The following is a 57,671-nucleotide window of genomic DNA, read 5'->3' on the forward strand; positions in this document are numbered from 1 at the left end:
GTTCAAAAGTGAGGATTATGACAAAAATATGACATAAATATTGCAATAACGAGAAATAAAGTCCGTTTATAGTCATTAAATATTCAAATTTTTGAATTAATATTAAATACATCAATAAAGAAAACTTGGAGCAAATGTGATATTGGTCACAAAAATAATGATATTATGTTTGAAAAATGTTCAGAAAGAAAATCGAATTGTATTTGTTATATTTGATTAAGAAATAGCCTTGGTTCTGATTGGATAGGGAGAAAAGTGAGAGTTCCTGTCGAAATAGTCGATGATCAGATTCACTATTCTGGTGATTCTGAATAAATCCCGCAGATTCCTATCTTTTTGACGTGATAGCGCTAGTTGATTCAGATAGTGATAGGCCAAAAAGAATATAGTTGCAGAGCCGGCATGCACCGGCTCGGCAACCTGAGGAGAGGTGGATTAATCTAATTTCTGTAACGCGACGGCGTTCATACAAAAACGTAATCCAGTCGGTGGGGGACCATCGGGAAACACATGTCCCAGATGAGCATCACAGCTGGCACAAGTGGTTTCAATTCGCGTCATCCCGTGACTGGTATCTTTATGGTATGCGATGGCGCTATCTTCGGCCGGTTGTGTGAATGAAGGCCAGCCAGTGCCAGAGTCAAATTTCTCATTTGCATCAAACAACAGTGTGCCGCAACAAACGCAGCCATATAGGCCTGGCTCAAACAAGTTACACATGCCAGAGCTAAAAGCACGTTCAGTGCCTTTTTGACGCGTGACGCGATATTGCTCGTCGCTGAGCTGTGACTGCCATTGTTGATCTGTTTTTTCCACCCGCTGGCGCGGCGCCACATTACCTTGTTCGCTTCGTGTGACGATCTCTTGCCATGTCAGCATGATGTCGATCCTCTTGTGTGGCGGGCAACTGCCCGTGCTACAAAAACGCGTAGTGTTATGAATCTGAGTGCGCGATGCAAGTAGTACGGTGATGATTCGCCTTTAAGATCAAAGTTAAAGTGTGCCGATACCCCATCGTAATTCATCGTCTTGATCGTCTCGCACTTGATCTAAATAGCCCTCTAAGTGTTGCTCAATCAGTTCGTCAGATTGCGAGAAAAAGGCAATATGAAAGACCGCATCCCCTTCATTGACAACAGGGAGAGTTTGTTGGCCAATCAAAATACCGCTTTGCGAGGCTTTGATTTCCACTTCATTGCTGCCTGATGGGTCGCTGATAATACCGAGTATTTGTCCCTTATTAACTCTTTCACCTAGGGCAATATGACTACGAAAGATACCGTCAGCTTCAGCGCGCACCCACCGTGTAGCCCGTGCTGTAACCGGTTGATAGGGCAGGGTACGCCGAGACTGACGTAGCATCCCCAAATGACGCATAACGCGAATGACACCCCGTACGCCCGCATTAATGGCGTAAGGCTCAAATCGCAGCGCTTCACCTGCCTCGTAAGTGATGACTGGAATACCGATCGCTTCCGCCTCGGCACGTAGAGAGCCATCACGTAAGGCGGCATCAACCATTACGGGAGCTGCAAAGGCTTTCGCCATCTCTGCCGCTCCTTCATTATCAAGATTGGCGCGGATTTGAGGTAGATTGGTGCGATGAATCGCTGCGGTATGAAGATCAATGACATGCGTACACTGACTGATCACTTCATTAAATAATTGATATGCCATGCGGCCAGCAATGGAGCCGCGCTCGGAGCCGGGGAAAGAGCGGTTTAAGTCCCGTCGATCGGGTAAATAGCGGGACTTGTGAATAAAGCCAAAGACATTGACGACAGGAATAGCTATCAAGGTGCCACGAAGCTTTTCGGTATCGACTTTGGCTAATATTTGACGAACAATTTCAATTCCATTGAGCTCGTCGCCATGAATGGCGGCGCAAACAAGCAGAATAGGCCCCTCTAACTTGCCGTTTAACACCTCAATGCTGACATTTAATGGCGCGTGAGTGTATAAGCGCGCCATTTCCAGTTCCAAGCTGGCCTGCTCGCCAGCTTGGATTGTTTCGCCACCGATATCGATGGCATTGTTTTTTTTAGCCCTTGCCACGTGTGCGTGTCCTTTGGGGTTTAGCCGTCTTTTCAATATACTCGACGATCATGCCCGCGACATCTTTTCCTGTTGCTTTTTCAATGCCTTCTAGCCCAGGAGATGAGTTGACTTCCATCACAAGGGGCCCGCGCTCGGAGCGAAGAAGATCAACCCCTGCCACGTTAAGTCCCATGGCTTTCGCGGCCGCGATCGCGGTTCGACGCTCGGCTGGCGTAATACGGACTAGACTCGCCGTACCGCCACGGTGCAGATTAGATCGAAACTCGCCCGGTTGCGCTTGACGCTTCATCGCGGCGATCACCTTATCACCAATCACAAAGCAGCGAATGTCGGCACCGCTAGACTCTTTAATGTATTCTTGCACCAAAATATCCGCTTTTAAGCCCATAAAGGCTTCAATCACACTTTCTGCGGCTTTTTTAGTTTCAGCAAGCACGACGCCAATGCCTTGGGTCCCTTCTAAGAGTTTGACCACCACGGGCGTGCCACCCACCATGGTCAGCAAGTCAGCAATATCACCGGGCTTACTGGCAAACCCAGTATGAGGCATGCCGATCCCTTTACGTGACAACAATTGCATTGAGCGTAATTTATCGCGAGAGCGTGTGATGGCTACTGACTCATTGACGGGAAATACACCCATCATTTCGAATTGGCGCAGTACCGCGCAGCCATAGAAAGTAACGGATGCACCAATCCGCGGTATGATGGCGTCGAATCCGGACAATTCCTCACCGGCCAAATGAATCATCGGCTGCGTTGAGTTAATACTCATGTAGCAGCGCAGCGCATCAATGATTTTATATTCGTGACCGCGTTGTTCGCAGGCTTCTATCAGGCGACGCGTAGAATAAAGATTTTTGTTACGCGACAGAATGCCTATTTTCATGGTTTAACCGCTCCTACTTACCGAGCAAAAAAGAGTGCATGGGATCGACGGTCATTTGTCCCGCCATGGCTGTGCGGCCGAGTAGCATGCGAAAACGCATGTTGTCTCTTGCCGTTAGTGTCATTTCTATCGGATAGCGTAATTTACCCGCTTGAAGTGTGGTCTGTATGACATACCTAAGCTGTTCATGCCCTCCCGAGTCGCGAACAATGCGTCTAGCTAGGACTTTGGCTTCAGCTTGTACGTGTGTTTCATCGTCCCCTTGATGAGGGTGAACCCAAAAGCGAACCCAAGCTTCCCCGTTTTGGTCGAACTCTTCGATCTTAAACGTATGCAGGCAAGAAGTCCGTGCTCCGGTATCAATTTTGGCTTTTACCCGATCAATGCCTAGGTCGGGGAGGGCGACCCACTCTCGCCAGCCGACGCTGACTTTAGGTGTTTTGTGTTGCACAGTGTTCATTTTGATCCGCTATAAAAAAGTCCCTTACTCTACCGTAGAAGGGACAACGATTACTCGTGGTAAGAATCTGAAAAATAAGCGATGATGTGTGATAACCATCGCATACATTTACAACGCATTGACTCAGACATTTTCGTGGTGTCAGCAGTATGAGGTGCATGCGGATGCACGCACTCACCGCTTTGCGGCAATACGAGAGAGTCTGGGGTTCGTCGTGACAACGTCATGGCATCTCTGGGCAGGGCGACGAAATAATTTTCGCCAAATACGCGGTGATGGCGTCAGAGAGCACACGAAAAGTTTCATGAAGGAAATACCATGCAAAACAGTGATAGACAAGAAGTAATTGAGGATTTGCTCTCAAAAGTTGATGAGGGAACGCCCGAAGTGGCACAAGAGATCGAGCAAGCCCACAGTCTTGATGACCTCGCGCTATTACTTGAGTCTTTGCCCGTTACTGATCGTGTGAGTTTTTGGGAGCAGTTGTCGCCGGCAATACAGCTTCCGGTGCTAGCAGAAATGCGTGCTGATGCGAGTGAAGCGATTATTCGCGCGGTGGATGAGGTTCGTCTCCATAACTTGTTTGCGGAACTGGATGCCGACACCTTGTTGGAGCTGCAAGATGTGCTCACCGAACCTTTGCTGGAAGAAGCATTGGGGCGCATGGATACGGAGCAAAAGCAACGGTATGCCTCTGCTCAGCAATATGCAGATAGCGAGGTAGGGCACTGGTGTGATCATCAACCTTTAGTGGTACCGGCGAAAACAAAAGTGAATGTCGTACTGCGTTTACTGCGCCGTGTGATGCCTAAATATTGTGACCATGTGTTCGTGGTTGATAGCCGTGGAATATGGGTTGGTGCGGTGCCGATTCACAAACTCTTTGGTGCTGATGGCGTGCTCAAAATTAGTGAGCTGGTGCGCGAACAGTTCCCGAGTCTGAATGCCCGCGAGGATATTTACGTGAGTGCCGATAAGGTCGCTAGCAGTGAAGAAGTTGCCTTACCAGTGCTAGACGATGGCGGGATGTTGATTGGTCGGCTTGACCTTGGCACTGCCTATGAGATGCAAGCGGAACGAGCAGAAGCGCAAATCATGGCCACGGCGGGTTTAGATGAAGATGAAGATTTATTCTCCCCGGTAATGAAAAGCGCGCGCAATCGTGCACTGTGGCTTGGCATTAATCTGATGACGGCTTTTCTTGCTTCTTGGTTTATCGGTTTATTTGAAGCAACCTTACAACAAGTGGTCGCGCTGGCGGTATTGATGCCCGTGGTGGCGTCAATGGGTGGGATCGCCGGAAGCCAGACGCTAACCTTGATTGTGCGAGGCTTAGCACTAGGACAAATATCTAAAAGTAACTTGAGGCCGTTATTGAACAAAGAGCTGCAAGTGGGCTTACTGAATGGTGTGCTTTGGGCGATAGTGATTGGTTTGATCGCCGGTTACTGGTTTAACAGCTGGGGACTAGGGATGGTGATTGGTGCTGCCATTGTCGCCAATATTATCAGTGCCGCCTTGGCTGGTATCTTTCTTCCGGTCATTCTCGATAAGCTGAAAATTGATCCGGCTCTGTCAGGATCGGTCATTTTAACCACGGTGACGGATATTGTTGGTTTTGTTGCCTTCCTTGGGTTAGGAACCTTGTTTTTGCTGTAAACCTTTACCAAGAAAGCAGGGATTGAAAAGCGCTCGCCGTAACGACGAGCGCTTTTTGTTATGGGTTTGCTGGTGGCGCGGGAGTATCTGACGCAGCAGCGTCGGCGCTCTCTGGCCGTTTTCCGTCAGCGGCAGGGAGCAGTTTTTCGCAATAAAGCGTCATAATGTCTTCCCGTATTAATTGTTCGAGTTCGGCGGCGCGTTCGGTTGGACAGAACAGACGGACGTGAACATGCTGCTCGCCGGTGTCGGTATGCGACAAATAAACATGGGGCTCAGGCCCAGGTAAATCCACACCCGCATGACGTTCAATCACATGGTTATAGCGTCGAGCGACATCAAGAAAATCCTCGCTATGATCGTCAATGCGTGCCAGCAACGCGGGAATATGGGGATATAAATTAATATCGCCACGGATCACTGTATGAAAATGGTGATAGACATAGCGCTTCATAAAATTCAGGTTTTTTACCGTGGTGGTAAAAAACAAACTATTGGGCAGCGTCGCAGTTTTTCCGGTGTAGCAATAGTGACCATCAATTTCTTGAATTTTAGTCGCCATCAAATTGTGCTCGATCACTTCGCCGCGAGAGTTACCTACCTCAATCCAATCCCCGATACGAAATGACCGTGAACTAGCACGCTGAATAGAACCGGTAAAGCATAAAATGATTTCTTTCGATGCGACGACGACGGCCACTGCGATGGCAGTAAGCGATAGGGCAAACTCGCTAATTTCCGTGTTCCAGAATAAGAATAAAAACAGCAACAGTAAGCTAAACGCACCATTTTTAGTGCGAGAGATCCACTTACGTTGATCTTCACTGAGAAAGTTACTGTCACCGCGAATACGGCGTAAGATTAGGCGGCGAATAACGCTGACAATAATAATGACGCCGATGGTGGTCAGTAGCTTGTTATCGACCAACAGTTGGGCAATATTTTTTAACTCAGATAACAAAGTTGCTCCCTATTGTTTATTTCCCGAGCTTTGGCGCTATTCTGCCCCTTTGGCGATAAAAATAAAACGTAAAGTTGCCGATACCTCAGGGCGAGGTATCGGCGTGTGAGGTGGGTGCTAATCTGTCATCAATTTGCTTTGTTGGATCATGGCATCAATCACTGAAGCGCTGAGCTCTTGGCTACTCAGGCCACTGATATCAATCTCGTAGGCTGCGGCCATATCTGCCACACTGAGGTTCTCGAACACTACGTGTTGATCGATTTGATTATCGCCCGCTGAGGAAATGTATAAGGTGGCTTCACCTTGGTCGTTGTCCTCAAGGGTTAGATAGTCTTCAAGGTTTGCACCGGCTTGGTCTTCATCAATCAGCAGCTCGGAGAGATCGAGAGTGTCTTTTTGCACATCAAAGTCCGTAATGCGATCGACCGCTTCTGCGCCGACCGACCCTTGATCACCGCTCAAAAAGGCGAATGTGTCCGACCCAAGCCCGCCAGTCAGCGTATCGTCCCCTTTACCGCCAATCAGCAGGTCATCGCCAAGACCGCCATCAAGCGTATCATCGCCATGATTCCCGAGTAAGCTATCATCTCCCTCGTTACCGATCAGGGTATCATCACCTGTATCGGCGGCGATGATTTCACTTTGATAGCCGCCTTCCAGTGTTTGGTCATCAACGGCAATAATATCAACTAGCGCACTGTCCACATAGCTACCGTTAGAGGTGGTGTATTCAAATTGATGCTCAGGCTCTGGTAGCACCGCATTTGAGCTATCCAAGGTAAGATAAATCTCGTAGCTTTCGGTCGTATTTAAAGCATTGTTGGAGACGATCTCAAAGTAATAAGTGCCTTGTTGACCGGCGGTAAAGCTATTGCTGCCAGTATCTGGATTGAGAGTATCCAGCAGCTGTTGGTTTTGGTCATAAACCCTAACGCTGAGGTCATTCCACCACCGATCATCATCAAAAAGTAAGGTCTCGTTTTGGTAGAGATCCATTTTTGTCATATCACTGTCGGTGCCGTTTTGGACCGTACCTGTCAGAGCTGCGTTGGCACCATAGTTACCGGCATCAATATGCGCCCATACCTCCTGTGTCATGGTGCCGAACTTACCGCGATCTAGGCTCTGAGCCTGAGCAAACGAGTCAGCGAAGTCGCCGAGCTCGGATTCCGCGATAAACTCAGAGTCGTTACCGATGGGATCAAGAACGGTTTGCGGATTTATCGCACCATCAGGTGTGAAGGTGATGTCATCCGTGCCCGTTACCGACCCTTGTATCGCATTACTGGTAGCCGTGATCGTGCTGCCCATCGAAGGAATGTCATTATGGGTTAAGGCCAAACCGGGAATGACGATCGGACTACCGTCATGAATATTGGTGATCACTATATCGTGATTGGCGTCAAGCCGTGCCTCGTAGTAGAGATTAATGACGACATTGACGTCACTGCTATCGCCATCGTTGTCGGTAAGCGTCAGTGCGATTTGCTCTTGCTCGTTGAGAATATCTCTGTCGACCGCCACGCGGTAGTCGTATTCGCCGGTATCAAAATTGATGGTGAGGATACCGCCTTTTGCGGTTTCAAAGGTCTGCTGTGCGCTGTCAGTCGTGGGATCATAGCTGTACGTTTGTCCATCCAAGGTGAGCGCGGAGATATAGCCACCGTCGGCCCCGAATAAGGAGACAGTATTGCCGTCATCATCCAATAGAACAAGGCCGCCTGACACTTGTCCACTCTCAATGGTTTGTAGTAGTGAGTAGGCGAGCTCATTTTCATCGGTGACCAGCAATACATTGTCACTGGTATTGCCTGAGCTACTTGCAGCTATGGGGGTCAGTGGCGATGTCGTAATGCCATCCCCGACCCCAACACTGAAGGACTCGTCAATACCTTGCGTACTGACATAAGTTTGCCATGCGCTTTGCAGGCTAGTGTTACTTTCAAAGTCATCATTGGGCATCCCGTCCGAGATAAAATACGAGATGGTTTTATCCGCAGCCAGCCCTGAAGTATCGACAGTATCTATGATCTCGTTCAGCGCGTTATCGTATCGGGTCGCGCCGCCGGCATACAGACCCTCGATTGCGTCTAATGCGCTACCGACGTCATTCTGAATCCAGCCAGAAGAGCTCGCGGTATCCGAGAAAGATACGATTTGAATGTTGAGATCCCCGAGTTTGTCGTATTCTTCTACCATAGATTTCAGTGCAGCTTTGGTAACTTCCATCCGAGTGGGTGAGTCCGGATCGCTTGGATCAACCTGATCGGACATACTGCCGGACAGATCAACGGTAAGAATAAGGTTAAACGTCGAGCTACTCTCCGCCGTGGCGTATAAGGCACTTTCGATGTTGTCAGATGTGGGCGTATCATCTTGGACGTTGATGGTTAACGTTGATGAGCGATACGCGGTAGATGCCGTCGGATCATAGGTAGTGTAGGTGAAGGCGTCGCTCACGTTATCACCGCTGGTGGCATTATTGAGCGTATAGGTGTAGTCACCCGCGCGATAACCTTGGGTGTTGTCTTGGTTATAAACAGTCAGAGTGCCAATGGCGGTGGTGAGGGTTAAAACCCCATCACTGCCAAAACTTTGCCCATTAATTTGATGCAGGCTAACATTGACGCCTATCCCCGTATCATTATCCAACAGGTTACCTTGGGTAGTTTGACTATTATCGTCGCTCACCAACCCTTGCTCGCTGACTGAAGCGATATCGGCGTTTAATTGGGTATTGTTGTCATGACCGAGTGTGAGCTGTGCCTGACTGGTATCCCCATCGCTGTCGGTGAGGGTATAGGTGAATACTTCATCGTCCAGCGTGCTGGCATCCGTCGTTGACGCGACCGATGATTGATACAGATAGCTGCCGTCGGGTTGAATGGTTAATTGCCCTTGCGATGTGGCAATCACAGTACTGCCGTTGACTGCATAGGTGGTGCCATTGAAGCTAACCGCGGTCACCGTGGTGGTATCCGCCCCGAGGGTATCGGCACCGGCGCCGGCAGTGATCACGTTCCCACCTGTCGAGGCGCCAGAGGCTACGCTATCACTATCATCATGGGCTACCGGCGCAGAGTCGCTCACATCGAAGGTCACGGTTGTCCACTCGTTATTCTCGCTGCTTTGGTAGGAGAAGCTGTCATAGACTTGACCGCCGCCTGCATGATTCACTGCCGGTGCAGTGTAGGTAAAGCTACCGTCTGCATTGACAGTAACACTGCCACCCAATGCGGTGGCGATGGTGGCAGGGCCGATAACAATTTCACTGTTACCACTTTCTCCTTGGCTAGCATTGGTGGCAACGCGGGTGACAGAGGCCTGTGTATCTGTATCGTTGCTGATCAGTCCGTCGACACTAGCAATGCTGGTGGTTTGTCCTTCGGTCTGTGCAAAGCTATCATTTTCTAGATTCAGCGTGGCCGTGGTTGATGCCTGATCCGTGCCGTCGGTACTGATAGCCGTAATCGATAGCGTGACACCAGTAATATCGGCAGGAGAGGCGAGATTAAGACCACTCAGTTGCGCGTCCGTGAGTAACCAATCGCCGGTGCTTGCCTCTTTTGTCCCCGCTGATAATACTGCATCATCCGGTAAGCCGCTGATTCGGTAAGTAAGTGTTTCGCCCGATTCATTGGCGGTGCCGGAGATTGTTAAGGGCGAAAGAATCGCACGTGACCCGCCCGCGCCAGGGTCAGTGGCGGAGATTTGTCCTGCGTTGTCGATATAAGTCAGTGATTGATCGCCACGGCTGACCGTAAGTGTGGGGGCGGTAGCAACCCCTTCGACGTTGAAGGTGACATCGTGGGTGAGACTCGCATTTTGCGTATCGGTGGCGCGGAAGCTTACTGTCTCTGTCCCACTCCAATCGGCGACCGATGAAATGGTTGCGATACCATTCGCATCAATAGAGACGGAGACCCCACTGGGCACATTTGCCACATCGAAACTCAAAGTATCGTCACTGTCGATATCGGAAAACACTGTATTAAGATCAATGGTGTAGCTAACAAAATCCTCTTGCAGAGTTTGTGTTGAAACGGCTTGAGCCAAGGTGGGGGCGTCATTGGTACCGGTAATAGTAATGGTAATGTCCTGTTGTACGCCGTTAGTAGCCGTTAATGTGATGGTGTCGGTAACTTGATCGCCGGCATCCAAATTCTGCACCGCAGACTGATCGAGGGTGTAGGTCCAAGCACCATCTACTAGCTCCAACGAGCCATAAGTGCCTGCCTGTGTAACATCGGCAAAGGTCGGATTGTCGTCGCTATCCACATCACTGATCGCAAGGGTGCCGGTGGCAGTGACAGGCGCATCGCCCGCGTCACCTTCGGTCACCGAGCCGGTAAAGCTACCGCTCACTTCAGGGGCATCATCCGTCCCCGTAATAGTGATAACAATATCTTGCTCTGTGCCATCAGAGGCAGTCAGAGTGATGGTATCGGTGACCAGATCACCGACATCTAAGTTCTGCACGGCAGATTGATCGAGGGTGTAGGTCCAAGCGCCATCTACTAGCTCCAACGAGCCGTAAGTGCCTGCCTGTGTGACGTCGGCAAAGGTCGGATTGTCGTCGCTATCCACATCACTGATCGCAATGGTGCCGGTGGCAGTGACAGGCGCATCACCTTCGTTGCCTTCGGTCACTGAGCCGGTAAAGTTGCCGGTGACCTCAGGGGCGTCGTCCGTCCCCGTAATGGTGATAACAATATCTTGCTCAGTGCCATCAGAGGCAGTGAGGGTGATAGTATCGGTGACCTGATCACCGTCGTCTAAGTTCTGTACCGCAGACTGATCGAGGGTGTAAGTCCAGTTTTCACCGACTAGTTCCAGCGAGCCATAAGTGCCGGTTGCTGTGGTATCCGCAAAGGTCGGATTATCGCCGTCATCAATATCGCTGATCGCAATGGTGCCGGTGGCAGTGACAGGTGCATCGCCCACGTTGCCTTCGGTCACTGAGCCAACAAACTCACCACTCACTTCTGGTGCATCGTCGGTCCCCGTAATAGTGATAACAATATCTTGCTCTGTGCCATCAGAGGCAGTCAGAGTGATGGTATCGGTGACCAGATCACCGTCGTCTAAGTTCTGTACCGCAGATTGATCAAGGGTGTAAGTCCAGTTTTCACCGACTAGTTCCAGCGAGCCATAAGTGCCGGTTGCTGTGGTATCCGCAAAGGTCGGATTATCGCCGTCATCAATATCAGTGATCGCAATGGTGCCCGTGGCAGTGACGGGTGCATCACCTTCGTTGCTTTCGGTGACAGAACCAACAAACTCACCAGTCACTTCAGGGGCATCATCCGTCCCCGTAATAGTGATCACAATGGCTTGTTCAGTACCATCGCTTGCTGTGAGGGTGACGGTATCCGTCACTTGATCACCGGCATCTAAATTCTGTACTGAGCTCTGATTTAGCGTGTAAGTCCAGTTGCCGTTGACCAGTTCTAGCGAGCCATAGGTACCCGCCTCAGTGGTATCGGCAAAGGTGGGGTTATCGTCGTCATCAATATCACTGATCGCAAGGGTGCCGGTGGCAGTCACCGCCGCATCACCTACGTCACCTTCGGTGACTGAACCAACAAATTCACCGGTGACTTCCGGCGCATCACCAGTACCGGTAATGGTGATAACAATATCTTGCTGTGTGCCATCAGAGGCAGTCAGAGTGATGGTATCGGTGACCTGATCGCCGGCATCTAAATCCTGCACGCTGGCTTGATCAAGGGTGTAGGTCCAGTTCTCACCGACTAGTTCCAGCGAACCATAAGTGCCGGTTGCTGTGGTATTGGCAAAGGTGGGTGCATCGTCGCCATCCATATCACTGATCGCAATGGTACCGGTGGCAGTGACTGGCGCATCGCCTACATCACCCTCGGTGACGGAACCAATAAACTCACCGGTGACTTCCGGCGCATCGTCGGTCCCCGTAATGGTGATGACAATATCTTGTTGTGTGTTATCGCTTGCCGTCAGGGTAATGGTATCGGTGACCTGATCGCCGGCATCTAAATTCTGTACTGAGCTCTGATTTAGCGTGTAAGTCCAGTTGCCGTTGACCAGTTCTAGCGAGCCATAGGTACCCGCCTCAGTGGTATCGGCAAAGGTGGGGTTATCGTCGTCATCAATATCACTGATCGCAAGGGTGCCGGTGGCAGTCACGGCCGCATCACCTACGTCACCTTCGGTGACTGAACCAACAAATTCACCAGAGACTTCAGGTAAGTCGTCGGTGCCGGTAATGGTGATAACAATAGCTTGTTGCGTGTTATCGCTTGCAGTGAGGGTGATGGCGTCCGTGACTTGATCACCGGCATCTAAATTCTGCACGGCAGACTGATCGAGGGTGTAAGTCCAATTACCGTTAACTAGCTGGAGCGAACCATAGGTTCCTGCTTCAGTGGTATTGGCAAAGGTGGGCGTATCGTCGGTGTCAACATCACTGATCGCAAGGGTACCCGTGGCAGTGACGGGTATATCACCTTCGTTGCCTTCGGTGACTGAGCCAACAAACTCACCGGTGACTTCAGGCGCATCTTCGCTACCGGTAATGGTGATAACAATATCTTGCTCTGTGCCATCAGAGGCACTCAGGGTAATGGTGTCGGTGACTTGATCACCGGCATCTAAATCCTGCACGGCAGACTGATCGAGGGTGTAGGTCCAATTACCGTTCACCAGCTCTAGCGAGCCATAGTTGCCTGCCTGTGTAACATCGGCAAAGGTTGGATTATCGTCGCTATCGACATCACTGATCGCAAGGGTGCCGGTTGCAGTGGCCGCATCGCCCACGTTGCCTTCGGTGACAGAACCAACAAAGCTACCGCTTACTTCAGGGGCATCGTTCGTCCCCGTAATGGTGATAACAATATCTTGCTCAGTACCATCAGACGCTGTCAGGGTGATGGTGTCCGTCACCTGATCGCCAGCATCTAAATCCTGCACCGCAGACTGATCAAGTGTGTAAGTCCAATTACCGTTAACTAGCTGGAGCGAACCGTAAGTGCCGGTTGCTGTGGTATTGGCAAAGGTGGGTGCATCGTCGCCATCAACATCACTGATCGCGATGGTGCCCGTGGCAGTTACTGCGGTATCGCCCACGTCACCTTCGGTGACCGAGCCGGTAAAGTTACCGGTCACTTCAGGTGCATCGTCGGTCCCCGTAATAGTGATAACAATATCTTGCTCTGTGCCATCAGAGGCAGTCAGAGTGATGGTATCGGTGACCTGATCGCCGGCATCTAAATCCTGAACCGAGCTTTGATTGAGCATGTAAGTCCAACTGCCATTGACCAGATCGAGCGAACCATAAGTGCCAGACGCTGTGGTATCGGCAAAGGTCGGATTGTCATTGCCATCAACATCATTAACGGCGATCGTGCCGGTGGCAGTGACCGCATCGCCTTCATTGCCTTCGGTGACCGAGCCGGTAAAGTTACCGGTGACCTCAGGCGCATCGTCGGTCCCCGTAATGGTGATGACAATATCTTGCTCAGTACCATCGTTTGCAGTCAGGGTGATGGTGTCCGTCACCTGATCGCCAGCATCTAAATCTTGCACCGCAGACTGATCAAGTGTGTAAGTCCAATTACCGTTAACTAGCTGGAGCGAACCGTAAGTGCCGGTTGCTGTGGTATTGGCAAAGGTGGGTGCATCGTCGCCATCAACATCACTGATCGCGATGGTGCCCGTGGCAGTTACTGCGGTATCGCCCACGTCACCTTCGGTCACTGAGCCAACAAAATCACCACTCACTTCTGGTGCATCGTCGGTCCCCGTAATAGTGATAACAATATCTTGCTCAGTACCATCAGAGGCGGTGAGGGTAATGGTGTCCGTCACCTGATCACCGTCGTCCAAGTTCTGTACCGCAGACTGATCGAGGGTGTAGGTCCAGTTCTCACCGACCAGCTCTAGCGAACCGTAAGTCCCGGTTGCTGTGGTATCGGCAAAGGTTGGCGCGTCGTCACTATCGACATCACTGATCGCAAGGGTGCCGGTGGCAGTGACAGGCGCATCGCCTTCATTGCCTTCGGTGACCGAGCCAACAAAGCTACCGCTTAGTTCAGGGGCATCATTCGTCCCCGTAATAGTGATAACAATATCTTGCTCAGTGCCATCAGAGGCAGTGAGGGTGATAGTATCGGTAACCTGATCACCGGCATCTAAATTCTGCACGCTGGCTTGATTGAGGGTGTAGGTCCAGTTTTCACCGACTAGTTCCAGCGAACCATAAGTGCCGGTTGCTGTGGTATTGGCGAAAGTGGGTGCATCGTCGTTATCGACATCACTGATCGCAATCGTACCCGTGGCAGTGACAGGCGCATCGCCCGCGTCACCTTCGGTCACCGAGCCGGTAAAGTTACCGCTCACTTCAGGGGCATCATTTGTCCCCGTAATAGTGATAACAATATCTTGCTCTGTGCCATCAGAGGCAGTGAGGGTAATGGTATCGGTGACTTGATCACCGGCATCTAAATTCTGTACTGAGCTCTGATTTAGCGTGTAAGTCCAATTACCGTTCACCAGCTCTAGCGAGCCATAAGTGCCTGCCTGTGTAACATCGGCAAAGGTCGGATTGTCGTCGCTATCGATATCACTGATCGCAAGGGTGCCGGTAGCAGTGACAGGCGCATCGCCCACGTTGCCTTCGGTCACTGAACCAACAAATTCACCGGTGACTTCCGGCGCATCGTCGGTCCCCGTAATGGTGATGACAATATCTTGTTGTGTGTTATCGCTTGCGGTGAGCGTGATAGTGTCTGTCACCTCATCACCGGCATCTAAATTCTGCACGGCAGATTGATCGAGGGTGTACGTCCAAGCTCCATCTACTAGCTCCAACGAGCCATAAGTGCCGGTTGCTGTGGTATTGGCGAAAGTGGGTGCATCGTCGTCATCAACATCACTGATCGCAATGGTGCCGGTTGCAGTGGCCGCATCGCCCACGTTGCCTTCGGTCACGGAACCAATAAACTCACCGGTGACTTCAGGTAGGTCCTCGCTACCGGTAATGGTGATAACAATATCTTGCTCTGTGCCATCAGAGGCAGTCAGGGTAATGGTGTCGGTGACTTGATCACCGGCATCTAAATTCTGCACGGCAGATTGATCGAGGGTGTACGTCCAAGCTCCATCTACTAGCTCCAACGAGCCATAAGTGCCAGCCTGTGTAACATCGGCAAAGGTTGGATTATCGTCGCTATCGACATCACTGATCGCAAGGGTGCCGGAGGCAGTCACCGCCGAGTCACCTTCATTGCCTTCTGTAACGGAACCAACAAACTCACCAGTCACTTCAGGGGCATCATCCGTCCCCGTAATAGTGATCACAATGGCTTGTTCAGTACCATCGCTTGCTGTGAGGGTGACGGTATCCGTCACTTGATCACCGGCATCTAAATCCTGCACTGAGCTCTGATTTAGCGTGTAGGTCCAACTGCCGCTCACCAGCTCCAGCGAACCATAAGTGCCGGTTGCTGCGGTATCGGCAAAGGCAGGCGTATCGTCGCCATCCACATCACTGATCGCAATCGTACCGGTGGCAGTGACTGGCGCATCGCCTACATCACCCTCGGTGACGGAACCAATAAACTCACCGGTGACTTCAGGTAGGTCCTCGCTACCGGTAATGGTGATGACAACATCTTGTTGCGTGTTATCGCTTGCCGTCAGGGTAATGGTATCGGTCACCTGATCGCCGGCATCTAAATCCTGCACGGCAGACTGATCGAGGGTGTAGGTCCAAGCACCATCTACTAGCTCCAACGAGCCATAAGTCCCCGCTTCAGTGGTATCCGCAAAAGTCGGATTATCGCCGTCATCAACATCGCTGATCGCGATGGTGCCCGTCGCAGTCACCGCGGCATCGCCCACGTTGCCTTCGGTCACTGAGCCAACAAACTCACCGGTGACTTCAGGCGCATCTTCGCTACCAGTAATAGTGATAACAATATCTTGCTCAGTGCCATCAGAGGCAGTCAGGGTAATGGTATCCGTCACCTGATCGCCAGCATCTAAATCCTGCACGCTGGCTTGCTCGAGGGTGTAAGTCCAATTGCCGTTCACCAGCTCGAGCGAACCATAAGTGCCCGCTTCAGTGGTATCGGCAAACGTTGGATTGTCATCGTTATCAACATCACTGATCGCAAGGGTGCCCGTGGCAGTGACAGGTGCATCACCTTCGTTGCCTTCGGTGACTGAGCCGGTAAAGCTACCGCTTACTTCTGGCGCATCGTCGGTCCCCGTAATGGTGATAACAATATCTTGCTGGGTGTTATCGCTTGCAGTGAGGGTGATGGTGTCCGTCACTTGATCACCGGCATCTAAATCCTGCACTGAGCTCTGATCGAGGGTGTAAGTCCAGTTTTCACCGACTAGTTCCAGCGAGCCATAGGTGCCTGCCTGTGTGACATCGGAAAAGATCGGTGTATCGTCGTCATCGACATCATTGATCGCAATGGTGCCGGTGGCAGTGACAGGCGCATCACCTTCGTTGCCTTCGGTCACTGAGCCAACAAACTCACCGGTTACTTCAGGCGCATCCTCGCTACCAGTAATAGTGATAACAATATCTTGTTGCGTGTTATCGCTCGCAGTTAGGGTAATGGTATCGGTGACCTGATCGCCAGCATCTAAATCCTGCACGGCAGATTGATCAAGGGTGTAGGTCCAACTGCCATTGACCAGCTCGAGCGAACCATAGGTGCCCGTCTCAGTGGTATCCGCAAAGATTGGATTATCGTCGTCATCAATATCACTGATCGCAATGGTGCCGGTGGCAGTCACCGCCGCGTCACCTTCGTTGCCTTCGGTGACCGAGCCAACAAAGCTACCGCTTAGTTCAGGGGCATCATTCGTCCCCGTAATAGTGATAACAATATCTTGCTCAGTGCCATCAGAGGCTGTCAGGGTAATGGTATCGGTGATCTGAACGCCGGCATCTAAACTCTGCACCGCAGACTGATCAAGGGTGTAGGTCCAACTGCCATTGACCAGTTCTAGCGAACCATAAGTGCCCGCTTCAGTGGTATCGGCAAACGTCGGATTGTCATCGCTATCAACATCACTGATCGCAATGGTGCCGGTGGCAGTCACCGCGGCATCGCCCACGTTGCCTTCGGTCACTGAGCCAACAAACTCACCGGTGACCTCAGGCGCATCGTCGGTCCCCATAATGGTGATGACAATATCTTGTTGTGTGTTATCGCTTGCGGTGAGCGTGATAGTGTCTGTCACCTGATCACCGGCATCTAAACTCTGCACCGCAGATTGATCAAGGGTGTAAGTCCAATTACCGTTAACTAGCTGGAGCGAACCATAGGTTCCTGCTTCAGTGGTATCGGCAAAGGTTGGCGCGTCGTCACTATCGACATCACTGATCGCAAGGGTGCCGGTAGCAGTGACAGGTGCATCGCCTTCATTACCTTCGGTCACGGAACCCACAAACTCACCGGTGACCTCAGGGGCGTCGTCCGTCCCTGTAATGGTGATAACAATATCTTGCTCAGTACCATCAGAGGCTGTCAGGGTAATGGTATCCGTCACCTGATCGCTGGCATCTAAATCCTGTACTGAGCTCTGATTTAGCGTGTAAGTCCAATTACCATTAACTAGCTGGAGTGAACCGTAAGTGCCGGTTTCTGTGGTGTTCGCAAAGGTTGGGTTATCGTCACTATCGACATCGCTGATCGCAAGGGTACCGGAGGCAGTCACGGCCGCATCGCCTTCATTACCTTCTGTCACTGAACCGACAAAGCTACCGGTCACTTCTGGGGCATCCTCGCTACCAGTAATAGTGATAACAATAGCTTGCTGGGTACCATCAGAGGCAGTCAGGGTGATGGTATCGGTGACCTCATCACCGGCATCTAAATCCTGCACGGCAGACTGATCGAGGGTGTAGGTCCAAGCACCATCTACTAGCTCCAACGAGCCATAAGTGCCTGCCTGTGTAACATTAGCAAAGGTCGGATTGTCATCGCCATCGACATCACTGATCGCAATCGTACCCGTCGCAGTGACAGGCGCATCGCCCACGTTGCCTTCGGTGACTGAGCCGGTAAAGTTGCCGGTGACCTCAGGGGCGTCGTCCGTCCCTGTAATGGTGATAACAATATTTTGTTGCGTGTTATCGCTTGCGGTGAGGGTGATGGTATCCGTCACTTGATCACCGGCATCTAAATCCTGCACGGCAGACTGATCAAGGGTGTAGGTCCAGTTGCCGTTCACCAGCTCTAGCGAACCGTAAGTGCCGGTCTCTGTGGTATCGGCAAAGGTGGGCGTATCGTCGCCATCTACATCACTGATCGCAAGGGTGCCGGTGGCAGTGACAGGCGCATCGCCCGCGTCACCTTCGGTCACCGAGCCGGTAAAGCTACCGCTCACTTCAGGGGCATCATCCGTCCCCGTAATAGTGATAACAATATCTTGCTCTGTGCCATCAGAGGCAGTCAGAGTGATGGTATCGGTGACCAGATCACCGGCATCTAAATCTTGTACCGCAGACTGATCGAGGGTGTAGGTCCAAGCGCCATCTACTAGCTCCAACGAGCCGTAAGTGCCTGCCTGTGTAACATCGGCAAAGGTCGGATTGTCGTCGTCATCAACATCACTGATCGCAATGGTGCCCGTGGCAGTGACAGGTGCATCACCTTCGTTGCCTTCGGTGACCGAGCCAACAAAGCTACCGCTTACTTCAGGGGCATCGTTCGTCCCCGTAATGGTGATGACAATATCTTGTTGTGTGTTATCGCTTGCCGTCAGGGTAATGGTATCGGTGACCTGATCGCCGGCATCTAAATTCTGTACTGAGCTCTGATTTAGCGTGTAAGTCCAGTTGCCGTTGACCAGTTCTAGCGAGCCATAAGTGCCGGTTGCTGTGGTATTGGCGAAAGTGGGTGCATCGTCACCGTCGATATCAGTGATCGCAAGGGTGCCGGAGGCAGTCACCGCCGAGTCACCTTCATTGCCTTCGGTCACTGATCCAACAAACTCACCGGTGACTTCAGGCGCATCTTCGCTACCGGTAATGGTGATAACAATATCTTGCTGGGTGTTATCGCTCGCAGTCAGGGTAATGGTATCGGTGACTTGGTCTCCGGCATCTAGGTTCTGCACGGCAGATTGATCAAGGGTGTAAGTCCAGTTGCCGTTCACCAGTTCGAGCGACCCATAAGTGCCCGCTTCAGTGGTATCGGCAAACGTCGGATTGTCATCGCTATCAACATCACTGATCGCAATGGTGCCCGTAGCAGTGACAGGTGCATCACCTTCGTTGCCTTCGGTGACAGAACCAACAAAGTCACCAGTGACTTCAGGGGCGTCATCGGTACCGGTAATAGTGATAACAATATCTTGCTCTGTGCCATCAGACGCTGTCAGGGTGATGGTATCGGTGACCTGACCGCCGGCATCTAAATCCTGCACGCTGGCTTGAGCGAGGGTGTAAGTCCAATTGCCGTTCACCAGCTCTAGCGACCCATAAGCACCAGTCTCAGTGGTATCCGCAAAGGTAGGTGTATCGTCACCGTCGATATCACTGATCGCAATGGTTCCGGTGGCAGTGACAGGTGCATTGCCCACGTTGCCTTCGGTCACTGAGCCAACAAACTCACCACTGACTTCAGGAGCGTCATCGGTACCGGTAATAGTGATAACAATATCTTGCTGGGTGCCATCAGAGGCGGTGAGGGTAATGGTATCGGTGACTTGATCGCCGGCATCTAAATTCTGTACTGAGCTCTGATTTAGCGTGTAGGTCCAACTGCCGTTCACCAGTTCTAGCGAGCCATAGGTGCCTGCCTGTGTGACATCGGAAAAGATCGGTGTATCGTCGTCATCGACATCATTGATCGCAATGGTTCCGGTGGCAGTGACAGGTGCATCGCCTTCATTGCCTTCGGTGACTGAACCCACAAACTCACCAGCGACTTCAGGTAAGTCGTCGGTGCCGGTAATAGTGATAACGATATCTTGTTCGGTACCATCGGATGCAGTAAGCGTGATGGTGTCGCTGATCTGATCACCGGCATCTAAATCCTGCACGGCAGACTGATCAAGGGTGTAGGTCCAATTGCCGTTCACCAGCTCGAGTGAACCATAAGTGCCGGGCGCAGTGGTATCCGCAAAGGTCGGTGTATCGTCGTCATCAATATCACTGATCGCAAGGGTGCCGGTGGCAGTCACGGCCGCATCACCTACGTCACCTTCGGTGACTGAACCAACAAATTCACCGGTGACTTCCGGCGCATCACCAGTACCGGTAATGGTGATAACAATATCTTGCTGTGTGCCATCAGAGGCAGTCAGAGTGATGGTATCGGTGACCTGATCGCCGGCATCTAAATCTTGTACCGCAGATTGATCAAGCGTATACGTCCAGCTGTCATCGACCAGCTCGAGTGAACCATAACTACCCGTTTCTGTGGTATTGGCGAAGGTGGGCGTATCGTCGCCATCCACATCACTGATCGCTAGGGTGCCCGTGGCAGTGACAGGCGCATCACCTTCGTTGCCTTCGGTGACTGAGCCGGTAAAGTTACCGGTGACCTCAGGGGCGTCGTCCGTACCCGTAATAGTGATAACAATATCTTGCTCTGTGCCATCAGAGGCAGTCAGGGTGATGGTGTCCGTCACCTGATCACCGGCATCTAAATCCTGCACGCTGGCTTGATCAAGGGTGTAGGTCCAACTGCCGCTCACCAGCTCCAGCGAACCATAGGTGCCGGTTGCTGCGGTATCGGCAAAGGCAGGCGTATCGTCGCCATCAATATCACTAATCGCGATGGTGCCCGTGGCAGTCACGGCCGCATCGCCTTCATTGCCTTCGGTCACGGAACCGACAAAGCTACCGGTGACTTCAGGGTCGTCATCCGTACCCGTAATGGTGATAACAATATCTTGCTCAGTACCATCAGAGGCGGTGAGGGTAATGGTGTCGGTGACTTGATCACCGGCATCTAAATTCTGCACGGCAGACTGATCGAGGGTGTAAGTCCAATTACCGTTAATTAGCTGGAGCGAACCATAGGTTCCTGCTTCAGTGGTATTGGCAAAGGTGGGCGTATCGTCGGTGTCAACATCACTGATCGCAAGGGTGCCCGTGGCAGTGACGGGTGCATCACCTTCGTTGCCTTCGGTCACTGAGCCGGTAAAGTTACCGGTCACTTCAGGCGCATCTTCGCTACCGATAATGGTGATAACAATATCTTGCTCTGTGCCATCAGAGGCAGTCAGGGTAATGGTGTCGGTGATTTGATCACCGGCATCTAAATTCTGCACGGCAGATTGATCGAGGGTGTACGTCCAATTACCGTTCACCAGCTCGAGCAACCCATAGGCGCCTGCCTGTGTGACGTCGGCAAAGGTTGGCGCGTCGTCACTATCGACATCACTGATCGCAAGGGTGCCGGTTGCAGTGGCCGCATCGCCCACGTTGCCTTCGGTGACAGAACCAACAAAGCTACCGCTTACTTCAGGGGCATCGTTCGTCCCCGTAATCGTGATAACAATATCTTGCTCAGTACCATCAGACGCTGTCAGGGTGATAGTGTCGGTGACCTGATCGCCGGCGTCTAAATTCTGCACCGCAGACTGATCGAGGGTGTAGGTCCAAGCGCCATCTACTAGCTCCAACGAGCCGTAAGTGCCTGCCTGTGTGACGTCGGCAAAGGTTGGCGCGTCGTCACTATCGACATCGCTGATCGCGATAGTGCCCGTGGCAGTCACCGCGGCATCGCCCACGTTGCCTTCGGTGACTGAGCCGGTAAAGCTACCGGTGACTTCAGGTAAGTCGTCGGTGCCGGTAATGGTGATAACAATAGCTTGCTCAGTACCATCAGAGGCGGTGAGGGTAATGGTATCGGTGACCTGATCGCCAGCGTCTAAGCCTTGGATAACGCTACTGTTATTATCGAGCGTATAAGTCCATGTACCATTCACCAGTGATAACTCACCGTACTGACCGGACACATTGCCATCGGAAAAGCTCGGCGCATTGTTACCATCTGCATCCGAAATACTGAGAGATCCTGTCGCTTCTAAAATGCTGTCTTCGACAACATCGCCAAGGGTTTGGCCGCTAATCACAGGATCATCATTTGTGCCTGTGATAGTTATCGCGATCACTTGACTGCTGCCGTCTGATGCAGTCACAGTGAAGTTATCCGAAACCGCATCGCCCTCGCTAAGAGATTGCACAGCATCGCTATCTGCGTTGTAGGTCCAGTTGCCATTAGTGAAGACGAGCTCACCATACAGGCCGGATTGCGTGCTATCGATCCACGTTGGGCTATCGTCCGGATCGGTGATCGACAAGGTACCGGAAACCGAGTCTCTGGCTACCAAACTTCCATCAGAGCCATCGATTTCACCCTCCGAGAGCGTGCCTGAGGTATCACCTGTGATGGATGCGGGATCGTCAATACGTTCCACTGCTGAGGTGAAGGTTTCAGAGGTGCTCGTTTCGCCGTCTGAGGCGGTGATTGTAAATGTCAGCGAGGCGATATCTAGTGCATCGTTATTGATTGCGTCTACGCCTGCCTGAGTGAGAACAACATTATTACCCTGCAACTCGACATAGTTTTGTCCGCCATCAGTCAACGACAGAGTGAGGACATCGCTTTCTATATCCGTCGCCGTCACAGTGCCGACAGTATCGCCGGCCGCGACCGCATCCTCAGTGACCGATATGGCAGAGAATTGCAGCGTGGGAGCATCGTTGACGGGATTCACGGTGACCGTGATATCGGACGGGGTTTCTGCTTGGCCATCGGAAACAATGACGGTGAGATCAAGGTCACCATTGAAATTGGGCGGTGGTGTGATAACGATATTGCCAGACGCGTCTTCGTCGATTTCGACATCTGGATTACCACTGGTGATGGAAACAATAGTGAGAGTGTCACCATCTGGATCGTTGATTTGCTGCAGTATTTGATTGGGCGTCAGCACTAATGGTTGGTCTTCATCTGTGCTGAAGGTCAACGACTCGGCGCTCGGCGCTTCATTGGTCTCTGCGGCGGGGAATACCGCGTCTGCGCTTGCCAATCTTAACGCCGTTAAAGCAAAAAGCTGTTCGTCGGTAATGCCACTTTCTGGGTCAGTGATACCTTCGGTCTGTAAGCCTGCAATGATCTCGCCAATACGGCCGTTCGCTTCAATGATTGCCATGGCCGTGATTGCAGAACCTGAAGCCGCCGCACCGGCTGCGGTGGCGGCATCTTCAATGGCATTGGGATCTTCACCGCGTTGGATGGCTTCAATGATTTCAAGCACATCCTCAGGTAAATCTTGTACCAGTGTATCGTCTTCACCTTCGCCGACAAGCAAGGCAGACAATGCAAGGTTTGCATCGACACCATTCTCAAGGCGCACAGAGGCAGGCTCGTTACCTACCGCGGTGACGAGCTCTCCCGTCGAAACCGTTTGATTGGCCTCTATCTGACGTACTTGGCCATCAGGCTGAACGGCAGCAACCGTTCCTTGTGTCTCGGTGACTTGTGTCTCTGTCGCCATGCTGTCGGCTCCTTCGGTAACTGCATTGTGCCAACGCGTTGTTTTTGAATGAGTTACATTCTTTTGTCAACCTGTTAGGTGCAGTTTGGCGCATTATCGATACATATATCCTCTGTAAATATAGTTGATAGTTTGCAGGTAAGTGCAACATTTGCGCGCTTGCCATAGTCGCGCATAGTAAAAAGCCCTCGTCATGACAAGGGCTGAATGGCGTTGGTTAAGTAGCGCGCGAACGTGAATGTGTCGTGGCGGAGCGCTGTTAGGTCCCGATCACGCCACCGTCGTCTTTGGTGATCATGATCACTGAAGAGCGGGGAATGGCATCACCACCAGCAGGAAAGTGAGCGCCTGGATGTTGCACGCCCACAAACATAGTGCGTGAGTCAGGGGTAAAGGTTAGTCCCGTGATCTCACATGACGTTGGCCCGGTAAGGAAGCGGCGAATTTCTCCTGTTTGCGTGTCGGCACACAGCATTTGGTTATTGCCCATGCCAGCGAAGTCTCCTTCGTTGGAGTAATCACCGTCGGTTTGAATCCAAAGACGACCGGCACGATCAAAGCCGATACCATCCGGACTGTTAAACATATTATCTTTGTTGATGTTATCGGTACCCGCCATTAACCCAGATTGCTTCTCAGGGTGGCCAGCCATCACGAAGATGTCCCACTCAAAGGTCGTCTGAGTATGATCGCCTTGGGTCGGCGCCCAGCGAATAATATGGCCATACGGGTTTTTGGTGCGTGGGTTGGCGGCATTTAATGGTTGGTTGTCTTTCACACCACGGTACTTGTTATTGGTGAGGGTGCAAAAAACATGCTTGTTGTCGGCGTGCACGGCGACCCACTCTGGGCGATCCATGGTAGTGGCACCGACTTGTGTCGCGGCTTCGCGGGCAAAAATGAGCACGCTGGCTTGGTCAGGAAAACCGTTTTCAGGGGTTAGGCCATTTTTACCAAAAGTGAGCTCTAACCACTCCCCGTGGCCTTTTAGCTTATCGTCGCTGCCAGTAAATTTCGCAACATACAAGGTGCCATTTTCGAGCAAATCGCGATTAGCGCTACCTTTACTCGGATCGTATTTTCCGTCAGAGACAAATTTGTACAGGTGCTCGCCACGTTCATCATCGCCCATATACACGACAACATGACCATCATCATTGACTGTTAGTGCGGCATTTTCGTGCTTAAAGCGGCCCAGTGCGCTGCGCTTTTTCGGGGTCGAATTGGGGTCCATAGGGTCAATTTCGACCACCCAGCCGAAGCGATGGGGCTCATTGGGGTGCTTGGCGACATCAAAGCGTTCGTCGTGTTTATACCAGTCGTATCCCCAATCGGTATCGCTGATGCCGTAGCGTTGATAGGTTTTGCCTAAGGTCACGGTTTTTTCGCTGGCGAAATAGCCATTAAAGTTTTCTTCGCAAGTGAGATAAGTGCCCCAAGGCGTTTCGCCGTTGGCACAATTATTAAAGGTGCCGAGGATCTTTTTACCCGAGGGATCAGCTGCGGTTTTAAGCAGTGAATGGCCGGCGGCTGGGCCTGTCATTGCCATCTCCGTATATGCGGTAATACGACGATTTAAGCGCCCTTGCGGGTTCACCGTCCAGCGGCCATCAACTTTTTTTAGCTCAACCAAAGAGACGCCATGCGCCGCTTGTGATTTACGCGCATCATCGGCTGAGATGTTTTTACCGCCGTGCGTAAACAGAAACTCATCGTTGATGTACTCGTTATTGACGGCGAGTAAGGCGCGATCATTGGCGAGAGGGAAAAATGTCATGCCATCATTATTGTCACCAAACTGTTGTGCTTGGGCGCTGGCATCGTTTTGCTGCGAAAAGGCGGGGGCATTGGCAAAGATAGGATCGCCCCATGACACCAGCACCTCCGCTTTGTATCCTTCGGGCACAGTGACGGTGTCAGCCGTCGAGGTTGGGATGGCTTTAAAACCGAGTAATTCACTTTTACTCAAGCTGCCAGCCACAGCCTTTGCAACTGGGTTAGCGGCGAAAAAAGCTACGGTACTTGCCGCGCCTGCGCCTTGTAAAAAGCGGCGACGGCTCACGGCGGCGTCAATAAAACGGTTGAATTCGGGTTCTGCATCCAGTGGACGCTGATCAATATGCTTGCTCACGACATGACTTCCTTTCTGTTCGTTATCGTATTTATGGGTTTAGTGATAGCGAGGCTCTACGCCACCGGGCGCAAAGTTGGTCGAGAGTCTGGCGAGTCAATATTAAATCGAGGTGACTGTTGAGTGACAGTCTTGGGACACGAAAGTGGGCCGTTAACCCGATCACAGATTGGTTTGGATAAATGGCATTTAGTGACAACGTCACGTTTTGGCTGTCACGAAACGATCAGTGTTGATCAAAATAGTCTTTGCGTCGGATATATTTGTCCATGTAGTGATAAGCAATCGGACGGGTTAGCCAGCTGAACAAGACGCGTAGTACTCGAATGACGGAAGGTGTGTCGGTGTAGATCTTGTTCTCATGTAGCCAAAGCAGGCGCCCGACATGCCAATACAGCATGGGAATACCGGGCAAAAATGTAATGATGTCGACATCACAACAAATACGGTAGGTTTTGGTGTGAAAAGGATAATATCGCTTAAAACGCCACATACCGGCAGCCGGCTGGCCAAAGGTGACGATGCGCTTGATTGCCTGTCCCATGGAGGGATAAAGCATTGCGGCGGCAATGACGGCCATTGCGCCTCCCGATGAGTGGCCAATAAAGGAGACCTTTTTGTTGGCTTGGAGCAGCGGCGCGAGTGCTGCCTCTAGCTTATCCAGCACTGTGTTGCCGGCCAGTGAACAGGTGTCGGCAGCTTGCGCTACATCCGCAAACTGGCTTGTGGTCATGGATTGATAGCGGCGCTTGTGCTGTTGCCACGGTAAGCTTTTTTGAGTGAGGAGATAATGAAATCCCCAGTGCACAAAACACCTAACATTGCCCATTCGTATCTGCTTAGGTCCACACGCGCAATTAACCAGCCAGTCCCACGCGGTTTGTGAGCCGCGAAATACCACCACCACGTCGTCATCATCGCGCCAGAGCACGCGAATAATGCACCGTCCCCAGCGATCATAGATATCCCGTCGTCCATTTGGGCTAAATCCATAATGGGTATGATCAAAATAGCTCGGATAGGACGCGCGGCATAAAATGGCATAACGCTCGTATTGATATCGCTTTAATCGTTTCACAGTCGCCCAATTAATTGCCTATTTGGAACGAGGTTACGCAACTAAGGTGACGAAAAAACGAAACTATCGTAACGAATGGGGTGTGAGTGCGTCAGCGTGAACACACTGACGCAAGGCGCCAAGTTTAACTAGTCGTAGCTCGCGAGAAATGGCTCTAAATGGGTGTCGTAGGTCAGAGCTTGAATGGGACCTCGATGCGTGAGGATCCACTCCGCATTGGTGCAATTGCCAATACCGATAACCACTTGCACGAGTAAACGCAGGTCTTTTAGCCAACGCTGGGTTTGCTCGTGGCTCCAATCGTCACGGTAGTGAGCCATGTGATACTCCACCCACCAGTAAGCGCCTCGAATAAAGGCCTTCATGATGGATTCTGCTGCCAAGATCTGCTCCGCACTGCCCGAAAAATCAAAATCCGGAGAGATAGGATGGCCTTGTGTAAACGCGACATAGTTGCGGCAGTGCCGAAATAATGCCAATTGTAAGCCTGCCGCAGAATCATAATGGGTTAAAGGCAAAGTTGTCACTGGAAGGTGTTTGACGGACTTACGGAATAGGGCGACAGTACGTTTCCCTGGCATCAAATGCTCAATCGCGTAAAACAGGTCCAGACTAATCAGTTGGTTACTCAAGGGGCTCCTTCGCGATATCTATCCATGTTGTTGGGCACAGTCAGAAAGCTGGTCGCTTTTTCAACCAGCATCTTGAAGGACTACGAGTATACAACACCCGAGCGTGAAATGAAGTGGGAATACAGATAGATGGCGATAAACTCGTTACTCGAGTCCGTAGCTGGCTTTTAATGCCTCGACATCCTCTTTGTGATCAACCAAAAACCGATTAAATTCGGCAATCACCTCGGGATACTTGATGGTTGAAAGATGACGAGTGCCCTTGCTGTGCGGCAGAGTATCGTCAAACCGTACCGAGCCTTTTTGAAACCCCATCTGCTCGAGGTAAAATTGCGCAACAGCAACGTTTGCGTACCCGCCATCAACGCGACCGCTCACTACTTTCATCAACAGTGAGTCGTATTTGTAACTTTCATCGACCTGAATTTGACCGGCGCTGATCCGAGATTGGTAGGGATAAGGCGTAAACCCTGCCACAACACCTAGGTATTTAAGTTGGTTAAGAGACTGCCCATAGTTGTCATCAATCACCATGACGCCATCAATATAGTTGACGACAGGCTCGCTGTAGAAAATTTTCGACTTACGCTTGATTTCTGGGCTCCACTTTGGGCTATCGGGATATTTAAAATCGACGGCCCCGTCGACAAAACGATGATACAAGCGCTTTAAAGGAAGAGGCTTGTAGATAAAACGGTAATTTTGGGTTTTGGCAAACATATCGAGCAATTCCCGATTGAAGCCAGAGTAATTACGGTTTGCATAGGAAGAGTACGGATAATACTGCGAGAAGTTTTGCACGCCAATCACGTAGGTGGGATTCGCGTGTACAGGAAGTGTAGCGAGTATTGTCAGTAGTAAACACCATTGCCATTTCATTCTTACGTCACCGACTTGTTGCACTATCACTATTGTAGACCTTGGCTCCAGAAGTGTCTGTGGATGGCATCGTATTCGCGTGTATATCAAATTGTTAAATCCGATCAGCATCATCTTTCATTGCCTTAACAATCGATATGTCGCAACCTCATGTAGCGATCATTGCGGTTGTGTAATGCGTTCATCGTTCCTTTCCCTATTCTGAAAGTCTTTCTAGTCATCCTGTTATTTAGCTACAGGTTAGCCCTGTTGGCGATCAATGTGTGTTATTCCTCTCGCTAACCCGCCTTTTATCTGAGTGTTATGCGTAATGTGTCACCGAACAATGATCGTCTAGAAACGGGCTCGGAGGCTGTTTTTGATCACCTAACTGACTGATCTGTCCTTAATGCTATAACTTTCAATTACTTCCAAATTGCCCACCAAGATCTGTCGAAAAAACATTCGGTTATTGGTCACATTTTATGCAAATAAAATTGAATGAACATTCGGTATGTTTTATTTTTTCAACTAGTCTTTCATTTTTTGATCAAATAACGATGAATAAGAACGAAATTGCTTCTCAGGCGATGCGGCAAAGAATTCTCTCGACGACTTTAGAAATTGTTGGAAATGAGGGGCTTGCAGCATTAACTGCAACAAAGTTAGGTAAGAAGGCGGGGATCAGCAAAGGGGCGCTTTATCATCATTTTGATAATCTAGATGCGGTAAAACACGCTGCGGTAGATGAGTTGATTTCAATGTTTCTCGCGGTGGCAGAGCCCGCGAATTTTGATGATTTTGAGAGCTATCTAGAAGTGACGGGTGATACCTTGTATCTCACCATGAAATGCGAACCTTATGCGATGAAAGCCATGTACAGTTTCACCGCGCAAGCGTTATTTGACGATCAGTTCAGAGCGTCAATACAGCGTTTTTCTCAGCATGGACTCGCAGAGTACACTCGGGCGATAGATTACTTCTATCAAGGCAAAATTCCTCAGCACCAAATTGATACTGCAATCCGTGTTGTCGATGCCTTTTTTCTAGGGGTTGGCTTGCAAAGTTATTTATTGCAGGGGGAAGATAAGTTCCGGCAAAACTGGGCGTTGTTCTCTCAAATGCTGCTCAAGCAACTTGGTGAGAAATAAGGCGCCTTTGCAAAGGCGCCTTGAGTGAACGGCTTAAACGAGCTCAGCATTGTGATAAACGTTTTGTACGTCATCACAGTCGTTTAGCATATCGAGGAACTTTTCAAAACGTTCAACGTCATCGCCACTGACTTCTGTATTGGTCTGAGGAACAAAGGTAATCTCTTCCAAGTCCAGAGGCGTATCACCAAGGTGATCGCTGAGTGCGTTTTTCACTTTGAAAAACTCTGTATGCGGCGCAAATACGGTGATCACACCATCTTCTGCTTCAATATCGGTCACGTCGACATCTGCCATTACTAGCGCTTCGAGAACGCCTTCTTCATCGTCGCCCGCAAACTGAAATACCGCTTGATGCTCAAACATGTGTGACACGGCGCCCGGTGAGCCAATCTTGGCATCATTCTTCACAAAGCATTGGCGCACGTCCATATAGGTACGATTGTTGTTATCAGTAAGACAGTCGACGATAACGGCACAATTGCCAGGACCAAACCCTTCGTAGCGAGCTACTTCATAGTTTTCGCCGCCACCACCATTGGCTTTATCAATGGCTTTATCGATCACATGGCCAGGTACTTGGTCTTTTTTCGCTTTTTCAATCAAACGGCGCAGTGAAAGGTTGCTATCTGGATCACTACCGCCATTTTTGGCGCACACGTAAATCTCTTTACCGTACTTTGAATACACTTTGATTTTTGCGCCCTGGGTTTTGGCCATCGACGCTTTACGAACTTCAAAACTACGTCCCATTCGGAATCTCTCTTGTTACGCTTACGCAGAAATGCGGTGATTCTATCAAGATAGCCATTCTATGTGCTAGCGAATGTTGAGAGTTTGCGCGAGGTCAGGCGATTGTTTGGGAGAAGAGAGGTACTCGGCACATAAGGTGCCGAGCGTGAGCGTTAGGCAAGCTTGCCTTGACAATGAAATCTACTGGTGTGGCCTTTGAGTACTTGAGAAAGGGCACTCAAGTCTTGCGTCGCTTGCGTGATTTGGTCCATGGCTTGACGGTTTTCACCGGTCATGGTGTTAATTTCCTCGAGGTTTTGATTGATCTCCGTCGCGACCAAGGATTGCTCTTCAGAGGCACTTGCCATCTGCAGTGACATATCCGCGATCTCTTCGACGGCCATCACTGCTTGTTTTAGCGATGCAATGCTGGACTCTGCCCGTTCTGAGACATTGCCCGCAGCATCAGCACTGTCGACCATTGCTTGCGTTGTATCGCTGGAATCGCGTTGCAAGTTTTCAATCAATTGGGCAATTTCACCCGTCGCGTCTTGTGTGCTTTGCGCGAGGGTTCTCACTTCGTCGGCAACCACCGCAAATCCGCGTCCTTGCTCACCCGCGCGTGCCGCTTCAATGGCCGCATTAAGCGCGAGTAGATTCGTTTGATCGGCAATTTGTCCAATGGTTTGTAAAATGCCTGAGATGTCTTCTGCACTGCGGACTAAAGAGTCAGACTTGGTGCGCGCACTTTGTAATCGCGCGACTAAGTCACGCATAGAGTCGACGGCGAGTGAGACCTGACTGTCACCATCGTGGATCATCTCACGCGCTTTTTCTGCGGCATCGGCCGTGGAAGAGGTGCTTGATGAGATTTGATTGGCGGTCGCGGTCATCTGCTCCATCGCTGCCGCAACCTGTTCTGTGCGTGCATTTTGCGCTTCGAAGTTGGTTAAAGTCTCAACGGTTGACGCTGACAGTTGTTCTGCCGCTGCGGCTTGTTGGCTGGTAGCACCGATAATGTCACACACCATGGCGGTGAGATTTTTAGTCATTTCTCGCATTGAGCGATAAACCCCAGTCGCGTTCGGATCTTGATTAAAGGAGACGGTGAGATCGCCATCGGCAATGGTTTGCACGATTTTTTCCATTTCTTCAGGCTCCCCGCCAATCGGACGGGTAATTTTACGAGCAAAGATAATGGCAGTCGCAACGATACCCATCACGGCAATCACAAAAATGACTGCGACAGAAAGTTCGAGAGCGTTTAACGCAGCAAAGGCTTCTTTAACGTCCATTTCTGCAATGATCGCCCAGGTTAGCCCTCCAGCGGTCACCGGCGCATAGGCGGATAAAACAGGATTACCGTTATAATCGCTAATGATATCAATGCCTTTTTCGCCGTTAATCGCGCGCTGGACGGCTTGAGTATTGACTGCCCCTTCAGCGGGGTTCATAAACGAAGCGAACACGGTGCGGTGTTCTGGGTCTAGAAATGAGTTGGAGCGCATTAAGCCGTCGCTGCCCACCAGGTAGGTCTCACCGGTTTGGCCTAAGCCATCACGCTCGGTCATGATTTCGCTCAATCGATCAATGGGGAATTGGTACGCTAACACACCCAGTAACTGATTATTACGGTAGACAGGCGAGGCCATAAATCCTGCGGGTGCATTGGCGGATGCGGAGTAGGGCGAGAAATCGATAATCACGGCATCGCCATCGGCTAGCTGACGGCCTTGTTTAAATGCCTCAGCAAGCCCTGAGCGTTGAAAAGGCCCAGTAAGTAGCGAAGTACCAAAGTCGACCTCTTTTGACACGGAGTAAACCACCGTGCCTCGCTGCGCTTCAATTAAGAAAATATCGTAATAGCCAAATTTCGCTTGGACGTCTCTTAAAAAGGGGTGGATAGCTTGATGAGCGCGATCGTAAGCGGGCAATTGGCGACTGGTTTGGTAATTCCCTTTTTCGCCGACGGGACTGGGATTATTCACCAAATACGCGTTTTGCAGAGCAATAGTTTGTGGAGAAAGCTGTGCGACGAGCTCCTGTGCACTCGGTAAGCCAGTGTTGCCAGTCGCTTGTAACTTACTGGTTAGGTTCTGCTGATAATAGCGGACTAACGACGATGACACGGCGGTATCTGAGGAGGCTAAATTGGTAAAGGCCTGAGTCATGGAAGCCATGGCATCAGCGATAGAAGGGATTTCCGCAGTGGTAATGATCTGCCCTTCTGCGGTTTTAAAATAACGCTCCACCGCGGACTTTTTCACCTCTCGCAGTGCTTCTAACTGGTTAAACGTTTGGGTCTCGAGCGAGGAAGATGCCGTATTAAGCGACAGCAATGTGATCACCAACGCAGGCACGATGCCCACGCCAAGCAAGCTGACGAGCATTCTATGTTTGAGCTTCATGGCCTTTCACCTCAATGATTAATTAGCCGACTGGATAGATAAACCGAATTGGTTGCTTTTTAATCAATGGTAGTTAGTGATTGGCAGGTATGTCGTAAAAAATGGGCGGTTGCTGTATTATTTTTTGTTCATAGTGTGAGAAAGGCCAATAAATAGAAGTGATTTGCCCCGCAATTTACGGGGCAAAACGCCTTTACTCCTGACTCAGGTGATTGGCATACAGTTTTGGTCGACGATGTTTGAGGTTGGTGACTGAACCTCGCTCGTGCAGCATTTTAAGTTTGTCTAAATCGACATCCGCAAAGATCATCATCTCTGTATTGGCATTCGCTTCGGCGAGTGTTGCATCGTGGGGGAAGTAGACATCAGACGGTGAGAATACCGCTGACTCGGCATACTGAATGTCGACGTTATCCACTCTAGGGAGGTTGCCTACGCTGCCTCCAATGGCGACATAGCATTCGTTTTCAATCGCGCGCGCTTGAGCGCAGAGGCGAACGCGCAGATAGCCGTTTTTGGTGTCGGTCCAGAAGGGGACAAAGAGGATCTGCACATCTTGCTCTGCGAGGATGCGTCCCAGTTCAGGGAATTCGACATCATAACAAATGAGGATCCCCACACGCCCGGCATCGGTTTCAATCACTTTGACGGTTTCGCCGCCATCAATCACCCAGTCTCGCTGTTCATGCGGCGTGATATGTATTTTGTATTGCTCATCGATGCTGCCGTCTCGATGCATCAGGTATGACACGTTGTACAACTTTTCATCTTCTAATACCGGCATACTGCCTGCAATGATATTGATGTTGTAAGTAACGGCGAGTTGCGAGAAACGTTGCTTAATTGTCTGTGTGAATTCACTTAAAAAACGGATCGCTTCTACAGAGCCTTTTTCTGGGGCAAGCCCCATCAAAGGCGCACAGAAAAACTCAGGGAATAGGGCAAAGTCCGATTGATAATTCGATAGCGATGAGACAAAAAACTCTGCTTGATTGAGCAGGTCATCGACGGAGAGCACATGACGCATTTGCCATTGAACTACCCCAATGCGAACAATTGTCTTCTCTATATCGTGGACGGATGAGGCATCCTCTTCATAAAAGAAATTGTCCCACTCTAATAGGGTGGCGTAGCCTGCTGATTTACCATCCTCTGGAAGGTATCGGTTCATCAAACGTTTCACATCAAAATCATTTGATAGTTGAAACGACAAAATCGGATCGTGGATTTCTTTACGACGTACTTTATTGATGTATTCGGTGACGGTCAGATCATTATGCTTGTGATAACCAGGGATCCGCCCACCGGCAAGAATGGCTTTGAGATTAAGCGCTTGGCAGAGATCTTTACGTGCCTCGTAAAGCCGACGCCCCAAGCGGTGACCACGATAATCAGGGTGGACAAAAACATCGAGGCCGTAGAGCGCATCCCCTTTGGCATCATGAAATACCACCCCATCATCGGTGATGATATCCGCGTAAGTATGAGGAAGAGAAAAACGGTTATAAGCCACTTTTAGCGTGAGTGCCGCGGCGACAATCTTACCATTGTCTTCAATACAGATTTGTCCATCCGGAAACGCGGTCACCAATTGCATGATAGTGCTTTTGGGCCATGCGCCGCCAACATCGGGAAAAACGAGATCCATCAGTTCTGCAAGTGGCTGGTAATCACCTACCTCTATCACACGCAAGTTCAGCAGCGTGTCGGCATTTTCGTCCATTACATGATCTCCTTAGGATGTCTGACTCCCCATTATGTCAAAGATTGTCGTGTGAGATAACGTTTAGGGAGATCTGTGTTCGACTCTTCGCAAGGCGTTGGGGCTGTGACTCGCATGGGCGCAACACTTGAGGGTGCCGCGTGATGCTCGGTGAGTGCAAATTCAATTCGATTCCGGCCCCGTGCTTTTGCCTCATAAAGCGCGCCATCGGCACATTCGAATAGCTGATTGATTGTTAAAGGCTGATGGCGGCGATGGATGGCGACACCGATACTGACGGTAAAGCGAATGATATGTCCTTGTTCTGTCCTGACTTGGCAGGCTTCAATTTGTCGGCGAAGCTGCAATGCGATCTGCTGTACGCGTTTGACTGAATCACCATTCAATAACAGAATAAATTCTTCTCCGCCTGTTCTCGCACACAAGGCGCCTTCTTGTTGCGCGATGTGCTGTAAATGTTGGCTAAAGGCGATCAGGACTTGGTCACCGGCGAGATGGCCATAGACGTCGTTAATACTTTTAAAGTTATCCAAGTCAGCTAATAACAAGGCGTGAGCGGTATCGTCTTCAAGACGTTGGGTAGTTTGGGTCACAAAGGCACGGCGATTGGGAAGTTGAGTGAGCGTGTCTTGCAAAGCAAGTTGGCACAAGGTGTATTCGAGGCGCTCGAAGCAAAGATAAATAAAGGTCACAAATTTGACGAACTCGGCCATCAAAATCATGTAATAGATGAATATATAGCGATGGGATAAAGTGGTTTCGTTGAACGGCGTATCAAATGCAAACTGGATGCGCAGGCCATATAGAATCAGTAGGATAGAAACGATACTGGTATACAAACGATAGCCAGTGCGTGCGCGATAGTGGCTTTTGAGCAGTATACGAAGCACCATCAGGTGCATAACCGCATAGAATAGGCAATAAAAACTGATGCGTATCGCAAGGGGCGCATCATTGACAAGGAGTAATGAGTATATCCCGACAGCCATTGTGAACAGCAACCCGCCGACACGCCACCAAGGTGGCTGTTTTTCGAGTGACTGGGTCCCCCACCAGATGAAAACTTGGGCACTCATTGCCGCAGTGGCACCGAGCCAAACAAGCCCTGATATCTCTGTGCTATTGCCGAGGTTATATACGGACGTGCCTGCAGAGATCAACAAGCACGCTACGCCCCAAAGCTTAATATCTCTGTGTTGATTAAACTGCCAACCAATCAATAAAACAGCGACCGTTAGCAACCAAAATATACTGATGCAGGCTAGTGTTAGCGTGGGTAAATGAAGGTCAAACACGTACTCGAATCCATCCGATACAACAGCCTAAACTCGTGATGCTAGGCAAGGAAAGCCCGCACGTTGAAGGCGAGCTTACGTACAATATACCAGACAATGAGGGAAAGTTTTATGGCACCACGAGGGTTCGGTGGTTTTTTATTCAATGTCTTTTCGACAAACCACTAAATACTATTCTGTTGTAAAAATAGCCAAATAGCGAGAGTCGCAAAAATGATTGCCATCATTTTATGCTGGTATTGCTGAACGCTAGGACGTGTGAATAAAGCGCTACCTAGACGGCCAACTATCACGACAAGTAAGACATTGAATACCAACCCGAGAATATTGAGCAATAGGCCAAGACTCAATAACTGCATACCTGAGGATGCTTGGATTTGTTGCGAGATGAACTGAGGTAAAAACAGAACAAAAAAGAGTAGAGCCTTGGGGTTGAGTAAGTTCGTCATGACCGCACGTTTGTATAGGTGTCTGCCCATCTTTTGACGATGCGCAAGCGTCTCACTATCCGCTGGCGAAGCTCGCCATGTGTCTATGCTCATTTTAAGTAGATAAGCAGCGCCTACGTACTTTAAAACAGTGAGCGCCATAGGCGACATTGCAATCATCGCCGACACGCCAGTAGCAGCCAAGAGGGTCAGAATCAATCCGGATGTCGCATTCCCTAAACTTGCTGCAAAACCGACTCGCTTTCCATAACTAAGACTTGCACTAATGATCAGTAGCATGTCTGGACCGGGGATAAGAAGTAGTGCCACAACGGCCGTTAAATAAACAGGGAGCAAGGTTGGATCAATCATAGAATGCGCGTATCACTGACAAAATAAAACGCGGCATTTTACCCGGTTAAGCAAAAGGATCAACGGAACTTATCTATTGTGATAATCATTAGTACTAAGCTTAGTGTAAACAGGAGTGGAAAATTAATTTGATAAGAATAAAAAACGCCTCTCGAAAGAGGCGTTTAATGGTAGAAAAATTGACTGAGCAATTAATCTCTTAGCGCTGCGGTTACGCGGCTTTGATGGTCGGCTTTGGGGCCGGCTTTTCAATAAAGCATGCGTGTAGTGCGCAAATTGCCGCATGATAGAATTTATCCAACACCACGTACTGTACATCCACGTCACGCATAGAGGAGTGCGCAGCTTTTGGATTAATCTCTGCGTCCAGCAGTGCAAGCATACCTCGGCTCATGGTCTGGTTGGAATCAATACGGCTACCAATAACCGAAATTAACGCAACCATCTCGCCGGTGATCTTCGCTTTAGGATACAGCTTCTCAACGCGATTAATCACTTTGTCTTGGCTAGCGGTCTTACCATCCAAATAGTAAGTGATTGAGTTGGCGTTCATCTCTTTACTGATTAGCTGAACGTTCTCCTCACGAATGATTTCCATCACGTCATAGCTGACGCGGTCGACATGGCCAACCATTGATTGATCAAAGATATGCAGTGCTAGCACTTTATCACGACCTGCAATGATCTCGATTTCATTGTCTTTCGGGCGATATTTGTGGGAAATCACCGTACCTGGATGATCGGGTTCGAAGGTATTTTTCACCACCAGTTCGATGCCAACTGCACGCATCCCCGATGCGGCATTAGGGTGAATCGCTTCCATCCCCAAGTTGGCAAGCTGATCAGCCACGTCGTAGTTGCTCAAGCCCATCGGCTGGACGCGTTCTGGACCGACGATACGCGGGTCAGCACTACTTAAATGATACTCTTTGTGGATCACCGCGCTGCTTGCTTTGGTCAATACCGCAATACGACTGAACGTCATTTCGCTATAGCCGCGATCGTATGTTTTCATCAAACCTTCATCGCAGTATACGTAGCCGGTAACGATGGGCAGCTCATTGCTGAGATCGATATCTTCCATAGCACGCGCAATCACGGTGTTTAAATCACCTTGTGCTTCGTCGGAGTTGTCCCAGCCAGAAAGGTCAACAAACCGTGAGTTAATTCCCACGCTCTCAAGCAAAAGAGAAGAGTTGTGCGCACTGTGAGCTTCACCAATTGACGAGAGGAACTCGCGCACTTGGGGCAAATAGCTTTCTAGAGAAAACTGCCCATAGTTACAGGTTTCGAGAATACCTTCGATGCAGCTGTGCGCTTTCTCCATACGCTGACGAATGAAGTTGTCTGCACGCTCGCGGTAAACGGGGTCAGGGAACATGTTGCTGTTAATAAGCAGCATACGTTGTTCCAGCTCTTCCATAGCATCGCGCCACTTCGGGTTATTGGCGGCGAGTAGGCGATAGATACCCGGCTTGCCAGAACGCTTACACTCCAGCAGTGCATCCGTGATGCCAGCATAAGCAGAAACCACAAAAATTCGGTTATAAGGGTTAGACGGGTACAAAAAGATATTATCCATGACAGCGTCGAACGCTGACATTGATGTACCGCCGATCTTTTCAACGGTATGATTCATGTGAGCTCCTTGTGGGCTTTTATGAATTGAAGTCGTCGATTGGGTTTACAGGGGCAGCATCCCGCTGCCCCAAGACGGTTAATCGACCAGAGGGTAAACACCGTTTTCGTCATGTGTCTCTTGCCCAGTAATCGGTGGGTTAAAGACACAGGCCATGACCATATCAACACCTTTATTTGCGCGAAGCTGGTGCTCGTCATGTTTGTCAAGAATGTACAGTGTGCCAGGTTTGATTGGATACACTTTACCGTCGTCGGTCGTTTCAATCTCACCTTCACCTGACATGCAATACACAGACTCTAAGTGATTCTGGTAATGGATATGCGTGTCAGTATTGGCGTAAATGGTGGTAATGTGGAACGAAAAGCCCATGTTGTCATCGCGCAACAACATACGGACACTTTCCCAATTTTCAGCCACTACGCGGCGTTCACTGTTTTGGCATTCTTCTAATGTGCGAACAATCATGTCAATCCTTTATACGTCTGTTTGTTAATGGGTGAGCGCTTTGAATTAAGACGCTTTTTTCAATTTGTCTTTTTTGTATTGCTCAACCGACTTAACAAAAATCTGCAGGCCTTTCTCCATTTCAGCTTCGCTGACTGTCAATGGGGAGAAGAATTTGATCACTTCATCATCAGGGCCAGCTGTTTCGATGATCATACCGTGCTCGAAACAAAGGCTTGTAATGGCATCAGAGATATCACCATTTTTACATGCGATACCCTGCATCAGGCCACGACCTTTGATAGTGTCGAACAGGTCACCATTTTTCGATAAGACGTCTTTCAACACTTTATTGAGTTGATCCGCACGTGCTTGAATATGGGTTTGGAACTGATCATCTAACCAGTAAGTTTCAATCGCTTCTGCGGCTGTCACAAACGCATGGCTGTTACCACGGAATGTACCGTTATGTTCGCCAGGTGCCCATTGATCCAGCTCAGGTTTCAGTAGAACCAGTGCCATTGGTAGGCCATAACCACCAATCGACTTCGACAAGGTCACGATATCTGGGTTGATACCTGATGGCTCGAAGCTAAAGAAAGTACCAGTACGACCACAGCCAGCTTGAATATCATCGACGATCATCAAGATGCCATGCTCTTTACAGATACTTTCTAGGCGTTGTAGCCATTCATTGGAAGCTGCATTGAGACCACCTTCACCTTGAACGACTTCAAGCAGAACTGCGGCAGGCTTATCTCCACCTGTTAGGCCGCTTGATGCATCGTTTAGCATGGTTTCGAACAGTGTGAGACCGTCAACGTCGGCATAGCCATCATACGGAATACGTGTTACCGCGTTATTCACAGGCATACCGCCACCACCGCGATGGTGATGATTACCGGTCACAGCGAGTGCGCCATAGGTACAGCCGTGGAAGCCGTTCGTAAATGAAACGATGTTCGGACGACCTGTCACTTTTCGTGCCAGCTTCATCGCCGCTTCAACAGCGTTTGTACCGGTTGGACCGGTGAACTGGAGTTTGTAGTCCAAGTTACGTGGTGCCAAGATGTGCTCTTTAAATACCTCGAGAAAGCGTGCTTTTGCACCGGTGTGCATATCCAAGCCGTGGGTAATGCCATCTTTCTCGATGTACTCAATCAGCGCTTTTTTAAGCGTCGGGTTATTGTGTCCATAGTTAAGCGAACCGGCGCCAGCAAGAAAATCGAGGTAGCGCTTGCCGTCAACGCCAGTGATCCAACAGCCCTTCGCGCTTTCAAACACGACGGGGAAGTTGTTAGCGTAACATTGAACATTTGACTCCTGCGATTTAAAGATATCCATAACTCATCCTGTTATTTTTTGAGTGGAATTCGGAAAAGGTATTCGGTGTCATGTTCACCGTTAAAGTGCTCTTGTTCATCAAGGAACACTGAGCGCTGACCACCTGTACCGTAGAGGCGATCTACCTTTTTGAACAGCGCCCAAGAACCGGCGTTGTCTTCAGTGATTGTGGTTTCAATGAATCGGATGTCTTGTGACACTTTGCGCGCTAGTAACGCTTCGACCATTGATAGGGCAAGCCCTTCTCCACGTGCTTTGGGCGATACGGCTACCTGCCACACAAAAAATGTGTCTGGTTGCTCTGGACGAATGTAGCCAGAGACGAAGCCGTGAATGTCGCCGTCACGCTCTGCCACAACACAGGTCTCTTTAAAGTGCGTTGCCTGTAAGAAGTTGCAGTAGGCGGAGTTCACATCCAACGGAGGGCACTGAGTGATTAATCGATAGATGTCGCCACCATCACGAATTGATGGCTTACGAAACACAAACCGCGTGCTCGGTTTTATCTGTTTACGGTCAAGGACTTCGTTTTCAAGAACTGCCGTATCTGTCGTTTTTGATCGCCACATAATTGTTTTGTACTCTAACGAATTCGTTATACATAATAGGCGATGGATTTTGTTTATCAACCCCGGGTTGCGCTAATCGGTTTGTCACTACAGTGTAACTTTATGATATTTATGAGATTTGTTAATGTTAAATTTTTTATTAATCATAATGCTTTGATGCATAACATTTACTGGCCTAAATGTATTGACGATTCTCAATCTGGTGTGACTCATGCCACAAAGATGGGAGGAGCGGCTTGGACTTCGTCTCAGTTGGAGTTGAGTGAGGTGAAACGGTTGGCTATTAAAAATAGACACAAAATAGATTTTAATAGACAAAAAGCCTAGTCACCTTTGCTGCTTGTGAATCTAATAGGGTGACTAGGCGGATTGAGGCGACTGGCTAAGGAATTCGCGATATTGTCTGTCTTCTTTGACGACGTGGTGTACCCACCAGTAACGCAAAAACTTGAAAAAGACTGAAGGGTACAGTTCAGGATCCGCCTGGCATTGCAGTAACACATAATGTGCTTGCCGTGATAAACGTTCATGGATGGCTGCATGTTGTTTGTATTTGGGGTAGGCGAGATCGTGAAGAATGTCTTCTTCTAGCTGGAAGTGGGACACAATGTAGTCTCGAAACCGCTGGGCGAGATCATCAAAATCTCCTTTTTCACCATCGGCATGATGGTACGCGATAGCCTCATAGGTGTCATTGATGATAGCCAGTAATTGCTTGTTGCTGGCATCGAGTTCTGAGTGCCCCACAGAGTATTTGTCCTGCCAACGAATAAACTTTCTGTCTTTGCTCTTTGCTGTCGCTTGTTCAGGCGTAACAGGGGGTGCTGTTGTATCAATTGTCGGGCTTGTGTCCGAAATGTTTTCGATTTTCTCCTGCTCTTCTTCAGTGAAGACAATGGCCCCATTGTGCTCAAAATCGGTCGATTTAGCTGGATCGGCCTGATACATCTCAAAGTAGTATTTTGGTGGCTTTTTGGATTTGGTATCTTTGGCTAGCTGTTGAACGCGATTTTCGAGGTCTTGTTTTCTAACGGGTTTAACCATGAATGCGTCAACATCATAGCGGATGCATTCGCTTATCACTGATTGGGAGGCATTTGCGGTGAGAATGATGATCGGGACATCGTGCTGTAGGTGGTAGCGACCACTACGGATAAGCCTAAGCATCTCCAAACCATCGATAGGCTCCATCTGTAGGTCAGTGATAATTAAGCTAGGTTGTTCGTGAAAGGCCCTTGATATAGCTTCAGCACCATCGGCCGCCGTGATAACGGATTTGATCCCTAGCGCTTGTGCCATCAAACTTATGGTATCTCGAATCATCTCATGATCATCTACCACTAAACACCGAGATAGCATACTCCCTCCTGCCAAAGCGCTAACTGTTTTAAAAGCATAGTAAACGGCGAGTTTTGCTGCTGAGTGATTTGTAGAATTTTTTATACGTTTTTGCGGGGAGTGAGAGATTACGCATACAAAAAAAGGCGCCTTAAAGGCGCCTTTTCTTCTTAAATCTGGTTTAGCTTACAGGCGAGTTACGTTCGCTGCCTGTGGGCCTTTTTGACCTTGCTCGATATCGAACTCAACCTGTTGGCCTTCTGCTAGAGTGCGGAAGCCTTCACCAACGATGGCGCGGAAGTGAACGAATACGTCTGGACCGTTCTCTTGCTGGATAAAACCGAAACCTTTTTCTTCGTTAAACCACTTAACGGTACCATTAGCTTTAGACATGATGTCTCCTGAATATATTAACTAGGTGTAGCAGTGACGCGAGTGCCATTAATCGTTCTATGGGCAAATGTAGCGAATATCTTCAGGACAACTAACTTTCCAGCCAAACGGTAGGGTGTTTCGATGTTTCTATATTCAATTGCTGCATAAATTTCCGATTAGCGAAGCCGCTTAACAGCTCCAAGAGGACTACGCGTAATTTGCGCGTCAGTTTACTGTTGGCTGTGACGATGGTCGCCTTTCAGCTTTCAGTAACGTCAACCAACACGGTTGAACATTAGCGAGAATACACGCAAAAGAATGTGAGGTAAATCTCTTTTCGCACTTTATATCCGGTTTATTTTGAGTTAATGATTGAAAGTGAGATCAAGCGCCGAGATTTTTGTCAGAGTTAAGCAAATCAATGGCGAAAATCGCGTCCTGTATTGGGACGGATGTCAAAGATGCTATCGGGCGCTGTCTTTTTTCATCGACATTGACGTACTCTTAATGCTTTCTACGAGTAGCAGCGTGTTGCTGTTTGTCGATCCTCTACTGATAGGAACTCCAATGAACGAAATGGTCTCTCTTACTAGCGCGTTTAGCGTTTGGATTGTACTCGCAATCCTAGTGATTGTTTTCTTGCGTGGCTCGGTAAAGTTTGTTCCGCAAAACACCGCCTATGTGATTGAGCGTTTTGGTAAATATTACAAAACGATGGAAGCGGGTTTGAACTTTATTGTGCCTTTTATCGACCGTCTAGCCTATGAACGTACGCTAAAAGAGCAAGCGTTCGATGTGCCGAGTCAGTCGGCCATTACCCGAGACAACATCTCTCTAGTCGTAGATGGCGTGCTTTATATCAAAGTGCTGGATCCTTACAAAGCTTGCTACGGTGTCGATGACTATATCTACTCCGTGACCCAACTGGCGCAAACCACAATGCGTAGTGAAGTGGGTAAGATGGAACTAGATAAGACCTTCGAAGAGCGTGAAAGCCTTAATACGGCAATCGTCTCGGCGATTAACGAAGCCGCTCAGCCTTGGGGCGTACAAGTCCTTCGCTATGAAATTAAAGATATTGATCCGCCGCGTTCCGTATTGGATGCGATGGAGCGTCAAATGAAAGCCGAACGTGAAAAACGTGCGGTGATCCTTGAGTCAGAAGGGGCACGTCAGTCGGATATCAACGTTGCAGAAGGGCAAAAACAAGCACGGGTACTTGCTGCAGAAGCGGAAAAGTCTGAGCAGATCTTGAAAGCCGAAGGGGAAGCGAAAGCGATTATCGCGGTCGCGGAAGCACAAGCTGAAGCGCTTGAAATTGTCGGTTCACGAGCGATCACGGAAGAGGGCCAGAAAGCCATCCAATTAGACTTGGCAGAAAAAGCCATCAGTGCCAAAGAAGCGATCGCGAAAGAGTCTTCTGTCGTATTGCTTCCTGAGTCGGGGACCGGTGCAGCGAGTACGGTTGCTGAAGCGATGACCATCATTCAAACACTGAACAAAGTGAAAGGCTAATATGCACAACTGGTTTTCCACCCATCTAGCTGAGATGACGATGGTTATCGGGCTGTTACTGCTCGTAGTCGAAGTGTGGTTGCTTGGCTTATCAACCATCGTATTGCTGGCAACAGGGGTTGCTGCGGTGCTGGCGGGTCTTTTGGCGATGCTCGGCGTGCTGCCGGAAACTGTGACCGTGATGTTTAGCGCAACTGGGATTGGCGCTGGATTGTTAACCGCCGCGCTGTGGCAGCCGCTAAAGCGGCTGCAACGTGGTGCACGCAGCCCTGATAACAAGCACAGTGACTTTATTGGTTTGACGCTGACATTGACTGAGCCGTTAACGTCGGCACATCCAGCGACAATTAAGTATTCGGGTGTGGCGTGGCAGTTAGTGCTTAGTGGCAGCTGTCATGATGCTAGCTTGCAAGCAGGCGACAAAGTGCGAGTGGTCGGTGTTGATGTCGGTCGCTTTACGGTCGAGCCAGTCGGCGAAGCGGAGTCGAGCCACTAGGCGTTGTTTGCCATTCTGGTTTAATTGAGCCAAATAAAAAGCTCGGGCACCATGTCCCGAGCTTTTTTGCGTTATACGCGCTATGCCTAGCTAACCGAGTGCCTCGATAAGTGGAGGCGCTGTATTTAGGCTTTTTTCAGCTGTTTTTTCAGCTTTTTCAATTTGCTTTCTTGTTTAGCAACTTTTGCTTTGGTCTTTTTGATCGATTTTTTCAGATCTTTCTTTGATGCTTTAGCCATCGGTTTTCTCCTTTCGTTGTCATTGCCGGTGTTTTCGCCACCGCAATACGGCTTCAATGCCGTGGACAGGTGCCGGCAAGTTGCACCTAAAACTGTGATTATGAGCTCTTTTTTTCTTCGTGTTCTTTTAAAAATTGTTTGATAAATCGACGGATCTCTCTAGCAGCTGACGTGTCGAGATCCTCGCATTTTGACAAGAAGGCATCGCGTTGCTCACTATTAATACGAATGAGTAACTGACTGTCTTTTTTACTTTTTTCTTTTTTTGTCATCTGCATTTGCCTATCGTTTGGATATACAATGTATATACACTTTCTGCGCTTTTCCACCTGGCGTGCTTAATTTGTGATCTGTTTAGTGATCTAAATAGTTATTTTCATACAACTCGACATTGTAGCCGCGGGGTTTCGTCATCCATGCCATAAATAACAAGGAGACGTGCGATTGAATCTATTTAAATAGATGGCTAAATGGCTTTACTGCTAAAGAAATAATGCTTAGGGTAAGGTATCTATGGAGCAAATATTTGGGTAAGGAATTATGGAAAAAAAATACCTGAGCACGCAATTGATTCACGCGGGGCGCGATAAACGTTATACCCAACAAGGTGTGAACCCTGTAATCCAGCGTGCTTCCTCCATCGTTTTTGACACGCTCGCCGACAAAAAACATGCAATTGCGCATCGACACCAGCACACCTTGTTTTACGGCCGCCGTGGCACCCAGACGCATTTTGCCCTGCAAGATGCGATGACAGAGCTCGAACAAGGTGAAGGATGTGCGTTGTTTCCGTGTGGCGCTGCCGCCATTGCCAACAGTATCTTGGCATTTGTGAAAACGGGCGACCACATTCTGGTGACAGGCTCGGCTTACGAGCCCACACAAGACTTTTGCCAAACTATCCTTGCCGATATGCAGATTGAGACTGAGTTTTTCGATCCGCTTGAAGGGGGCCAAATCGCTGAGCGTATTCGGCCTAATACCCGGATTGTGTTTCTCGAGTCGCCTGGGTCGTACACCATGGAAGTCCATGATACGCCAGCCATGGTGCAAGCGATTCGCGCCAAAGCGCCAGAGGCAATCATTATGATGGATAACACCTGGGCTGCTGGCGTTTTATATCAGCCTTTAACACATGGGGTCGATATTTCGATTCAATCCGGCACCAAGTATATTATTGGCCACTCTGATCATATGCTCGGCACCGCGGTGGCAAATCGTCGCTGTTGGCCGCAGCTACGAGAACGTGCCTATTTGATGGGACAAACCATTGATGCCGAGACGGCGTATCAAGCGGCAAGAGGGTTGCGTACCCTAGGGGTGCGTCTGAAGCAACATCAACAAAGTGCTCTACAGATTGCGCAATGGCTAAAAGAGCAGCCGGAAGTCGCGCACGTCCTTCACCCCGCGTTTTCTGATTGCCTCGGACATGTCTTTTTTGAGCGAGACTTTTCTGGGAGTAATGGCTTGTTTTCGTTTGTTTTTGACCAAAGACTTACCGATGCACAGCTGGAAGCGTTCTGTGATCACTTACAGCACTTTAGCATGGCGTACTCATGGGGTGGGTTTGAGTCGTTGCTGTTGACCAATCAACCTGAACAACTCAACCGTATTCGTCCTGCCGGTAAGGTGAGTTTCAGTGGCACCTTAGTCCGTGTGCACATTGGTTTAGAAGCGGTAGAGGATTTGATCACTGACTTAGCAGCAGGCTTTGAACGCATTAAAGCGGCCCAGTAAAAGCTGATAAGCCACCTTAAGTTAATGAAGGTGGCTTTTTGATGCCGGTTTAAGTCTGAAACTGGTCGGTTAGCGTGGTGAGTGCACTCGATTGATGACTCAACTGGCCACTGACGTCGCTGGTGGTATTGATGGCTTCAGTGAGCGATTGGCTGCCTTGCTTGAGCGCACGTCGGCCAGCAGTGAGATGTTCAATTTCCTTGTGCTGTGAGGCCAATGCGGCTTCTACCTCGGCGCTCAATTGTTCTAAGCCTTGGAATGTGGCATCCATATCACTGAGAAAGCCTTGAAGACGAACGCTGGCTTGCTGGTTGGAGGCACTGGCCGTTTGTGTTTCTGTGAGCAGTGAACTGGCGGTATCAACTTGTCCTAAGAGATCGTTAATCCAATTGCGAATATCACCGGTCGATTGTGCCGTACGCTGTGACAGGCCTCGGACCTCATCGGCAACGACCGCAAACCCTCGGCCATGCTCGGCGGCACGCGCGGCCTCAATGGCTGCATTTAATGCCAGTAGGTTAGTTTGCTCCGCAATCCCTTCAATCACATCCATGACCCCTGCAATTTGCTCACTGGTTTGTTTCAGTGTTGCCATGGTTGACGATACCTTCTCCACGATACCCACACTGTGTGCGATAGCGGCGTCGGTAGCCCGCATTTGTTGCTGGATCTCGTCGTTATCGTGCGACACTTTGCTAATGTACTCGCGCGTATCATGAATGGCACTGGCAATTTCTGTGGTGGCACTTTCCATGACGCTGAGAGATTGGGCGACGTCGTCGACTTGACGACGGGTCTGCTGGTTAATCTGTGCGACTTGTTTGCTTTGGGTATCGAGCGTGTCAGATTGACCATCTAATTCGGCCGTTCGCGATTGAATGTCAGTGACAAAATGCGAGAACTTGTCGAGTAAGTTATTAGAGGCCCGCGCGACTGCACTGACCTCATCACTGTACCGATCGGTGAGGCGGGTACTCAGATCGGAGCGCTGGTCAATATCTGTTAAGGCATTAGCGATATGATCCAAGCGAACCACCACAGTTTTGCGCAACCATGTCATCAATACCAATGCCAAGAGTAAGGTAGCGCCACAACCAATATACACGGTATGCGCTTGTTGGTTTAGAAAGGTGATCAGCCCGCTTGCGGAGTGTTTCGCATGAGATTGCCTTTCGGCCAGCTTCTCGTTGATAGCGAGCAGCATAAGATCAACGGCCGGATACATATCAAAGTCGACTAACCTCCCCGCATCATAGAAGCTTTTGGCAGCGATGGTTTTTTCTAGCTGGACGAGATAGTCATCGAATGCCTGTTTATCAGCTTGATGTTTCGCGCGCCAGGTGGCGAGCGACGGAGAGCGAGAGAGTGCTTGCCAGCTTTGCTGATAGTCTTGATGAAGTTGTTCAAACTGCGGCTGAATTTCATTCCAGAACAATAACTGTGCTTTGATTTTTTGCGATAAGTTGACCAAGTTGCGGTGATCGCGTTCCAGCGCGAGCAACGCCCAGACTTCAGGCAGCTGTTGATTGACATATTCTGAAGAGGCTTGCGCAGAGCGGGATGAAATCCACAGCGATAAGCTTCCTAGCCCAATCGTGGATGCAATGAAGAGGGAAAATGCGATTAACAGTCGCTGTCGTACACTCATGTTGTTTCCTACCAACTACTCATGTTCGGATGAGGGGCAGGTTAGGCAGCGACTGTTGCAGGGGAATGACACCTGTCTCAATAGTGTGATTTGCGACTAATATCACTGTTTAGTTTGATGAACACAGCGGCTAATAAAATAGCCGCTGTCACCGGTTAGCTCGCAATCGCGGGAGCGTCGGGATCCTTTGTGGAGGCGGCTTTCTCGCTGAGAATCGTGGCAACCGTTTGGCGTGAAAGGTGGCCAATCAATTCCCCTTCTTTGTCAAAAACAGGGAGCGGCCACTTCGATGCCAGCGTGTCTGGGATCACTTGTTCAAGCAAGGAGTCTTGGTCGATAGCAGGCACATCTTCAATCATACTGGCATCAATTTGTGTACTGGGATCAGCTTTGCTGAGCGCTTTTTCACTTAGTGTGCCTTGGTAGCCATCTTCGGTGACATAATAGCCATAGCTGGCTTTCTGTTGACGCATTTGCGTGATGGCATCGCCAATGGTATTTGCACTTATGCGACAGATCTGCGGCTGCATCACCGTCTCCACCGTTAGTGCGCGGGCGCGATTCACATCTTTGACAAAGGCTTCCACATAGTCATCTGCTGGACGCAATAGAATATCGACGGGCTCACCAACCTGTACGAGTTTACCATCGCGCAAAATCGCAATGCGATCGCCCAAGCGTAAGGCTTCATCCAGATCATGTGTAATAAACACGATGGTCTTATGTAACTTCTCTTGTAACTCAATCAATTGATCTTGCATCTCGCTGCGAATAAGCGGGTCCAGCGCAGAGAAGGCTTCGTCCATGAGCAAAATATCGGCATCGGTACACAAGGCACGCGCGAGTCCTACCCGTTGCTGCTGGCCCCCTGACAATTGCGCAGGGTATTGGTCCGCGTACCCCTCCAAACCAACGGTTGATAACCACTGTTGGGCTGTGGCGTCGCGTTCCTTTTTGGCCACGCCTTGAATATGCAGCCCAAACGCGACATTTTCTTTAACGGTACGGTGCGGTAATAAGCCAAATCGTTGAAAGACCATCGACATTTTATGACGGCGGAATTGCTGCAACTCTTGTTGAGAGAACTGCATAATATCCGTGCCCTCAATGCGAATCGCACCTTCGGTAGGATCAATCAGACGGTTAAAGTGACGGATAAGGGTCGACTTCCCCGACCCCGATAGCCCCATGATCACGAAGACTTCACCGCGTCGAATCGAGAGGTTGATATCACTTAACCCAATGGTATGCCCAGTTTGTTGAAGCAAGTCATCTTTGCTTTTTCCGTCTTTCACACTGGCCATCACTTTGTGAGGGTGTTTACCAAACACCTTGTACAGGCCTTCAATTTCAATCAGCGTGTCATGGGTTGGCTCAGTCATGCTCACTTCCTTTTAAATGCTGCTGCGCACGTTTGGCGTAGCTTTGTGAAACGCGGTCAAAAATGATGGCGAGCGCCACAATGGCTAAACCGTTCAGAAGACCTAGGGTAAAGTATTGGTTAGTAATGGATTTGAGAACGGGTTGCCCCAAGCCTGCCACACCAATCATGGATGCGATAACAACCATGGCCAAGGCCATCATGATGGTTTGGTTAATACCGGCCATAATGGTGGGCATTGCCAAGGGTAGCTGAACTTGGAAAAGCCGCTGCATACCGCTGGCACCGTAGGCGGTAGCTGCTTCGAGAACATCTTTATCGACCAATCGGATGCCTAAATTGGTTAATCGGATCACCGGCGGAATGGCATAAATCACCACGGCAATGACACCGGGAATTTTCCCGATCCCAAGCAACATAACCACTGGAATCAGGTAGACGAATGCCGGCATGGTTTGCATAACATCCAAAAGTGGCGTGACAATCGCTTGGGTACGGTCTGACTTTGACATGGCTATCCCAATTGGTACACCGACACCAATCGCGAGCAGGGTACAGACGAGAATAATACTCATGGTGCTCATGGTGTCTTCCCACATTCCCAGATAGCCGATGGCCGTGAATGCGACCACCACGGCCAGAGGCAGTTTCCACGAGCGGCTGGCCAGATAGGCAATACCGGCCAGAATCGCGATCACTAACCACCACGGTGTCGACAGCAACAAATCTTCGAACCAAACCAGAAAGTTAAGTAAGGGGTCAAAAAAAGACTCGATAGATTCGCCGTATTCACGGGAGAAGCTGCGATAGGCACCGTCGAGGGTTTTACGTATTTCAAGCAGATCTCGTCTGCTCATTTCAGGCACATCAGTTAGCCATGAATTTGCCATTTTCAGGGGGTTCCTTTACTGCGGGGAAAGCGCAGCGCAGCCAAAGACTGCGCTGAGTGAGGTTAAAGTGCATTGTTGATTTTATCGGCGACATCATCGGACACCCATGATGTCCAGATCTCAGGGTGCTCAATTAAAAAGTGTGTCATGGCATATTCGCCATCGGCCTGATTTTCTTCCATCCAGGCAAGCAGTGTATTCATTTGGTCGTTAGTAAAGCCTCGTGTTTCGAGATAAGCCACGGCGTCTGGTGCACGCTTTGCGAATCGTTCGGTGATCACGGTATCAACATCAGCCGCGGGATACATAGTGACCCTTGGGTTGAGACAGTCATTCGCGGTCACACATTGTTTGTAGTGATCAATATCGGTGCCGGATTCAAAGTCTATTTTGACCATGTCATATTTGCCGAGCACGGCCGTGGGCGCCCAGTAATACCCGAACCAAGGCTCTTTACGTTCATAAGCTTTGGCGATTGAGCCGGCTAAGCCAGCGCCAGAGCCCGGGTCAACCATTTCAAAGCCGCTATCGGCAAGGTTGAGGGCGCGAAAGAGGTTGGTTGACGTGATCTGGCAATTCCAGCCGGCGGGGCAGCCATAGAATGCAGATTTAGAGGGGTCTTCAGGGTGAGTAAATAGTTTGGCATTCGCCTTAATCCCCGAAATGGTTTTCAGCTCAGGGTAGTCATCGACGAGATATTGCGGCACCCAGAATCCTTCTTCACCGCCATTAATCAAGGCTTTGCCTGCATAGCGAATCCGGCCCTCGTCGATACCACGTTGCAGTCCTTCACGCATTGAGTTGCTCCAAAATTCCGGCGCAATATCGGGCTCTCCTTTTTCGACCATCGAGGTACCGGTCGGCATGGTGTCACCCGGCACCAGCTCTGCATCACATCCGTAACCATGCTCGAGAATAAAACGGTCGATATTGGCAATTAAGCTTGCAGAGTTCCAATTCATATCGGCAATGGTTACTTTGCCGCAGGTGTGATCATCCGCATTCACGGGCAGTGCGCCTACCGCTAACAGGCTGGCGGCAATGATTCGCTTGTACATAGTGCTTCCTTTCTTCTTTTACACGCATTCCCAATAATATTAGACCACTAACCAAATTGTTAGGGGGAAGAGTACTAGATAGATCACGCTGTATCATCTGCAGGGCTTGCAGTGGTAAATATTTAGGCGGTGTGTCATGGCGCCGACCTGCGCTTATTTGATCAACGATAAAAAGCGTTTGAAGTCGTCGCCACCGGCTTGTTGTTGCCACTCGAATAACAAAGACTCAACCACGGTTATCCATGCACCATGTTGTTGCATCATGCTCAGGCCTACTTGATAGTGATTGGCATGGCACGAAGACGTCGCGTCGACTGCCACGTGAACATGATAATGAGCACGAAGGAGGTCGCAAGCGGTTTGGTAGACACAAATGTGCGTTTCGATGCCACATAAAATCACTTGTTTACGGTTGAGCGTTGTTAGTTTTTGCTGCACTTCGGGGTGGGCGTAAGCGCTGAAAGTTTGCTTAGCGATGGGGGTGTTCTCGGGCAACAGCGCGGCGAGCGATGGAGAAGTTGGGCCGAGTTTATCTGGCAATTGCTCCATCCAAATAACGGGCACGTCAAAATGCTGACAGGCGCGTAGCAGTTGCGCGGTCTTTTGGTGTAGCGCATCGCTATTTACCACTTTCTGCGCCAGTTTTCCTTGTACGTCAATCAGAATGACGACAGCATTTTCTGTATTAATCATCACACTATCCTTTTGTTTTCACGAAGTAATAAGCGTAGCAGGACGGTTTTTTCTTCGCCGAGGCCCATCGCACAAGTTATTATCATCACATAAAGATACTTGATATAAATCAACTTGATCACTAATATATCTTCACATCAAGATAAGTGAGGGCAAGGTATGCATTATTTGATTGCGGTATTGGCACCGATTTTTTGGGGGAGCACTTACTCCGCTGTGGCACTATTCTTGGCGGATCTGTCTCCTTATTGGATGGCTGTGTGGCGCGCATTGCCAGCAGGCTTGCTGATGCTATTGATTAGTCGTCGCGGCTTACCGTTGAGCGTGCCACGCATGCTCGCGGTGAGCTTTTTTAATATCGCAGCGTTCTTTTTGTTGTTATTTGTGGCTGCTTATCGTTTACCGGGTGCGGTTGCTGGGACATTAGGAGCGACCTTACCGCTCGTATTGATGTTGTTGCAGTGGTTAACAGAAGGGAAACGCCCTCAGTTAAAGATGTTGATGTTGGCACTGCTCGGTTTGGCTGGGGTGGGGCTACTCCTTAACCCTTCTACCGACATAGATTGGATTGGTGCAGGGGCGATGTTGGCCGCCACCGTTTTTGTCGCGCAGTCGACCTTGTGGATGAAGCGCTGGGAGGCCAAAGATATCTTTGGTTTAACTGCGTGGCAGTTGGTGATTGGTGGCGTGATGTTAATCCCGTTTGCGTGGTTACTAGCAGGACCGCCACAGGCTATCAGCCTCCATGCCGTTCCGGGTTTGATCTGGGTAATTGTGTTGAATACCGCGGTAGGTTACTGGGCTTATATACGCTCGATTACCGTGTTAGGCCCCAATCGCCAGTCGATCATTATGTTTTTGAACCCACTGACTGCTGTCACCCTCGGGGTCTTGTGGGTTAATGAGACACTTCAGCCCATGCAGTGGGTCGGTATTGGGTTGATCCTTGCTTCCTTGGTATGGATGAAATGGTCTGATCGCGGCGCACGACCTGTGGTGAAACAAGCCGTAGAAGCCTCTGCCAGTTAACCGTTAATAACGATAGTGGACTGTCCATGACACATAGCTGTAGGTGTCGTCAGTCGCTTGTTGATAGTCTTTACTGTGCAGCGCAACGCTCACGTCAGTGCCCCAGCGCGGTTGGTAATAAGCGAAACCGGCCGCGGCACTGGCTTGCCAATGGGTCATATCAATATCTGCGTTTTCAGGGGGCTTATCGCCATTAATGGTGATGTCATTGGCGCGGTATCGACCTTGCACAGCGGTGTAAAAAAACGCGCCTTGGGTGCTGGCATCAAACATTCGGCTGTCAAGGTGGCGACCGGGCTCAAAACTGATCCCACCATAGGAATTCGCTAAGTCTAGCCCGATGCGATAGCTGAGCCCGGCGGATACTTCACTGCGAAAGTTACCAATATCTGCGCGACCAGATACGCCCCACTCTTGGTATTCGCTCCGATGAAGAAGCTGGTGGCGTTCGTAGGCAAACTGTGCCACCGGCGTATTTCGCACCTGATAGTCCCATCCTTTGGGATCCGGTGAGTCGATAAGCTTGTGCACGTAAGATTGCCCTTGTTCGGTCAAAGAAGCAGGCCCTACGATGCCAAACAATACCGACCATTTATCGACACGTTCAGGCGTTTGCTGATACACACCCGGCTCGATAAAAATCAGCCCCGCGTAGGGACGCTCGTTAGGTTGCGGTGTGGTGAAGGTGATGTCATTCGGTGTCCACATCATCTGGCCGATGTCTAGACTCCAAGCTTGACGGGCCTCTGGGTTTAAAGGCAGTTGCTCTGCAAACCAACGTATCGGCGCCACCGATGTGGTGGTGACATCGTCAGACCAGTCACTGTGCCAATGGGCATATACGCCACTGGTATATTGATTATCTTCGCCGAGTGGGCTGTCATTTTCGATCGTTACGCCAAACCCTGCTGCTTGGCCGAGTGAGGGAAGCACGAGCAAGGCTAAAGCGGTTCGACGAATTAGGGGCAGCGATGTCATTAACGTCCTCATTGGCTTGCATCTTAATGGCGACAGAATCAGTATGAAGAAAAACTGAGTGTTACTCTATGTCACGCTCGTCAGTATCGAGTGAAACATGAGTAAGGCCTCCATCAATAATGAAAAGGGATCGTCAAGATGTCAGTGTTTGTCAGTGCGCAGTGGTTAACGTCGCGATTAGAGTCGGTTGTCCCCGTAGACGCCAGTTGGTTTATGCCCGACGTGGCGCGCGATAGCTATCAGGAGTGGCAGCAGCGCCGTTTGCCGGGTGCCATATTCTTTGACTTTGATGGCGCTATTAAAGATACCCAATCGACGTTACCTCATATGTTACCCAGTACTGAGGAATTTGCGAGACACATGGGCAAACTCGGCATCGCGCCACAAGATACCTTGGTGGTCTATGATACCCAAGGCCTGTTTTCTGCCGCCCGTGTGTGGTGGATGTGTAAAGTCATGGGTCATGAAAATGTCTTTATTTTAGATGGTGGATTGCCGGCTTGGCTGGCACAAGATGGGCCTTTGGAAGAGTCGGCCGCGAAACCCCGCGTCGAAGCAACGTATGTGTCGAGCTTCAAACCTTATCGCTATATAGATGGAGAAACACTGGCGGCAAAACTGGCGGCTGTGAATGTGATTGATGTCCGTCCAGCGGCACGGTTTAACGGGACGGTGCCAGAGCCAAGAGACGGTGTGCGCGCAGGGCATATGCCGGGCGCAAAGAACTTACCATTTGCTAGTCTTACTGACCAACAAGGCTTCGTGATTGATCAAACAGAAGCCAGACGCCTTGTGCTTCCGCTACTCAGTGATACACGCCTTAATGTTGCAAGTTGTGGGTCTGGCGTGACGGCTTGCATTCTCGCCGCAGTGGCCGAGCATTACTTTGGCTACCCGGTTGCTGTCTACGATGGGTCATGGACAGAGTGGGGTAGCCACAAAGCATGGCCGGTGACTAAGGAAGCCAGTACGGCCTAATTGCCCGCTCAGGGCGTTGTCAGTGCCATGTGTTGCGACTGACTCGCGACATAGCCGGCATTGGCAAACGCTTGCTGGCCTTGCTCAGAAAGCAAGTAATCATAAAAGCCGTTAGCGGCGGATGACAGTGGCGCGGTTTTGCGCAAGATCACAAAAGGGCGCGCCAACTTATAGCGCCCATCAGCGATGGCGGCCAAGGTTGGTGCTTGACCATCCACCGATAGCGGCTTGATGCCTGCATCGACCGAGCCTAGCGAGACATAGCCGATAGCATGAGGGTTCTTGGCGACTAGGGTTTTCACCATGCTATTGCTATTCACCACCATTAAGCGCGGACTCACTCCCGACACTGTCTCACCTTTCACGACCTTGGTCAGGTCTAGTAAGGTTTCAAACGAAAAGCGCGATCCCGAGGCTGACTCACGAGACACCGCGGCGATTTCACGATCTGCTCCCCCGAGTGCTTGCCAGTTTTTAATCTCCCCCAAATAGATCTTCCGAATTTGCGCTTGGGTCAGGGCCGTGACGGGATTGCTGGGATGAACCACCAAGGCAATGCCATCATAGGCCAGAATATCGGTGGTGAGATCGGGAGCAATTTCTTCTTGTTTTAAATACCGCGAACTCATGCCCATGGGTGCAATCCCTTGTTTGACTGCAGCAATACCCGCGGCCGAGCCTGTTCCTTGTACCTGAATGACCACATCATGGTCGCGCTGATAGCGCTCGGCAATCACTTCCATCACATGGCTCACAGACGTTGAACCCGTGATAGTGACTGATGGCGCGGCGATCGCGAGTTGGCTGATGCAAAGGAAGAGGAAAGAAAAAAGTGTGTGTTTAAACATGGGTTAACGTCCTGTTGCGATAAAGAGGCAACGGATTCTATGACAATGATGTGTCATTCCAGTGACAACGTGAGCCAAAACCATGCTGAGTTAACAAGATCAAAGCGTTCCTGATGCTTTAACCATCAGCTTCTTCGAGCGACTACACAATATTGACTTTAAGGTGATCTGTGTCACTATTTGATATCTGCATCAATGATATATCCATACATTACTTAAAATTTACTTACACATTAGTTTATTTATTGTGCGCTTGTTCAGCGTATTGATGGCAGCCTTGGATGGACTTGCCATGCTTTATGTAGAAGCAGGAAGCCGCCTTATCACCGCGAGAGGCCGCTCAGACTGAAACCGAATCAGAATGCGGGAGTGTCACTTGTCTCAAAACCTCGCCACCGTCAGCCGTCGTGCGCTATTGCCTGAGCGCATTTCTCAACTCATTGATGCCCTGTCCAGTGGTGTCTATGAACGTGAACATACGATCAAAATGTGTTTGCTCGCCGCGCTTGCTGGCGAAAGTGTGTTTTTGTTGGGGCCACCGGGCATCGCTAAGAGTTTTATTGCCAAACGCCTAATCGATGCGTTTGAAAACAGTCAGTTCTTTGAATATTTGATGACCCGCTTCTCCACCCCTGAAGAAGTTTTTGGGCCGTTATCCATTCAAGCGCTGAAGGATGAAGGTAAATATGTTCGTCTCACTGAGGGCTATCTGCCCAACGCCGATGTGGTGTTCCTCGATGAGATTTGGAAAGCTGGTCCGGCGATCCTCAACACGCTATTAACGGTGGTCAATGAGCGTACGTTTCGGAATGGCGAGCATGTTTATCCAGTTCCAATGCGGCTTCTCGTCACGGCCTCAAATGAACTTCCTGAGCCTGATAGTGGGCTAGATGCTTTGTATGACCGAATGCTTCTGCGCGTATTTGTTAACCGTATTCAAGAGAAGAAGAATTTTAAACTGATGCTCACTGAGCCGAGCCAAGATGAAACCTCGGTGCCAGATAAAATTAAAATTGGTCATGAGGAGTATCAGCAATGGCAGAGCATTATTCCTAGCCTTGCTTTGCCTGATGCGATTTTTGACAAGCTCTATACCTTAAAGCAGCGGCTCGAGCAGGCGGGAGAAGAAAGTCCAAACTTTAATCCAGCCGAATTATACGTGTCGGATCGCCGCTGGAAAAAAGCGGTGCGCCTCTTAAAGGCGGCGGCGTTCTTTAACGGACGTGATGAAGTCGGACCGCTCGACTTATTGCTACTCGAAGACTGTCTCTGGCACAGCCCTGAATCGCGCGACGTGGTACAGGATGTGATGCGTCGGTTTGCGGCTGAGATTTTGTTCGATCAGCAAGAAGCCTTAGCGTTAATGGATGATGTGAAAGTGGCCTTGCGTGACATAGAGCAAAGCACGGTCGAGGCGCTCGCTTACCAGCAAGACAGCGCAAGTTCGAGCTTACGAAAACCCACCATTGATATCAGCAAAGCCCCGCGTTTTAGCGTCAATCAAAGTCGCGACCTCGTCCGCTTTGTGCTGCTCACTGCCAATCCGTCGGTCTCGGAGCAAGAAAAGGGCGATAGTCGCTGGATATACCTCGATGCGGCCGATGTGGAGAAGAAGCTCAAGCCCGGCAGCACGGATCTTTATGGCTACGTCAACAAAAACACCCATTTGTGTCGCCTCACGTTAGAGTGGGACGCACAGGGCATGCTGGTGGTCAAAGACATTGCCAATCGTGCGGTGCCGGTTGCACTGGCGGGGGTGAATAATCCAGACGCTGAACAGCTTGACACCTGGCACGCGCAAACTGACCAAGCGCTTGAACAATTAAATCAGGCGCAGTTTCTTATTCGTCGCGCCCGTAGTCAGCTAAATGCAGGCCTACCGCACCTTTTTGCCCAGCCGGCGTTACTGGAAGTCGCGTCCGCGAGTTTGGTGGATGCCGAGCGGGATGTAAAAGCGCACATGGCCACGCTAGAACAGCAAGCACGCCGTTTACGGCGTCTCGATACGTTTTTTACTGGAGCGGACGATGCTTAGCGCGGAAAGCTTAAACATGGGCTTGATGTTGGCGGAATCCGGCTTGCTTGATGCGGCAATGACCGAGTTAATGTCG

General features: G+C 50.0%; 38 protein-coding genes (1 of these 38 running past the window's edge). 9 read left to right on the top strand and 29 right to left on the bottom strand.

All coding sequences use genetic code 11. The features are described 5' to 3' along the window. Positions 1-435 precede the first annotated feature (435 nt). From msrB to BZG82_RS02030, 4 genes are all read right to left on the bottom strand, one after another. On the bottom strand, positions 436-879 hold the full coding sequence (gene msrB, locus BZG82_RS02015) for a peptide-methionine (R)-S-oxide reductase MsrB (protein ID WP_077765047.1): 444 nt from the start codon (positions 877-879) through the stop codon (positions 436-438). A gap of 114 nt (positions 880-993) precedes the next feature. After that, complete coding sequence (locus tag BZG82_RS02020) at positions 994-2,055, bottom strand: succinylglutamate desuccinylase/aspartoacylase family protein (protein WP_077481149.1); 1,062 nt, start codon at positions 2,053-2,055, stop codon at positions 994-996. After that, the gene (rimK, locus tag BZG82_RS02025; RefSeq protein WP_077765048.1) at positions 2,042-2,947 is read right to left on the bottom strand and encodes a 30S ribosomal protein S6--L-glutamate ligase; all 906 of its coding nucleotides are present in this window, start codon (positions 2,945-2,947) and stop codon (positions 2,042-2,044) included. Before rimK ends, BZG82_RS02020 begins: the two co-directional genes overlap by 14 nt. 13 nt (positions 2,948-2,960) lie before the next feature. Beyond that, on the bottom strand, positions 2,961-3,407 hold the full coding sequence (locus BZG82_RS02030) for an ATP-dependent zinc protease family protein (RefSeq protein WP_077481145.1): 447 nt from the start codon (positions 3,405-3,407) through the stop codon (positions 2,961-2,963). 318 nt (positions 3,408-3,725) lie between these two features. Here BZG82_RS02030 and BZG82_RS02035 point away from each other — a divergent pair, with 318 nt between their 5' ends. Next, entirely contained in the window at positions 3,726-5,066 is a 1,341-nt protein-coding gene (locus BZG82_RS02035) for a magnesium transporter (protein WP_077765049.1), read from the top strand. 58 nt (positions 5,067-5,124) lie between these two features. On the opposite strand, the gene BZG82_RS02040 is transcribed toward BZG82_RS02035, so the two are convergent. The 6 genes from BZG82_RS02040 to BZG82_RS02120 all read right to left on the bottom strand — a co-directional run bounded on the left by BZG82_RS02040 (position 5,125) and on the right by BZG82_RS02120 (position 28,300). Continuing rightward, positions 5,125-6,027 (bottom strand): mechanosensitive ion channel family protein, encoded by a 903-nt coding sequence (locus BZG82_RS02040; RefSeq protein WP_077765050.1) that lies wholly within the window; start codon positions 6,025-6,027, stop codon positions 5,125-5,127. Positions 6,028-6,144: 117 nt separating this feature from the next. Beyond that, positions 6,145-23,550 (bottom strand): VCBS domain-containing protein, encoded by a 17,406-nt coding sequence (locus BZG82_RS16565; RefSeq protein WP_241837337.1) that lies wholly within the window; start codon positions 23,548-23,550, stop codon positions 6,145-6,147. A gap of 259 nt (positions 23,551-23,809) precedes the next feature. Then, positions 23,810-25,681: a PhoX family protein gene (locus BZG82_RS02105; protein ID WP_077765051.1), complete on the bottom strand. Its 1,872-nt coding sequence runs from the start codon at positions 25,679-25,681 to the stop codon at positions 23,810-23,812. Positions 25,682-25,907: 226 nt separating this feature from the next. Continuing rightward, positions 25,908-26,759 (bottom strand): lipase family protein, encoded by an 852-nt coding sequence (locus BZG82_RS02110; protein ID WP_077662535.1) that lies wholly within the window; start codon positions 26,757-26,759, stop codon positions 25,908-25,910. A 128-nt stretch (positions 26,760-26,887) separates the two neighbouring features. Continuing rightward, positions 26,888-27,391: a hypothetical protein gene (locus BZG82_RS02115; protein WP_077457878.1), complete on the bottom strand. Its 504-nt coding sequence runs from the start codon at positions 27,389-27,391 to the stop codon at positions 26,888-26,890. Between the two features lie 144 nt (positions 27,392-27,535). Next, positions 27,536-28,300, bottom strand: a complete 765-nt coding sequence (locus BZG82_RS02120) for a substrate-binding periplasmic protein (RefSeq protein ID WP_158075970.1) — start codon at positions 28,298-28,300, stop codon at positions 27,536-27,538. Between the two features lie 434 nt (positions 28,301-28,734). On the opposite strand from BZG82_RS02120, the gene BZG82_RS02125 reads away from it, so the two are divergent. Beyond that, complete coding sequence (locus BZG82_RS02125) at positions 28,735-29,400, top strand: TetR/AcrR family transcriptional regulator (protein WP_077481052.1); 666 nt, start codon at positions 28,735-28,737, stop codon at positions 29,398-29,400. A gap of 33 nt (positions 29,401-29,433) precedes the next feature. On the opposite strand, the gene BZG82_RS02130 is transcribed toward BZG82_RS02125, so the two are convergent. The 11 genes from BZG82_RS02130 to cspE all read right to left on the bottom strand — a co-directional run bounded on the left by BZG82_RS02130 (position 29,434) and on the right by cspE (position 42,088). Further along, positions 29,434-30,153: a YebC/PmpR family DNA-binding transcriptional regulator gene (locus tag BZG82_RS02130; RefSeq protein ID WP_077481050.1), complete on the bottom strand. Its 720-nt coding sequence runs from the start codon at positions 30,151-30,153 to the stop codon at positions 29,434-29,436. A gap of 152 nt (positions 30,154-30,305) precedes the next feature. Further along, the gene (locus tag BZG82_RS02135) at positions 30,306-32,540 is read right to left on the bottom strand and encodes a methyl-accepting chemotaxis protein (RefSeq protein WP_077765052.1); all 2,235 of its coding nucleotides are present in this window, start codon (positions 32,538-32,540) and stop codon (positions 30,306-30,308) included. A 193-nt stretch (positions 32,541-32,733) separates the two neighbouring features. Further along, on the bottom strand, positions 32,734-34,263 hold the full coding sequence (locus BZG82_RS02140; RefSeq protein WP_077662532.1) for a bifunctional GNAT family N-acetyltransferase/carbon-nitrogen hydrolase family protein: 1,530 nt from the start codon (positions 34,261-34,263) through the stop codon (positions 32,734-32,736). Between the two features lie 32 nt (positions 34,264-34,295). Then, the gene (locus BZG82_RS02145) at positions 34,296-35,558 is read right to left on the bottom strand and encodes a GGDEF domain-containing protein (RefSeq protein ID WP_077662531.1); all 1,263 of its coding nucleotides are present in this window, start codon (positions 35,556-35,558) and stop codon (positions 34,296-34,298) included. 164 nt (positions 35,559-35,722) lie between these two features. Next, entirely contained in the window at positions 35,723-36,358 is a 636-nt protein-coding gene (locus BZG82_RS02150) for a LysE family translocator (protein WP_077676397.1), read from the bottom strand. A gap of 211 nt (positions 36,359-36,569) precedes the next feature. Further along, positions 36,570-37,997, bottom strand: coding sequence for an aspartate kinase (locus BZG82_RS02155; RefSeq protein WP_077765053.1), 1,428 nt, complete (start codon positions 37,995-37,997; stop codon positions 36,570-36,572). A 78-nt stretch (positions 37,998-38,075) separates the two neighbouring features. Beyond that, positions 38,076-38,465 carry an ectoine synthase gene (locus BZG82_RS02160; RefSeq protein ID WP_077457892.1) on the bottom strand — a complete coding sequence of 130 codons (390 nt, stop codon included), beginning with the start codon at positions 38,463-38,465 and terminating at the stop codon, positions 38,076-38,078. A gap of 45 nt (positions 38,466-38,510) precedes the next feature. Continuing rightward, positions 38,511-39,788 (bottom strand): diaminobutyrate--2-oxoglutarate transaminase, encoded by a 1,278-nt coding sequence (ectB, locus tag BZG82_RS02165; protein WP_077765054.1) that lies wholly within the window; start codon positions 39,786-39,788, stop codon positions 38,511-38,513. An 11-nt stretch (positions 39,789-39,799) separates the two neighbouring features. Next, positions 39,800-40,357, bottom strand: a complete 558-nt coding sequence (ectA, locus tag BZG82_RS02170) for a diaminobutyrate acetyltransferase (RefSeq protein WP_077457896.1) — start codon at positions 40,355-40,357, stop codon at positions 39,800-39,802. Positions 40,358-40,717: 360 nt separating this feature from the next. Next, positions 40,718-41,716, bottom strand: coding sequence for a bacteriohemerythrin (locus BZG82_RS02180; protein WP_077481862.1), 999 nt, complete (start codon positions 41,714-41,716; stop codon positions 40,718-40,720). Between the two features lie 165 nt (positions 41,717-41,881). Beyond that, positions 41,882-42,088: a transcription antiterminator/RNA stability regulator CspE gene (gene cspE, locus BZG82_RS02185; protein WP_069589811.1), complete on the bottom strand. Its 207-nt coding sequence runs from the start codon at positions 42,086-42,088 to the stop codon at positions 41,882-41,884. A gap of 549 nt (positions 42,089-42,637) precedes the next feature. Between cspE and BZG82_RS02190 the strand changes: the two genes are divergently transcribed. Next, complete coding sequence (locus BZG82_RS02190; protein WP_069589812.1) at positions 42,638-43,585, top strand: slipin family protein; 948 nt, start codon at positions 42,638-42,640, stop codon at positions 43,583-43,585. A gap of 1 nt (position 43,586) precedes the next feature. Continuing rightward, complete coding sequence (locus BZG82_RS02195; RefSeq protein ID WP_077765056.1) at positions 43,587-44,081, top strand: NfeD family protein; 495 nt, start codon at positions 43,587-43,589, stop codon at positions 44,079-44,081. Positions 44,082-44,418: 337 nt separating this feature from the next. On the opposite strand, the gene BZG82_RS16465 is transcribed toward BZG82_RS02195, so the two are convergent. After that, the gene (locus tag BZG82_RS16465) at positions 44,419-44,592 is read right to left on the bottom strand and encodes a hypothetical protein (protein ID WP_167370411.1); all 174 of its coding nucleotides are present in this window, start codon (positions 44,590-44,592) and stop codon (positions 44,419-44,421) included. A gap of 268 nt (positions 44,593-44,860) precedes the next feature. Here BZG82_RS16465 and metC point away from each other — a divergent pair, with 268 nt between their 5' ends. After that, positions 44,861-46,057, top strand: coding sequence for a cystathionine beta-lyase (metC, locus tag BZG82_RS02205; RefSeq protein ID WP_077765057.1), 1,197 nt, complete (start codon positions 44,861-44,863; stop codon positions 46,055-46,057). Positions 46,058-46,106: 49 nt separating this feature from the next. On the opposite strand, the gene BZG82_RS02210 is transcribed toward metC, so the two are convergent. The 5 genes from BZG82_RS02210 to BZG82_RS02230 form a co-directional block, all read right to left on the bottom strand. Next, positions 46,107-47,705, bottom strand: a complete 1,599-nt coding sequence (locus tag BZG82_RS02210; RefSeq protein WP_077765058.1) for a methyl-accepting chemotaxis protein — start codon at positions 47,703-47,705, stop codon at positions 46,107-46,109. A gap of 155 nt (positions 47,706-47,860) precedes the next feature. Further along, positions 47,861-49,087: a quaternary amine ABC transporter ATP-binding protein gene (locus tag BZG82_RS02215; RefSeq protein WP_077676199.1), complete on the bottom strand. Its 1,227-nt coding sequence runs from the start codon at positions 49,085-49,087 to the stop codon at positions 47,861-47,863. Further along, the gene (locus BZG82_RS02220) at positions 49,080-49,976 is read right to left on the bottom strand and encodes an ABC transporter permease (protein WP_077457908.1); all 897 of its coding nucleotides are present in this window, start codon (positions 49,974-49,976) and stop codon (positions 49,080-49,082) included. The genes BZG82_RS02215 and BZG82_RS02220 overlap by 8 nt, the downstream gene beginning before the upstream one ends. A 62-nt stretch (positions 49,977-50,038) precedes the next feature. After that, positions 50,039-51,034: an ABC transporter substrate-binding protein gene (locus BZG82_RS02225; RefSeq protein ID WP_077482031.1), complete on the bottom strand. Its 996-nt coding sequence runs from the start codon at positions 51,032-51,034 to the stop codon at positions 50,039-50,041. 153 nt (positions 51,035-51,187) lie between these two features. Further along, positions 51,188-51,727, bottom strand: coding sequence for an isochorismatase family protein (locus tag BZG82_RS02230; RefSeq protein WP_077765059.1), 540 nt, complete (start codon positions 51,725-51,727; stop codon positions 51,188-51,190). 159 nt (positions 51,728-51,886) lie between these two features. On the opposite strand from BZG82_RS02230, the gene BZG82_RS02235 reads away from it, so the two are divergent. Beyond that, positions 51,887-52,756, top strand: coding sequence for a DMT family transporter (locus BZG82_RS02235; RefSeq protein WP_077765060.1), 870 nt, complete (start codon positions 51,887-51,889; stop codon positions 52,754-52,756). A 3-nt stretch (positions 52,757-52,759) separates the two neighbouring features. Here BZG82_RS02235 and BZG82_RS02240 read toward each other — a convergent pair whose 3' ends face one another. Next, complete coding sequence (locus tag BZG82_RS02240; protein WP_158011491.1) at positions 52,760-53,734, bottom strand: lipid A deacylase LpxR family protein; 975 nt, start codon at positions 53,732-53,734, stop codon at positions 52,760-52,762. Positions 53,735-53,872: 138 nt separating this feature from the next. On the opposite strand from BZG82_RS02240, the gene BZG82_RS02245 reads away from it, so the two are divergent. Beyond that, on the top strand, positions 53,873-54,712 hold the full coding sequence (locus BZG82_RS02245; RefSeq protein ID WP_077765061.1) for a sulfurtransferase: 840 nt from the start codon (positions 53,873-53,875) through the stop codon (positions 54,710-54,712). Positions 54,713-54,720: 8 nt separating this feature from the next. Here BZG82_RS02245 and BZG82_RS02250 read toward each other — a convergent pair whose 3' ends face one another. Continuing rightward, entirely contained in the window at positions 54,721-55,560 is an 840-nt protein-coding gene (locus BZG82_RS02250) for a phosphate ABC transporter substrate-binding protein (RefSeq protein WP_077662519.1), read from the bottom strand. Between the two features lie 361 nt (positions 55,561-55,921). Between BZG82_RS02250 and BZG82_RS02255 the strand changes: the two genes are divergently transcribed. Further along, the gene (locus BZG82_RS02255; RefSeq protein ID WP_108742943.1) at positions 55,922-57,595 is read left to right on the top strand and encodes an AAA family ATPase; all 1,674 of its coding nucleotides are present in this window, start codon (positions 55,922-55,924) and stop codon (positions 57,593-57,595) included. After that, positions 57,588-57,671, top strand: partial view of an ATPase RavA stimulator ViaA gene (viaA, locus tag BZG82_RS02260; protein ID WP_077765063.1) — the 5' end (the start) only. It continues 1,386 nt past the right edge of the window; 84 of the gene's 1,470 nt are visible here — the first part of the coding sequence; its start codon is at positions 57,588-57,590; the stop codon falls past the right edge of the window. The genes BZG82_RS02255 and viaA overlap by 8 nt, the downstream gene beginning before the upstream one ends.

Source organism: Salinivibrio sp. PR5 (assembly GCF_001996085.1).
GTDB classification, from domain to species: domain Bacteria; phylum Pseudomonadota; class Gammaproteobacteria; order Enterobacterales; family Vibrionaceae; genus Salinivibrio; species Salinivibrio proteolyticus.

Bases quoted from the DNA above. Each gene is read 5' to 3' on its own strand.
- BZG82_RS02150 (WP_077676397.1), bottom strand. From the start codon at position 36,358: ATGATTGATCCAACCTTGCTCCCTGTTTATTTAACGGCCGTTGTGGCA.
- cspE (WP_069589811.1), bottom strand. From the start codon at position 42,088: ATGTCTAAAGCTAATGGTACCGTTAAGTGGTTTAACGAAGAAAAAGGT.
- rimK (WP_077765048.1), bottom strand. From the start codon at position 2,947: ATGAAAATAGGCATTCTGTCGCGTAACAAAAATCTTTATTCTACGCGT.
- BZG82_RS02195 (WP_077765056.1), top strand. From the start codon at position 43,587: ATGCACAACTGGTTTTCCACCCATCTAGCTGAGATGACGATGGTTATC.
- BZG82_RS02140 (WP_077662532.1), bottom strand. From the start codon at position 34,263: ATGGACGAAAATGCCGACACGCTGCTGAACTTGCGTGTGATAGAGGTA.
- BZG82_RS02160 (WP_077457892.1), bottom strand. From the start codon at position 38,465: ATGATTGTTCGCACATTAGAAGAATGCCAAAACAGTGAACGCCGCGTA.
- BZG82_RS02215 (WP_077676199.1), bottom strand. From the start codon at position 49,087: ATGACTGAGCCAACCCATGACACGCTGATTGAAATTGAAGGCCTGTAC.
- BZG82_RS02125 (WP_077481052.1), top strand. From the start codon at position 28,735: ATGCAAATAAAATTGAATGAACATTCGGTATGTTTTATTTTTTCAACT.
- ectB (WP_077765054.1), bottom strand. From the start codon at position 39,788: ATGGATATCTTTAAATCGCAGGAGTCAAATGTTCAATGTTACGCTAAC.
- BZG82_RS02255 (WP_108742943.1), top strand. From the start codon at position 55,922: ATGCGGGAGTGTCACTTGTCTCAAAACCTCGCCACCGTCAGCCGTCGT.
- BZG82_RS02225 (WP_077482031.1), bottom strand. From the start codon at position 51,034: ATGTACAAGCGAATCATTGCCGCCAGCCTGTTAGCGGTAGGCGCACTG.
- BZG82_RS02235 (WP_077765060.1), top strand. From the start codon at position 51,887: ATGCATTATTTGATTGCGGTATTGGCACCGATTTTTTGGGGGAGCACT.
- BZG82_RS02240 (WP_158011491.1), bottom strand. From the start codon at position 53,734: ATGACATCGCTGCCCCTAATTCGTCGAACCGCTTTAGCCTTGCTCGTG.
- ectA (WP_077457896.1), bottom strand. From the start codon at position 40,357: ATGTGGCGATCAAAAACGACAGATACGGCAGTTCTTGAAAACGAAGTC.
- BZG82_RS02135 (WP_077765052.1), bottom strand. From the start codon at position 32,540: ATGAAGCTCAAACATAGAATGCTCGTCAGCTTGCTTGGCGTGGGCATC.
- BZG82_RS16465 (WP_167370411.1), bottom strand. From the start codon at position 44,592: ATGACAAAAAAAGAAAAAAGTAAAAAAGACAGTCAGTTACTCATTCGT.
- BZG82_RS02220 (WP_077457908.1), bottom strand. From the start codon at position 49,976: ATGGCAAATTCATGGCTAACTGATGTGCCTGAAATGAGCAGACGAGAT.
- BZG82_RS02180 (WP_077481862.1), bottom strand. From the start codon at position 41,716: ATGCTATCTCGGTGTTTAGTGGTAGATGATCATGAGATGATTCGAGAT.
- BZG82_RS02190 (WP_069589812.1), top strand. From the start codon at position 42,638: ATGAACGAAATGGTCTCTCTTACTAGCGCGTTTAGCGTTTGGATTGTA.
- BZG82_RS16565 (WP_241837337.1), bottom strand. From the start codon at position 23,550: ATGGCGACAGAGACACAAGTCACCGAGACACAAGGAACGGTTGCTGCC.
- BZG82_RS02035 (WP_077765049.1), top strand. From the start codon at position 3,726: ATGCAAAACAGTGATAGACAAGAAGTAATTGAGGATTTGCTCTCAAAA.
- BZG82_RS02230 (WP_077765059.1), bottom strand. From the start codon at position 51,727: ATGATTAATACAGAAAATGCTGTCGTCATTCTGATTGACGTACAAGGA.
- BZG82_RS02030 (WP_077481145.1), bottom strand. From the start codon at position 3,407: ATGAACACTGTGCAACACAAAACACCTAAAGTCAGCGTCGGCTGGCGA.
- BZG82_RS02210 (WP_077765058.1), bottom strand. From the start codon at position 47,705: ATGAGTGTACGACAGCGACTGTTAATCGCATTTTCCCTCTTCATTGCA.
- metC (WP_077765057.1), top strand. From the start codon at position 44,861: ATGGAAAAAAAATACCTGAGCACGCAATTGATTCACGCGGGGCGCGAT.
- BZG82_RS02245 (WP_077765061.1), top strand. From the start codon at position 53,873: ATGTCAGTGTTTGTCAGTGCGCAGTGGTTAACGTCGCGATTAGAGTCG.
- BZG82_RS02250 (WP_077662519.1), bottom strand. From the start codon at position 55,560: ATGTTTAAACACACACTTTTTTCTTTCCTCTTCCTTTGCATCAGCCAA.
- BZG82_RS02155 (WP_077765053.1), bottom strand. From the start codon at position 37,997: ATGAATCATACCGTTGAAAAGATCGGCGGTACATCAATGTCAGCGTTC.
- msrB (WP_077765047.1), bottom strand. From the start codon at position 879: ATGCTGACATGGCAAGAGATCGTCACACGAAGCGAACAAGGTAATGTG.
- BZG82_RS02130 (WP_077481050.1), bottom strand. From the start codon at position 30,153: ATGGGACGTAGTTTTGAAGTTCGTAAAGCGTCGATGGCCAAAACCCAG.